The organism is Streptomyces sp. NPDC006384 (assembly GCF_042870695.1).
Classification (GTDB): Bacteria; Actinomycetota; Actinomycetes; order Streptomycetales; family Streptomycetaceae; genus Streptomyces.
Genome location: NZ_JBIAHR010000040.1, coordinates 1 through 49,264 on the forward strand (window position 1 = coordinate 1; position 49,264 = coordinate 49,264).

50 protein-coding genes are annotated in these 49,264 nt (G+C 71.9%); 30 read left to right on the plus strand and 20 right to left on the minus strand.

Translation table 11 applies throughout. From position 1 onward, the window contains the following. Nucleotides 1–102 precede the first annotated feature (102 nt). From ACFYOJ_RS34800 to ACFYOJ_RS34830, 7 genes are all read left to right on the plus strand, one after another. Nucleotides 103–747, plus strand: a complete 645-nt coding sequence (locus ACFYOJ_RS34800) for an HAD family hydrolase (RefSeq protein ID WP_356556567.1) — start codon at nt 103–105, stop codon at nt 745–747. 70 nt (nt 748–817) lie between these two features. Then, nucleotides 818–1,990: an acetoin utilization protein AcuC gene (locus tag ACFYOJ_RS34805; protein WP_356556568.1), complete on the plus strand. Its 1,173-nt coding sequence runs from the start codon at nt 818–820 to the stop codon at nt 1,988–1,990. Nucleotides 1,991–2,134: 144 nt separating this feature from the next. Continuing rightward, entirely contained in the window at nt 2,135–2,950 is an 816-nt protein-coding gene (locus tag ACFYOJ_RS34810) for a phosphatase (protein WP_356556569.1), read from the plus strand. Nucleotides 2,951–3,079: 129 nt separating this feature from the next. After that, a complete protein-coding gene (locus ACFYOJ_RS34815) occupies nt 3,080–3,292 on the plus strand; it encodes a helix-turn-helix domain-containing protein (protein ID WP_121791081.1) in 213 nt (70 codons plus the stop codon). A gap of 155 nt (nt 3,293–3,447) precedes the next feature. After that, complete coding sequence (locus ACFYOJ_RS34820) at nt 3,448–3,546, plus strand: 30S ribosomal protein bS22 (protein ID WP_003948845.1); 99 nt, start codon at nt 3,448–3,450, stop codon at nt 3,544–3,546. A gap of 253 nt (nt 3,547–3,799) precedes the next feature. Continuing rightward, complete coding sequence (locus ACFYOJ_RS34825) at nt 3,800–4,861, plus strand: NAD-dependent epimerase/dehydratase family protein (protein ID WP_356556570.1); 1,062 nt, start codon at nt 3,800–3,802, stop codon at nt 4,859–4,861. Nucleotides 4,862–4,874: 13 nt separating this feature from the next. Then, entirely contained in the window at nt 4,875–5,942 is a 1,068-nt protein-coding gene (locus ACFYOJ_RS34830) for a lysophospholipid acyltransferase family protein (RefSeq protein ID WP_356556571.1), read from the plus strand. A gap of 111 nt (nt 5,943–6,053) precedes the next feature. On the opposite strand, the gene ACFYOJ_RS34835 is transcribed toward ACFYOJ_RS34830, so the two are convergent. The 3 genes from ACFYOJ_RS34835 to ACFYOJ_RS34845 form a co-directional block, all read right to left on the minus strand. Then, complete coding sequence (locus ACFYOJ_RS34835) at nt 6,054–7,292, minus strand: DUF5667 domain-containing protein (protein WP_356556572.1); 1,239 nt, start codon at nt 7,290–7,292, stop codon at nt 6,054–6,056. A 253-nt stretch (nt 7,293–7,545) separates the two neighbouring features. Then, nucleotides 7,546–8,337 carry an ECF subfamily RNA polymerase sigma factor, BldN family gene (locus ACFYOJ_RS34840; RefSeq protein WP_356556573.1) on the minus strand — a complete coding sequence of 264 codons (792 nt, stop codon included), beginning with the start codon at nt 8,335–8,337 and terminating at the stop codon, nt 7,546–7,548. A 459-nt stretch (nt 8,338–8,796) separates the two neighbouring features. Continuing rightward, nucleotides 8,797–9,720, minus strand: a complete 924-nt coding sequence (locus ACFYOJ_RS34845; protein WP_356556574.1) for an HAD-IB family hydrolase — start codon at nt 9,718–9,720, stop codon at nt 8,797–8,799. Between the two features lie 171 nt (nt 9,721–9,891). Between ACFYOJ_RS34845 and ACFYOJ_RS34850 the strand changes: the two genes are divergently transcribed. The 5 genes from ACFYOJ_RS34850 to ACFYOJ_RS34870 all read left to right on the plus strand — a co-directional run bounded on the left by ACFYOJ_RS34850 (nt 9,892) and on the right by ACFYOJ_RS34870 (nt 15,766). Continuing rightward, entirely contained in the window at nt 9,892–10,269 is a 378-nt protein-coding gene (locus ACFYOJ_RS34850; protein ID WP_388598551.1) for a glutaredoxin family protein, read from the plus strand. Between the two features lie 274 nt (nt 10,270–10,543). Further along, nucleotides 10,544–11,311 carry a redox-sensing transcriptional repressor Rex gene (locus tag ACFYOJ_RS34855; protein ID WP_356556576.1) on the plus strand — a complete coding sequence of 256 codons (768 nt, stop codon included), beginning with the start codon at nt 10,544–10,546 and terminating at the stop codon, nt 11,309–11,311. Continuing rightward, entirely contained in the window at nt 11,308–13,059 is a 1,752-nt protein-coding gene (locus ACFYOJ_RS34860; protein ID WP_356556577.1) for a glutamyl-tRNA reductase, read from the plus strand. The genes ACFYOJ_RS34855 and ACFYOJ_RS34860 overlap by 4 nt, the downstream gene beginning before the upstream one ends. Next, nucleotides 13,056–14,051 carry a hydroxymethylbilane synthase gene (gene hemC / locus ACFYOJ_RS34865; protein WP_356556578.1) on the plus strand — a complete coding sequence of 332 codons (996 nt, stop codon included), beginning with the start codon at nt 13,056–13,058 and terminating at the stop codon, nt 14,049–14,051. The genes ACFYOJ_RS34860 and hemC overlap by 4 nt, the downstream gene beginning before the upstream one ends. Next, nucleotides 14,048–15,766, plus strand: coding sequence for a bifunctional uroporphyrinogen-III C-methyltransferase/uroporphyrinogen-III synthase (locus tag ACFYOJ_RS34870; RefSeq protein WP_356556579.1), 1,719 nt, complete (start codon nt 14,048–14,050; stop codon nt 15,764–15,766). The genes hemC and ACFYOJ_RS34870 overlap by 4 nt, the downstream gene beginning before the upstream one ends. Nucleotides 15,767–15,825: 59 nt before the next feature. Here the strand turns inward: ACFYOJ_RS34870 and ACFYOJ_RS34875 are convergent, their stop codons facing one another. Both ACFYOJ_RS34875 and ACFYOJ_RS34880 read right to left on the minus strand, forming a co-directional pair. Next, nucleotides 15,826–16,020 carry a DUF397 domain-containing protein gene (locus tag ACFYOJ_RS34875; protein WP_356556580.1) on the minus strand — a complete coding sequence of 65 codons (195 nt, stop codon included), beginning with the start codon at nt 16,018–16,020 and terminating at the stop codon, nt 15,826–15,828. Continuing rightward, the gene (locus ACFYOJ_RS34880) at nt 16,017–16,850 is read right to left on the minus strand and encodes a helix-turn-helix transcriptional regulator (RefSeq protein ID WP_356556581.1); all 834 of its coding nucleotides are present in this window, start codon (nt 16,848–16,850) and stop codon (nt 16,017–16,019) included. The genes ACFYOJ_RS34875 and ACFYOJ_RS34880 overlap by 4 nt, the downstream gene beginning before the upstream one ends. A 159-nt stretch (nt 16,851–17,009) precedes the next feature. Between ACFYOJ_RS34880 and ACFYOJ_RS34885 the strand changes: the two genes are divergently transcribed. The 3 genes from ACFYOJ_RS34885 (at nt 17,010) to ACFYOJ_RS34895 (ending at nt 19,141) form a co-directional block, all read left to right on the plus strand. Continuing rightward, nucleotides 17,010–17,435: an ATP-binding protein gene (locus ACFYOJ_RS34885; protein ID WP_356556582.1), complete on the plus strand. Its 426-nt coding sequence runs from the start codon at nt 17,010–17,012 to the stop codon at nt 17,433–17,435. A gap of 308 nt (nt 17,436–17,743) precedes the next feature. After that, complete coding sequence (locus ACFYOJ_RS34890) at nt 17,744–18,739, plus strand: helix-turn-helix domain-containing protein (RefSeq protein WP_356556583.1); 996 nt, start codon at nt 17,744–17,746, stop codon at nt 18,737–18,739. A 114-nt stretch (nt 18,740–18,853) separates the two neighbouring features. After that, nucleotides 18,854–19,141, plus strand: a complete 288-nt coding sequence (locus tag ACFYOJ_RS34895) for a hypothetical protein (protein WP_356556584.1) — start codon at nt 18,854–18,856, stop codon at nt 19,139–19,141. A gap of 18 nt (nt 19,142–19,159) precedes the next feature. Here ACFYOJ_RS34895 and ACFYOJ_RS34900 read toward each other — a convergent pair whose 3' ends face one another. Continuing rightward, the gene (locus tag ACFYOJ_RS34900; protein ID WP_356556585.1) at nt 19,160–19,756 is read right to left on the minus strand and encodes a dihydrofolate reductase family protein; all 597 of its coding nucleotides are present in this window, start codon (nt 19,754–19,756) and stop codon (nt 19,160–19,162) included. Between the two features lie 273 nt (nt 19,757–20,029). On the opposite strand from ACFYOJ_RS34900, the gene ACFYOJ_RS34905 reads away from it, so the two are divergent. Both ACFYOJ_RS34905 and hemB read left to right on the plus strand, forming a co-directional pair. Further along, nucleotides 20,030–20,263 (plus strand): hypothetical protein, encoded by a 234-nt coding sequence (locus tag ACFYOJ_RS34905; RefSeq protein WP_356556586.1) that lies wholly within the window; start codon nt 20,030–20,032, stop codon nt 20,261–20,263. Between the two features lie 91 nt (nt 20,264–20,354). Then, nucleotides 20,355–21,347, plus strand: coding sequence for a porphobilinogen synthase (gene hemB / locus ACFYOJ_RS34910; RefSeq protein WP_356556587.1), 993 nt, complete (start codon nt 20,355–20,357; stop codon nt 21,345–21,347). A gap of 43 nt (nt 21,348–21,390) precedes the next feature. On the opposite strand, the gene ACFYOJ_RS34915 is transcribed toward hemB, so the two are convergent. Continuing rightward, nucleotides 21,391–22,134 (minus strand): DUF4232 domain-containing protein, encoded by a 744-nt coding sequence (locus ACFYOJ_RS34915; protein ID WP_356556588.1) that lies wholly within the window; start codon nt 22,132–22,134, stop codon nt 21,391–21,393. 208 nt (nt 22,135–22,342) lie between these two features. On the opposite strand from ACFYOJ_RS34915, the gene ACFYOJ_RS34920 reads away from it, so the two are divergent. The 3 genes from ACFYOJ_RS34920 to ACFYOJ_RS34930 all read left to right on the plus strand — a co-directional run bounded on the left by ACFYOJ_RS34920 (nt 22,343) and on the right by ACFYOJ_RS34930 (nt 26,130). Then, complete coding sequence (locus ACFYOJ_RS34920) at nt 22,343–23,920, plus strand: helix-turn-helix domain-containing protein (RefSeq protein ID WP_356556589.1); 1,578 nt, start codon at nt 22,343–22,345, stop codon at nt 23,918–23,920. A gap of 68 nt (nt 23,921–23,988) precedes the next feature. After that, complete coding sequence (locus ACFYOJ_RS34925; protein WP_356556590.1) at nt 23,989–25,275, plus strand: PLP-dependent aminotransferase family protein; 1,287 nt, start codon at nt 23,989–23,991, stop codon at nt 25,273–25,275. A gap of 9 nt (nt 25,276–25,284) precedes the next feature. Next, nucleotides 25,285–26,130: an arylamine N-acetyltransferase gene (locus ACFYOJ_RS34930; protein ID WP_356556591.1), complete on the plus strand. Its 846-nt coding sequence runs from the start codon at nt 25,285–25,287 to the stop codon at nt 26,128–26,130. Between the two features lie 89 nt (nt 26,131–26,219). Here ACFYOJ_RS34930 and argS read toward each other — a convergent pair whose 3' ends face one another. Continuing rightward, nucleotides 26,220–27,974: an arginine--tRNA ligase gene (argS, locus tag ACFYOJ_RS34935; protein ID WP_356556592.1), complete on the minus strand. Its 1,755-nt coding sequence runs from the start codon at nt 27,972–27,974 to the stop codon at nt 26,220–26,222. A gap of 283 nt (nt 27,975–28,257) precedes the next feature. On the opposite strand from argS, the gene lysS reads away from it, so the two are divergent. After that, complete coding sequence (gene lysS, locus ACFYOJ_RS34940; protein WP_356556593.1) at nt 28,258–30,000, plus strand: lysine--tRNA ligase; 1,743 nt, start codon at nt 28,258–28,260, stop codon at nt 29,998–30,000. Nucleotides 30,001–30,095: 95 nt separating this feature from the next. Here lysS and ACFYOJ_RS34945 read toward each other — a convergent pair whose 3' ends face one another. The 4 genes from ACFYOJ_RS34945 to ACFYOJ_RS34960 form a co-directional block, all read right to left on the minus strand. Next, nucleotides 30,096–30,479, minus strand: coding sequence for a hypothetical protein (locus ACFYOJ_RS34945; RefSeq protein ID WP_356556594.1), 384 nt, complete (start codon nt 30,477–30,479; stop codon nt 30,096–30,098). Nucleotides 30,480–30,536: 57 nt separating this feature from the next. Further along, nucleotides 30,537–31,835: a DUF2637 domain-containing protein gene (locus ACFYOJ_RS34950; protein ID WP_356556595.1), complete on the minus strand. Its 1,299-nt coding sequence runs from the start codon at nt 31,833–31,835 to the stop codon at nt 30,537–30,539. Nucleotides 31,836–31,925: 90 nt separating this feature from the next. Beyond that, entirely contained in the window at nt 31,926–32,840 is a 915-nt protein-coding gene (locus ACFYOJ_RS34955; RefSeq protein ID WP_356556596.1) for a DUF3558 family protein, read from the minus strand. A gap of 118 nt (nt 32,841–32,958) precedes the next feature. Then, nucleotides 32,959–33,876, minus strand: a complete 918-nt coding sequence (locus tag ACFYOJ_RS34960) for a DUF3558 domain-containing protein (protein WP_356556597.1) — start codon at nt 33,874–33,876, stop codon at nt 32,959–32,961. 204 nt (nt 33,877–34,080) lie between these two features. On the opposite strand from ACFYOJ_RS34960, the gene ACFYOJ_RS34965 reads away from it, so the two are divergent. Continuing rightward, a complete protein-coding gene (locus ACFYOJ_RS34965; protein ID WP_356556598.1) occupies nt 34,081–35,274 on the plus strand; it encodes an RtcB family protein in 1,194 nt (397 codons plus the stop codon). A gap of 10 nt (nt 35,275–35,284) precedes the next feature. On the opposite strand, the gene ACFYOJ_RS34970 is transcribed toward ACFYOJ_RS34965, so the two are convergent. Together ACFYOJ_RS34970 and ACFYOJ_RS34975 are read right to left on the minus strand one after the other, a co-directional pair. Next, a complete protein-coding gene (locus tag ACFYOJ_RS34970) occupies nt 35,285–36,064 on the minus strand; it encodes an SDR family NAD(P)-dependent oxidoreductase (RefSeq protein WP_356556599.1) in 780 nt (259 codons plus the stop codon). 52 nt (nt 36,065–36,116) lie between these two features. Continuing rightward, nucleotides 36,117–36,455 carry a YnfA family protein gene (locus ACFYOJ_RS34975; protein WP_356556600.1) on the minus strand — a complete coding sequence of 113 codons (339 nt, stop codon included), beginning with the start codon at nt 36,453–36,455 and terminating at the stop codon, nt 36,117–36,119. Nucleotides 36,456–36,593: 138 nt separating this feature from the next. Here ACFYOJ_RS34975 and ACFYOJ_RS34980 point away from each other — a divergent pair, with 138 nt between their 5' ends. The 4 genes from ACFYOJ_RS34980 to ACFYOJ_RS34995 all read left to right on the plus strand — a co-directional run bounded on the left by ACFYOJ_RS34980 (nt 36,594) and on the right by ACFYOJ_RS34995 (nt 40,709). After that, nucleotides 36,594–37,703, plus strand: a complete 1,110-nt coding sequence (locus ACFYOJ_RS34980; protein ID WP_356556601.1) for an LLM class flavin-dependent oxidoreductase — start codon at nt 36,594–36,596, stop codon at nt 37,701–37,703. After that, a complete protein-coding gene (locus ACFYOJ_RS34985) occupies nt 37,700–38,362 on the plus strand; it encodes a CE1759 family FMN reductase (RefSeq protein ID WP_356556602.1) in 663 nt (220 codons plus the stop codon). Before ACFYOJ_RS34980 ends, ACFYOJ_RS34985 begins: the two co-directional genes overlap by 4 nt. 61 nt (nt 38,363–38,423) lie before the next feature. Continuing rightward, nucleotides 38,424–39,233 (plus strand): response regulator transcription factor, encoded by an 810-nt coding sequence (locus ACFYOJ_RS34990; RefSeq protein ID WP_356556603.1) that lies wholly within the window; start codon nt 38,424–38,426, stop codon nt 39,231–39,233. Next, nucleotides 39,234–40,709 carry an ATP-binding protein gene (locus tag ACFYOJ_RS34995; RefSeq protein WP_388598559.1) on the plus strand — a complete coding sequence of 492 codons (1,476 nt, stop codon included), beginning with the start codon at nt 39,234–39,236 and terminating at the stop codon, nt 40,707–40,709. Nucleotides 40,710–40,764: 55 nt separating this feature from the next. On the opposite strand, the gene ACFYOJ_RS35000 is transcribed toward ACFYOJ_RS34995, so the two are convergent. After that, complete coding sequence (locus ACFYOJ_RS35000) at nt 40,765–41,205, minus strand: hypothetical protein (RefSeq protein ID WP_356556604.1); 441 nt, start codon at nt 41,203–41,205, stop codon at nt 40,765–40,767. 156 nt (nt 41,206–41,361) lie between these two features. On the opposite strand from ACFYOJ_RS35000, the gene ACFYOJ_RS35005 reads away from it, so the two are divergent. Continuing rightward, a complete protein-coding gene (locus ACFYOJ_RS35005; protein WP_356556605.1) occupies nt 41,362–42,030 on the plus strand; it encodes a hypothetical protein in 669 nt (222 codons plus the stop codon). A 76-nt stretch (nt 42,031–42,106) separates the two neighbouring features. Here the strand turns inward: ACFYOJ_RS35005 and ACFYOJ_RS35010 are convergent, their stop codons facing one another. Together ACFYOJ_RS35010 and ACFYOJ_RS35015 are read right to left on the minus strand one after the other, a co-directional pair. Then, the gene (locus tag ACFYOJ_RS35010; RefSeq protein WP_356556606.1) at nt 42,107–42,412 is read right to left on the minus strand and encodes a hypothetical protein; all 306 of its coding nucleotides are present in this window, start codon (nt 42,410–42,412) and stop codon (nt 42,107–42,109) included. A 219-nt stretch (nt 42,413–42,631) separates the two neighbouring features. Beyond that, nucleotides 42,632–42,796: a hypothetical protein gene (locus ACFYOJ_RS35015; protein ID WP_388598561.1), complete on the minus strand. Its 165-nt coding sequence runs from the start codon at nt 42,794–42,796 to the stop codon at nt 42,632–42,634. Between the two features lie 404 nt (nt 42,797–43,200). Here ACFYOJ_RS35015 and ACFYOJ_RS35020 point away from each other — a divergent pair, with 404 nt between their 5' ends. Continuing rightward, nucleotides 43,201–43,482, plus strand: coding sequence for a hypothetical protein (locus ACFYOJ_RS35020; RefSeq protein WP_356556608.1), 282 nt, complete (start codon nt 43,201–43,203; stop codon nt 43,480–43,482). 191 nt (nt 43,483–43,673) lie between these two features. Here the strand turns inward: ACFYOJ_RS35020 and ACFYOJ_RS35025 are convergent, their stop codons facing one another. The 3 genes from ACFYOJ_RS35025 to ACFYOJ_RS35035 form a co-directional block, all read right to left on the minus strand. Continuing rightward, a complete protein-coding gene (locus ACFYOJ_RS35025) occupies nt 43,674–44,090 on the minus strand; it encodes a CBS domain-containing protein (RefSeq protein WP_356556609.1) in 417 nt (138 codons plus the stop codon). Between the two features lie 205 nt (nt 44,091–44,295). Further along, the gene (locus ACFYOJ_RS35030) at nt 44,296–44,883 is read right to left on the minus strand and encodes a hemerythrin domain-containing protein (RefSeq protein ID WP_356556610.1); all 588 of its coding nucleotides are present in this window, start codon (nt 44,881–44,883) and stop codon (nt 44,296–44,298) included. A gap of 11 nt (nt 44,884–44,894) precedes the next feature. Then, the gene (locus ACFYOJ_RS35035) at nt 44,895–46,094 is read right to left on the minus strand and encodes a hypothetical protein (RefSeq protein ID WP_356556611.1); all 1,200 of its coding nucleotides are present in this window, start codon (nt 46,092–46,094) and stop codon (nt 44,895–44,897) included. A gap of 308 nt (nt 46,095–46,402) precedes the next feature. Here ACFYOJ_RS35035 and ACFYOJ_RS35040 point away from each other — a divergent pair, with 308 nt between their 5' ends. Together ACFYOJ_RS35040 and ACFYOJ_RS35045 are read left to right on the plus strand one after the other, a co-directional pair. Further along, nucleotides 46,403–46,813, plus strand: coding sequence for a four-helix bundle copper-binding protein (locus ACFYOJ_RS35040; RefSeq protein ID WP_356556612.1), 411 nt, complete (start codon nt 46,403–46,405; stop codon nt 46,811–46,813). Between the two features lie 377 nt (nt 46,814–47,190). Beyond that, nucleotides 47,191–49,164: a flotillin family protein gene (locus ACFYOJ_RS35045; RefSeq protein WP_356556613.1), complete on the plus strand. Its 1,974-nt coding sequence runs from the start codon at nt 47,191–47,193 to the stop codon at nt 49,162–49,164. The last annotated feature ends 100 nt before the right edge of the window (nt 49,165–49,264 follow it).

The window sequence follows — 49,264 nt, forward strand, 5'->3', positions numbered from 1 at the left end:
TGCAGGGGGGACCCTGTGGGAGAGTAGGACACCGCCGAACAATCATTGAGGAGAGCCCCGCACCGGGAACGGTGCGGGGCTTTCTGCATTTAAGGTCTTCGTATGCGCTATGAACTGGTCCTCTTCGACAATGACGGAGTTCTCGTCGACAGCGAACCGATCTCCAATCGGCTGCTCGCCGCCTATCTGACCGAGCTCGGCCACCCGACGTCGTACGACGATTCGTTGCGCGACTACATGGGGGCCGCGATGCACAGGGTCCATGATCTGATACTCGAGCGGACCGGCCGGCGGCTGCCGGAGGACTTCGACGACGTCTTCCACCGGCGGGTGTTCGCGGCCTTCGAGCAGGACCTCGAGCCCGTCCCCGGGGTCGTCGGCGTGCTGGAGAAGCTCGCCGCGGACGGGGTGCCGTACTGCGTGGCGTCGTCCGGGAGCCACGAGCGGATCCGGGTGGGGCACCGGAAGACCGGACTGGACCGGTGGTTCGACGACGCGCGGATCTTCAGCTCCCAGGACGTGGGCCGGGGGAAGCCGGCGCCCGATCTCTTCCTGCACGCGGCCGAGCGGATGGGCGTCGCTCCGGAGCGCTGCGTCGTGATCGAGGACAGCCCGCTCGGCGTGCAGGCGGCCGTCGCGGCCGGGATGGACGTCTACGGGTTCACCGCGATGACGCCGGCCGACAGGCTCGTCGGGGCCACCGGCCTCTTCGGCCACATGGGGGAGTTGGCCGACCTGCTGATATGACCCGGCCCGGACGTGAAGCCGGGGGCATGACGGTGATCCGAGGCCCGGCCGGACCGATACGGTGACGGGCATGAGCGGCCGCGCACAGCTGATGTGGGACGAGGCAGTAACGGGCTACGACTTCGGTCCGGGCCACCCGATGGATCCCGTCCGGCTCGTCCTGACACGGGGACTGGTCGGTGCGCTGGGGCTCGACCGGGAGATGGACGTCGTCGCGGCGAGGGCGGCCGGGGAGTCGACGCTGCGGCTCGTCCACCGGGGGGACTACATCGACGCCGTGAAGGCGGCCTCGGCGGATCCCGCCGCGGCGGACGCGTCGTACGGGCTGGGGACGGTCGACGATCCGGCCTTCGCGGGGATGCACGAGGTGTCCGCGCTGATCGCCGGACAGTCGGTGGGGGCGGCGGAGGCGGTGTGGCGCGGGGACGCGCTGCACGCGGTGAACTTCGCGGGCGGTCTGCACCACGCGATGCCGGGAGCGGCGTCGGGGTTCTGCGTGTACAACGACGCGGCGCTGGCGATCGCTCGGCTGCTGGAGCTGGGGGCCGAGCGGGTCGCGTACGTGGATGTGGACGTGCACCACGGGGACGGGGTGCAGGCGGCGTTCTGGGAGGACCCGCGGGTACTGACGATCTCGCTGCACGAGCATCCGCGATCGCTGTTCCCGCAGACCGGGTGGCCGGAGGAGACCGGAGCCGACCGTGCGGAGGGATCGGCCGTGAACGTCGCGCTGCCGCCCGGGACCGGGGACGCGGGGTGGGTGCGGGCGTTCCACGCGGTGGTGCCGGAGCTGATCGAAGAGTTCCGGCCGCAGGTGCTGGTGACCCAGCACGGGGCCGACACGCACTTCGAGGACCCGCTGGCGCACCTGGCGGTGTCCCTGGACGCGCAGCGGGCCGTGCAGGTGGCGTGTCACGAACTCGCGCACGAGTACGCCGAGGGGCGGTGGGTGGCTCTGGGCGGCGGGGGATACGCCGTGGTGGACGTGGTGCCGCGGTCGTGGGCGCATCTGGTGGGGATCGCGGCGGGGCGGCCGGTGGAGCCGGAGACGGTGATCCCGGAGGGGTGGCGGCAGGAGGTGTTCGCACGGACGCGGCAGCTCGGGCCGATGCGGATGACCGACGGGCGGTGGCCGGTGTCATGGGCGTCGTGGGAAGCGGGGTACGACCCTGCGGACCGGTTGGACCAGGCGGTGGTGGCGGCCCGGCGGGCGGTGTTTCCGTTGCGGGGGTTGTTGGCGTGACGGGTGGGTGACGTGAGCCGGCGTCGAGGGGCACCCGGCGTGGGAGTGGGCCGGGGTGGGGCGCGAGGTGAGGGCGTTACGCCGGCCGGGGGAGGTTTCGGGGTTCCGGGGTGTGAGGGCGGGGGATCCGGCAGGATCGTCCGGGTGCTGAGCCGTGGAGCTCTTCGGGCTCATCTTCTGGACGCTCGTCTCGCCGGGACCGTGGCCACGCCCCGGGAGACGAGCCTGCGGAGTTACCGCCTGTTCGCCGCGCGGGACCCACGGGTGCTGCTCGGGATCGACCCGGAAGGCCCTTGGGAGCAGCGGGACTTGCTCGGGCTGATGGCACGCAGATGCGGTGTCTCGGCCGACCCGCGTCACACGTCGGGCCAGGAGGTGATCGACCCCGAGCGGACGCTGACGGCGCTGGACGCCTTCGCCGGACGGCTCGCCGCGGTGGCGGAGCGTCGCGCCCCCGTCCTCCTCGGCACCGGGCACCCCCACCGGCTGCTCGGTTTCTACGCCGCCCTGGCCGGTGCGCTGTCGGCGGCGGGATGTGCCGTCCTCACCCCGGCGCAGGGGCACCGTGTCGACATAACGACCCGGTTCGGTCTACGCACCTACCGCCTCGCGTACGTCCGCAAAGTCGCGTTGGTGCGGGAGGAGGGCGCTGAACGCCCCGGTTGTGAGCCCGGCGCACACTCGCATTCGCCGCTCCCGGTTCGTACCGCGCTGGCCGTGGCGGCCGAGGCCGGCGGGCCGCTTCCGGAGCTGGTGATCGGGGACCACGGCTGGGTCTGCGGGGCAGGTCAGCTGGGGTTCGAGGCCATCGGGCCGGGTGATGTGAACGATCCCGCGCTCTTCGTGGGGGAGGCGGAGGGGTCGGTGTCCGTCGCCGTTCCGCTTGATGACGGTGTGCGTCCCGAGTACTACCGGCCGCTCACCCGCTACGTACTCAATCGGGCGTGTCTGTCCCAGTAGGACGCCGATGGGTGCACCTCTTCCCCATTCGCATCACCCGCACCTACATTGGGGAGTGAGCACGCAGCGACGAAGAGTCACCGGAAGGGGAAGCCGGTGGCCGTCGAGTGCGGAAGGTGCAGGTGTGTCATGGCTGCAGCTGGCGAAAGGCCTCTGAACGAGGTCCAGTTCCTTACCGTGGCGGAAGTCGCCTCGGTGATGCGCGTGTCCAAGATGACCGTGTACCGGCTGGTGCACAGCGGTCATCTGCCCGCGATCCGGGTGGGACGGTCGTTCCGTGTCCCGGAGCAAGCGGTTCACGAGTACCTCCGCGACAGCTACGTGGGGGTGGAAACGGCCTGACGGCGGTCCGGGAGAGGCCCACGAGGCACCACGGGCCTCTCCCCGGCCACCTCGATTACGACCTCAGCGCTCGGGCGGGTAGGCTAGCCCCTCGTAGGTCGTGTGGGCCCATGGCGCCCAAACAACCGAGTGATGAGAAGTGAGCGAGGGTAGTCGTGGGCTCTGTTATCAAGAAGCGGCGCAAGCGGATGGCCAAGAAGAAGCACCGCAAGCTGCTCAAGCGCACGCGCGTTCAGCGTCGCAACAAGAAGTGAGCGACGCTGCGCCGTCAGCGTGACCTGTGGCCCCCCACCGCATCCGGTGGGGGGCCACAGTCGTATTCCGTCCTGTGCGGAGGGGCGGCCGCCGTACGCGGTCCGCGTTCTCCGCCACGTGCTGCATCCGGCGGTCATCACAGCGCGACACCGGCCGGCTGGGTTGGCCCGGGGGCGGGCGGCGCGGCAGGGTACGGGCAGACGCAGGGAACGACGGAGCTGGACGACGCAGGGCGGAAGGAAGGCGCTGGTCTTGGGAAAGGTCGTGCTCGTTACCGGAGTGGCCCGTCAGCTGGGGGGCCGGTTCGTGAGACGGATCCTGCGCGATCCCGAGGTGGACCGGGTCGTCGGCGTGGACGTCGTCGCACCGGAGCACCATCTGGGCGGCGCGGAGTTCGTGCAGGCCGACATCCGGCAGTCGGCCATCGGGCGGGTGGTGGCGGAGACCGGCGCCGACACGGTCGTCCACCTGGACGTCACCGGCACCCCGCTGGGCGGCGGCAGCCGTACGTCGGTCAAGGAGACCAACGTCATCGGCACGATGCAGCTGCTCGGCGCCTGCCAGAAGTCCCCGGCCGTGAAGCGGCTCGTGGTCAAGTCCAGTACCAACGTCTACGGTTCCGCGCCCCGCGACCCCGCCGTGTGCACGGAGACCACCGCGCCCAAGTCGCTGCCCAGCGGCGGTTTCGCGAAGGACGCGGTGGAGGTCGAGGGGTATGTGCGGGGCTTCGCGCGCCGGCGGCCGGACGTCGCCGTGTGCGTGCTGCGGTTCGCCAACATCCTGGGCCGGAACGTGGACACGCCGCTGACGTCGTACTTCGGGCTGCCGGTGCTGCCGACGGTGTTCGGCTACGACCCGCGGCTGCAGTTCGTGCACGAGGACGACGTGATCGAGGTGCTGCGGATCGCCTCGCACGAGCCGCGCCGTGGCACGCTGAACAGCGGCACGTTCAACATCGCCGGGGACGGGGTCCTGCTGCTGTCCCAGTGCTCGCGCCGGCTGGGGCGCCCCACGGTGCCGGTGCTGCTGCCGGCGGTCACCTGGGCGGGCTCGCTCGTGCGTACGCTGGGGATGACGGACTTCTCCCCGGAGCAGATCCGGCTGCTCACCCACGGGCGGGTCGTGGACACCACGCAGATGCGCGAGACCCTGGGTTTCCGGCCGAAGTACTCGACGGCCGAGACGTTCGCGGACTTCGCGCGGGGCCGCGGCCCCGGGCTGTTGCCGCCGGAGACCCTCGCGGGGGCCGTCGACCGGATCGCGGAGCTGTCCCTGAGGGGCAGCGGCCCCCTCCCGACGCAGAGCGCCAACTGAGGAGCGCACAACGATGGCGGACGCCAAGGTCATTCCGTTCGACGACGACCGGTCCCGGGCAGGCGGCGGGGGCACGACGGGGCAGCGCCCGGCACGGCGCCGGGGCGGGGGGAACAGGCGCAAGGGCGGCGCGGCGGAGCCCGTGCCGGTGCGCGAGGTGCAGCCGCTGCCCGTGGACGGGGCCGCCGCGGCCCCGGAGGAGGCTCCCGGGGCGGCCGAGGTGCCGGACAAGGACGCGGAGGGCGGTCTGGAACGCCGTGTCGCGAGCGGCCTGGCCTTCCTGCGGCGCCGCCTGACCGGCGACTACGAGGTCGACGACTTCGGTTACGACGCCGAACTCACCGACCAGGTGCTGATGTCGCTGCTGCGCCCGGTGTACGAGAAGTACTTCCGGGTCGACGTGAAGGGTGTGGAGAACATCCCGGCCGAGGGCGGGGCGCTGATCGTCGCCAACCACTCCGGGACGCTGCCGCTGGACGGGCTGATGATGCAGGTCGCGGTGCACGATCATCATCCGGCCGGCCGGCATCTGCGGCTGCTGGCGGCGGACCTGGTGTTCGTGCTGCCGGTCGTCAACGAGCTGGCCCGCAAGCTGGGGCACACGCTGGCGTGCGCGGAGGACGCGGAACGGCTGCTGTCCCAGGGCGAGCTGGTCGGGGTGATGCCGGAGGGCTTCAAGGGCATCGGGAAGCCGTTCAGCGAGCGGTACAAGCTGCAGCGCTTCGGGCGCGGTGGTTTCGTGTCGACGGCGCTGCGGCAGCGCACGCCGATCGTCCCGTGCTCGATCGTCGGGGCGGAGGAGATCTATCCGATGATCGGGAACGCCAGGACGCTGGCGCGGCTGCTGGGGTTCCCGTACTTCCCGCTGACGCCGACGTTCCCCTGGCTGGGGCCGCTGGGTGCGGTGCCGTTGCCGACGAAGTGGACGATCCAGTTCGGTGAGCCGATTCCCACGGACGGCTATCCGCCGGAGGCGGCCGAGGATCCGATGCTGATGTTCAACCTGACGGACCAGGTCAGGGAACAGATCCAGCACACGCTCTACAAGCTGCTGGTCCAGCGGAGGTCGGTGTTCTTCTAGACGGCGACGCGGGACGGCGGTGTGCGGTGACGGGAGAGCCCCCGTCGCCGCACACCGCCGTCTGCTCGGGCCGTGCCCTCGGTCCGTGGTCCGTGCCCTCGGTCCGTGACCTCAGTCCGCGTCCTCGCCGTGGATGCCCAGGCCGGGCAGGAGGCCCGGGAGGAGGGGCGGGAGGGTGACGTCCGGCTCGGGGGCCGGGGTGTCGTCGCCCGTGGGCGGGGCGGTGCTGTCGTTGCTCTGCGGCGGGTCGAGCAGTCCGCCCGTGCTACCGCCGAGGAGGCCCCCGTCACGGTCGTCGGCGTCGGTGGACTCGCTGGGGGAGCTGCTGTCGGTGTGCCCCCCGCGCTCGGACGGGCCGCCGCTGCCGGTGCCGGGTGTCGTGGAGCGTCCGGTGCCGGGTGTGTCGGGGGTGGCCGGTACGGAGCGGTCCGGCCGGGTGTCGTCGCCGGTGGCGTCGTCCTGGTCGGGCGGCTGCGGGAGCAGGGGCTCCAGCGGGGCCACGTCGTCCTCTATGGCGTCGAACACCGACGTCACCTCCTCGCTGACGTCCCCGAGCTGCACGGGCAGCCGGTCGCGCAGCGCCCCCCAGACGTCCCGGTGCGAGCGGGAGAAGGCGGAGAGCGCCCGCATGGGGTCGAGGGAGTCGGGGTTGCGGGCGTAGACCGCGCTGAGCAGGCGGTGGCCTTCGGAGGCGTCGTGCCGCATGCCGGACAGGGCGCGGCGGATCTCGCCGAGGGATTCGTGGTCGAGGGGCCCGCTGCGACCGCGTTCCATCAGCCGGCGGGCTTCGCTCAGCCGGGTCGACGCCAGGTCGAGGTAGGCCCGGCCCCGCTCGTCGTCCCCGTCGGCGAGACCGAGCTTGAAGTCCTCTATGCCGCGCTTGAGGCCGTAGAGCGAGTCACCGGGCAGCGCGTCCGAACTGGCAGCGGCGACTCCGCCGAAGGCTCCGGCGGCGACACTCACGCTCAGCCCGCCGGCGGTGAGGCCCTTGGCCAGCCGGGAACGCGGCCGGAACTTTCCCAGCGGGGTCGCCCGGTGGGCGCCGCGGGCCCGGCGCTGCTCGGGCACCGAAGGGTCCGCCGCCCCGCCGCCCTCCTGCACCATGGCCTCGAACGCGGCCACGAGCCGGGCCCGCTGGACGACCTTCACCTCGGGGTCCAGTTCCGGCCGGGGCAGTGCCTCGAGACCGGCGGCGAGGGACAGCAGACGTCCCTGTTCGGTCTGTTCCGCGACGGCCCCGGCGGATGCCGGTCCTTCGGACTGCTCGGCCGCCGCCCCGGGATCGGACTGCTCCTCCAGAGCCTGGGCGAAGGCGTTCGCCCGCCGGTGCGCCGATACGTTCGCGATCACTGGCGGCACCTCCTCTCGTCATGACGGTCGACTCCCCAGGGGGTCCTGAGGGTTGCACGCCCCGAGCACACCCACACGATCGTGTGATCGGAATCGGCCGGGGAGTGACCACAGGGAGCCTGCATCCCGCACAACGAGCGGCGCGGCACTTGGGTTACGGACGGCTGGTGATCGGACGGCGGACTCAACAGGCGCTCACCTGTGGTGACTTGGGGAATGCGGAGGGTGGTGGCACCTCGGGGGTGCCGGAAACTCAGCGCGCGTCGTCCGGCAGCAGCCGGGCCAGGGTGCGGACGGCCCGGTACTGGAGGGTCTTGATGGCGCCTTCGTTCTTGCCCATGACGCGGGCGGTCTCCGCGACGGACAGGCCCTGGAGGAAGCGGAGGGTGACGCACTCCTGCTGCTGCGGATTGAGCCGGCGTACGGCGTCGAGCAGGGCGGCGTTGGAGAGCGACTCGAGGACGGAGTCCTCGGGGGACCGCTCGACCTCGTTGGCGTCGAGCATCTCGCCGGTGGTGACCTCCAGCCGGAAGCGGCTGGACTTGAAGTGGTCGGCGACGAGGTTGCGGGCGATGGTCACGAGCCAGGCGCCGAAGTCGCGGCCCTGCCAGGTGAAGGTGCCGATGCGCCGCAGGGCCCGCAGGAAGGTCTCGCTGGTGAGGTCCTCGGCGGTCGCCTTGCCGCCCACGCGGTAGTAGATGTAGCGGTAGACGGTGTCGCTGTACTGGTCGTAGAGCCGCCCGAACGCGTCGGTCTCGCCGGCCTGGGCCCGTTCGACCAGGTCCATCATGCGGGCGCTGTCGCTGTCCGCGGCGGGGCGGCGGTGGGTGGCGGCGGACCCGGACGAGGACGACCGGGCCCGTCTGCCGACGGCGGCGCTCCCCTCGGCCAGTGCATAGCACGGGCCGACGGGGGCGGTGGCCGCGGCGAGGGCGGGGACGGCGTACGCGGTGGGGACGAAGACGCGCAACAGGTCCTGGGCTGATTTGACCGTTGCGCGCAGCGTAGCCAGGCCCGAGGCGTCAACCCCGACGTGTGGGTACACGGGACTCCCAGAGGCAGAGCTTCCATCACGTGCAGTACGGAACCGTTCACCCGTCGTAGCGAAGGTGGGGTACCGGATTGCGTCTGAGGAGAATAACGCTTAGTACAGGTGCTGCTACGCCCAGTTGCTCAAATCATCGATTACGACGCTTCTGTGGTCGGTTGACGCCCGTTCGGGTGTGCCAGAACGATCGCTTGACGACTGAAACGGTTCGAATTCCGGGTGACTGCTGTGCGTGTTGTGCTCGATGTGGGAGAAGGGGACTGAACAGGGCCCCTGGGGGGTACGCCAGAGGGATTGGCGGGCCGAGCCGGACGGGGCCGGAGGCGGTCGGGACCTGTCGCGGCGGGTGACGGCGACGGTGACGCTGCGTGTGCCGCGGGCGGGAAGCAGGGGCCGGGAAGCAGGGGCAGGGCGCAGGGGCAGGGCGCAGGCGGGCCGGAAGCCCCGGCCGACGCGTCAGCGGCGGCGGCGGTGCAGTGCGATGGCCGCCGCCGTGCCGCCCGCCACCGCGCCGACGCCGGCCGCGGCCGGGATGCCGACCTTGGCCGCCTTGCGGCCGGTGCGGTAGTCGCGCAGCCGCCAGTCCAGCTCGCGTGCGTGTTTGCGCAGTTTCGCGTCGGGATTGATCGCGTACGGATGGCCGACGAGCGACAGCATCGGGATGTCGTTGTGCGAGTCGCTGTAGGCGGCGCAGCGGGACAGGTCCAGGCCCTCGGCCGCGGCCAGGGCGCGGACCGCCTCGGCCTTGGCGGGACCGTGCAGCGGTTCACCGACCAGTTTGCCGGTGTAGACGCCGCCGATCGACTCGGCGACCGTGCCGAGCGCGCCGGTCAGGCCCAGGCGGCGGGCGATCACCTGGGCGATCTCCACCGGGGCCGCGGTGACCAGCCACACCCTCTGGCCGGCGTCGAGGTGGGCCTGGGCGAGCGCCCGGGTGCCCGGCCAGATCCGCTCGGCCATGTACTCGTCGTAGATCTCCTCGCCGATCGACTTCAGCTCGGAGACGCGGTGGCCCTTGACGATGGACAGCGCCGAGTCGCGGGCGTCCTGCATGTGCTCGGGGTCCTCGATGCCGGCGAGCCGGAACCACGCCTGCTGCCAGGCGAACCGGGCCAGGTCGCGGGTCTCGAAGAACTTCCGTTTGTACAGGCCCCGGCCGAAGTGGAAGAGCGCGGCGCCCTGCATCACGGTGTTGTCGAGGTCGAAGAAGGCGGCCGCGCGGTCGTCGCCGTGGACGGGGAACTCCGGTTCCTCGCCGCCCGCGGGGACCGGGACGTCCTGGGTGGACTTGCGTGCTGCCTCCGCCGAGGCCTCGCCTGCCAACACGCTCCGCGCCGTGGCGGAGCGCCTACGGGGGGTGAGCCATCCGAGAGCGGCCATGCCCGTGAGCATAGCCAGTCTGTTCGGAGGCTTCGGACCCGAGAGGTTCGCGGACCGTGAACTCTGGGCGACGGCACCGTGCGGGGGCCGCCACGACCGGGGTGCCGGGTCGCTGTCGCGGGGGTGTGTGCCGGAGGAGTCCGCGGGGGCCGCGGCCGGGGCCGGGCGAGAATGGCGGGCATGAGTCCCCTCTTCCGCCGCAGGGCCCCGCAGTCGCCGGAGGGCCCCGAGACCACCGAGACCACCGAGGCTGCTGCGACCGCTGCGACCGCCGAGCGCCCGCAGTCGCCTCCGCACTCCGAGAACCATCTCGTCACCCTCATCCGCAAACCCGGCTGTCATCTGTGTGATGACGCACAGCTCGTCGTCGAGAAGGTCTGCGCCGGCCTGGGGGTCCCCTGGGAGACGAAGGACATCACCGAGGACCGCCGCCTCCACGACCAGTACTGGGAGCAGATCCCCGTCGTCCTGGTCGACGGCAGGCAGCACACCTTCTGGCGTGTGAACGAGGAGCGCCTGCGCAGGGCACTGACCGATCAGTCCAAGTAATCCGGATGGTCGCTTAGGATCGATGGCGACATGGTCTCGGGGGCGTCGATCGTGAGGAGCGTGGGCGGCTTTGCCCCCGATGGACAAGGAACGCAGGCGGGTGAGCGCCGGTTCCCGTTTCGCGCGCCGGGGGTGCGTGACCCCGGTCACGTTGGCCGGGCAAATCGGACACCATCTTTGTGCACGCGTTCACAAAGACATAGCCTGCATTCGACGGGGCGGTCATGTAGGGACGTATGACCGCCTACAGCCCCGCTCTACCCGCAGGAGCACCGTGGCAACTGGCCGAACACACCGACCGGCGACCCGCAGCCGAGGGATTCCCGAGGCCACCGTCGCCCGGCTTCCGCTGTACCTCCGAGCTCTCACCGCTCTGTCGGAGCGCTCGGTGCCCACGGTCTCCTCCGAGGAGCTGGCGGCCGCGGCGGGAGTCAACTCCGCGAAGCTGCGCAAGGACTTCTCCTACCTCGGTTCCTACGGGACCCGGGGCGTCGGCTACGACGTCGAGTATCTCGTCTACCAGATCTCCCGCGAACTGGGGCTCACCCAGGACTGGCCGGTCGTGATCGTCGGTATCGGCAACCTCGGTGCCGCGCTCGCCAACTACGGCGGGTTCACGTCCCGCGGTTTCCGTGTCGCCGCGCTCATCGACGCCGACCCGGCGATGGCCGGGAAGCCCGTCGCGGGCATCCCGGTGCAGCACACCGACGAGCTGGAGAAGATCATCCAGGACGACGGTGTCTCCATCGGCGTGATCGCGACCCCCGCCGGTGCCGCCCAGCAGGTCTGCGACCGGCTCGTGGCCGCCGGTGTCACCTCCATCCTGAACTTCGCGCCGACCGTGCTGAACGTCCCCGAGGGCGTCGACGTGCGCAAGGTCGACCTCTCCATCGAGCTGCAGATCCTCGCCTTCCACGAGCAGCGCAAGGCCGGTGAGGAGGCCGCGGCCGGCTCCGCCGTGCCGCCCGTCGCCGCGCGCAGGCAGCAGCCGGCCGCCGACCAGGGACCCGACGGGGACGTGCCCGCCGTGATGCCGGCATGAGTCTCCTCGTCGTCGGACTGAGTCACCGCAGTGCCCCCGTCAGCGTCCTGGAGCGGGCCTCGCTGAGCGCGGACGCGCAGTCCAAGCTGCTGCAGGACACGGTCGCTGCCGAACCGGCCGCCGAGGCCGCGGTGCTGGCCACCTGCAACCGCATCGAGCTCTACGCCGACGTGGACAAGTTCCACGCCGGTGTCTCCGAGCTGTCCACGCTCCTCGCCCAGCACAGCGGGGTCGGTCTGGACGAGCTCACTCCTTATCTTTATGTGCACTACGAGGACCGGGCCGTCCACCACCTGTTCTCGGTGGCCTGCGGGCTCGACTCGATGGTGGTCGGCGAGGGACAGATCCTCGGCCAGATAAAGGATTCCCTGGCCCGTGCCCAGGACCTGCACACCGCCGGACGGCTGCTGAACGACCTGTTCCAGCAGGCGCTCAGGGTCGGCAAGCGGGCCCACTCCGAGACCGGCATCGACCGCGCCGGGCAGTCCCTGGTCACCTTCGGCCTGGAGCAGCTCGCCGCGGGGGCCGACGTGCAGACGTGGGCGCGGGGACGGAAGGCGCTGGTCATCGGCGCCGGTTCGATGTCCTCGCTGGCCGCCGCCACGCTGGCGCGCGCCGGGGTCGCCGAGATCGTCGTCGCCAACCGGACCTTCGAGCGGGCCGAGCGGCTCGCACAGATCCTGACCGAGGGCGACGACACGGACGTGCTGGCCCGCGCGGTACCGATGTCGTCGGTGCCGGCCGAGCTGGCACGTGCCGACGTGGCCGTCTCCTGCACCGGTGCGACCGGGCTCGTCCTGACCGCCGACGCCGTCGCGGCGGCGGTGGAGGGCCGCACCGGCGTGCCCGCCGCCGCTCCCGACGACGCCCGTCCGGACACGGACGCCGGCCCCGCCGGGACGCGGCACGGTGCCGAAACGCCCCTGCCGGGCGCCGGCGCCGACGAGAACTGCCCGCTGGACCTGTCCGCCGTGCAGTCCGGCTTCTCCGTCATGGGGGAGGCCGCCGTGGCCGGCATGGACGCGGCGACACTGGAGCAGCACGGGGTCTGGGCCGCCGGCGGTACGGCCGTGGACCGGCCGCGCGAGGCCGGGCGGCCGGGACCGGAGGCGGACGCCGAGCTGATCGGCGCGCTCGCCGCGACGGCCGCGACCGTCGGCCGGATCCCCGAGCGGCGCCGGCCCGAGCCGGTCGCCGGGGTGCCGCGTCCGCAGCCCGTGCTCTTCCTCCTCGACCTCGCCATGCCGCGCGACGTCGACGCCGCCGTGCACCGGCTGGCCGGGGTGCGCCTGGTGGACATCGAGTCGCTCGCCGGCGCCTCGGCCGCGGGGGCCGACACCCGGACCCCGTCCGCGGCGCCGATGGCCGCCGACGTCGAGATGGTCCGCCGTATCGTCGCCGACGAGGTCGCCGCGTTCGGTGCCGCCCAGCGGGCCGCGCGCATCACCCCGACCGTCGTCGCGCTGCGCAGCATGGCCGCCGACGTGGTCGCCGGGGAGATCGCCCGGCTGGAGGGGCGGCTGCCGGGCCTGGACGACAAGCACCGCGCCGAGATCACCCAGACCGTCAAGCGTGTGGTCGACAAGCTGCTGCACGCGCCGACGGTGCGGGTCAAGCAGCTCGCCGCCGAGCCGGGCGGTGCCGGGTACGCGGACGCGCTGCGCACCCTGTTCGACCTCGACCAGGAGACGGTGGCCTCCGTCTCGCGGACCGAGAACAGCACTGAGAAGAACCGAGGGCCGGCATGACTGAGAAGGCACTGAGGCTGGGGACACGGCGGAGCAAGCTCGCCATGGCCCAGTCCGGGCAGGTGGCGGATGCCGTGAGCCAGGTGACCGGACGGCCTGTGGAGCTCGTCGAGATCACCACGTACGGCGACACGTCCCGGGAACACCTGGCCCAGATCGGCGGCACGGGCGTGTTCGTCGCCGCGCTGCGCGAGGCGCTGCTGCGGGGTGAGGTCGACTTCGCGGTTCATTCGCTCAAGGACCTCCCCACCTCGCCGCACGAGGGACTGGTCCTGGCGGCCACCCCCGTCCGCGAGGACCCGCGGGACGTCATCGTCGCCCGGGACGCGCTGAAGTTCACCGACCTGCCCCGCGGGGCGCGCGTCGGCACCGGCGCGCCGCGCCGCATGGCGCAGCTGAACGCGTACGCCCGCGCCCACGGAATGGAGATCGAGACGGTCCCGATCCGCGGCAACGTCGACACCCGCATCGGGTACGTCCGCAGCGGGGAGCTCGACGCCGTCGTGCTGGCCGCCGCCGGACTGAACCGGGTCGGCCGCATCGACGAGGTGACCGACTTCCTGTCGGTCGACGCGGTGCTGCCCGCCCCCGGCCAGGGGGCCCTGGCGATCGAGTGCCCCGCGGACGACGCGGAACTCATCGCCGCGCTCGCCGAGCTCGACGACCCGTTCACGCGGGCCGCCGTCACGGCCGAGCGGTCACTGCTCGCCGCCCTGGAGGCCGGCTGCAGCGCACCCGTGGGGGCGCTGGCCGACCTTCCCCCACTCTCGGCTCCGCTCGAGCGGGGGGACCCCCAGGCCGACAGGCAGTCTGTCAAGGAAATGCGCCTGCGCGGCGTCGTCGGCACGACCGACGGCTCGACGCTGGTGCAGTTGTCCACCACCGGTCCCGTGCCCCAGACGCACGAGGCGGCACACGCACTCGGCCGCGAACTCGCCGCCGAGATGCTCGCCCAGGGCGCGGCCGGTCTGATGGGGGAGCGAGCACAGTGAGCCCCACCACCTTTCCCGCCTGTCCGGAACACGGACACGTCACCTTCCTCGGTGCCGGACCCGGAGATCCGGGACTGCTGACTCTGCGCGCCGTGGAGGCGCTGGCGAACGCGGACGTCCTCGTCGCCGGGCACGAGGTGCTCGACGTCGTACGGACGCACGCGCGGCAGGGCGTCACCGAGGTGAACACGGACGGGGACCCGTCCGCGGACTCCTCCGTCCACCCCGAAGCGGGCACAGGCGCACCCAGGCTGGCGGTCGTTGACGGCGCGTCAACTCTCGCCGGTGTCCCCGCTGTGCGGGATGCCGCACATCTTGTCATGGAGGCCGCGCGGGGCGGCAGGCGGGTCGTCCGTGCGGTCACCGGGGACCCGGGGCTGGACACGGACGCCGCCGAGGAGATGCTCGCGTGCGCCGCGGCCGGGGTGCCCTTCGAGGTCGTCCCCGGTATCGCGACGGCCGTCGGCGTGCCCGCGTACGCCGGTGTGCCGCTGCGGGACGCCGAGGGCACCGACGTGCGGTTCGTGGACGCCCGCACGGCGTCCGAGAGGTGCTGGACCGAGGTCGGCGCCTCCGACGGCACGGTCGTGGTGTCGACGACGCTGGACTCGGTGGCCGCGGCCGCCGGTGAGCTGGTGTCGGCCGGCCGCAAGCCGGACACCCCGCTGACGGTGACGATCGCCGGTACGACGACGCGGCAGCGCACCTGGACGGCCACGCTCGGCACGGTGGCGCAGACGCTGAAGCAGGCCAAGGTGCTGCCGTCCCCGGACGGCGGCCGGCCGGTCATAGCCGTGGTCGGCGAGCGTTCCTCCGCCGCCCGGCGCGAGCAGCTGTCGTGGTTCGAGTCGAAGCCGTTGTTCGGCTGGAAGGTCCTGGTGCCGCGCACCAAGGAGCAGGCGGCGTCGCTCTCCGACCAGCTCAGGTCCTACGGGGCCGTGCCGCACGAGGTGCCGACCATCGCGGTCGAGCCGCCGCGCACCCCGCAGCAGATGGAGCGGGCGGTCAAGGGCCTGGTGACGGGCCGCTACGAGTGGATCGCGTTCACCTCGGTCAACGCGGTGAAGGCGGTCCGGGAGAAGTTCGAGGAGTACGGGCTGGACGCCCGTGCCTTCGCGGGCATCAAGGTCGCCGCGGTGGGCGAGCAGACCGCCAAGGCGCTCATCGCCTTCGGCGTGAAGCCCGACCTGGTGCCGAGCGGCGAGCAGTCGGCCGCCGGTCTGCTCGAGGACTGGCCGCCGTACGACCCGGTCTTCGACCCGATCGACCGCGTCTTCCTGCCGCGTGCCGACATCGCCACGGAGACGCTGGTCGCCGGGCTGATCGAGCTGGGCTGGGAGGTCGACGACGTCACCGCCTACCGGACGGTGCGCGCCTCGCCGCCGCCTGCCGAGACCCGGGAGGCGATCAAGGGCGGCGGTTTCGACGCGGTGCTGTTCACCTCGTCGTCCACGGTGCGGAACCTGGTCGGCATCGCGGGCAAGCCGCACAACGTCACGGTGATCGCGTGCATCGGCCCGGCCACGGCCAAGACGGCCGAGGAGCACGGGCTGCGCGTCGACGTGATGGCTCCCGAGCCGTCCGTCAACAAGCTGGCGGAGGCCCTGGCCGACTTCGGCCTGCGCCGCCGCGCGGCGGCGCTCGACGCCGGCGACCCGGTGACGCGCCCGAGCGAGCGGCGGCCGGGGGCGCGGAGGCGGCGGACGTCGACGTGAGGTCGTGAGGTGACGTGAGGTGGGGGCGCTCCTTGGGGGCGCCCCCACTGTCGTTCGCGTCAGTGGGCGGCGGCGTGCGGCAGGAAGGCCGCCCAAGTGGTGGGGGTGAGGGAGAGGCGGGGGCCGGTGGGATTCTTGGAGTCTCGGACGAGGACACGCTCCGGGACGGCGGCCACTTCCACGCAGGACGGTCCGTCGGACGTGCTGTAGCTGCTCTTTATCCACTTCAGCTCGGAGCTGGGCTTGAGGCTCATGTGTCTTCCCGCAGTTGCTCGATGAGGGCCAGGGACTCCCGCGGCGTGAGGGCTTGCGCCCGGATGATCCCATAGCGCATGTCGAGGACGGTGGTCTCCTTGGGGCTGGAATAGACGCGGCTGGTGAGTGCCGCTTCACCGAGTCCCACGGTTGATCCATCCTTGAGTTTCAGCAGTCGGAAGGAACCGTCGATTCCCGAGTTCTCCTCGCTCCCGAGAGGAAGGACCTGGAGGTCGACGTGGGGAAGCCGAGCGGCATCCAGGAGTCGTTCGAGCTGCCCCCGCATGACCATCTTGCCCCCGATCGGTCGCCGTAGCGTCGCTTCGCACAGGACGAAACTGAGCACGGGCCTGGCGGTTACCCTCGTGACGACCTCCTGGCGGGCCAGTCGCGCCGCGACGTTCTGCTCCAACTCATCCTCGCTGAACGGCGGTCGACGCGAGCTGAAGACGGCCCGCGCGTAATCTTCGGTCTGAAGGAGCCCGTCCACAACCGAGTTGTTGTACGAGCAGATCTGTACGGCCTCGATCTCCAGGCGGCGAACGTCCCGCACCTTCTTGGGATAACGGACTTCTGCCAAGTCCTTCTTCATCGCCGCGAGCCGGCCGCCCGCGCTCAGCGCCTCGTCCGCCGCGTCCAGGTACTCCGGGCGGGGAATCCTCCGTCCCCGTTCCACCGAGGAGACCAGTTCCTCGCCGTACCCGATGGCCGCCCCGAACTCCGCCTGGGTGAGGCCGGCGGACTCCCGCCACAGCTTCAGCTGCCGTGCGATCGTCCGCATCACGGCCCCGGCTTCCTCGTCCTCCGGGTTCACGTCCCCGTCGCTCATGCGCCCGCCCTCTCGCCGCGCCCTTCCCCGGTCCAACCCCCGCGCCCGCTCCCGGTCACCCCGTACGGCCCGGACGGAACCGGACGCGTCACGGACAGCCACCGTCCGCACGGGCCAGCCGTCTTCACAGCGTATGCGCGTGTGAACACGCTGGGTGACATGAATCAGGGAATCTCCACCCATCGCGTTCCGTTGCACCACTTCTCCCTGCCGCTGTCGGCCACGCGTCGCGGTGCGCGTCTCGCCCGGCTGCTCGCGGCCGAGCAACTGCGGGAGTGGGGGCTGCCGTTGGACCCGGCCCGGCTGGTCGTGGCCGAACTCGCGGCGAATGCCGCCCTGCACGGCCGGGTCCCCGGACGCAGCTTCCGGCTCGCGCTCTCCCTCGTCCCGCCGGGCACTCTCCGCATCGAGCTGACCGATGCCCGGGGCGACCGGCTTCCGGCCGGTCCCCGGGCGGCTGTGGGCACGGGCGCGGAATCGGGGTACGGGCTGCTGCTCGTGGAGGAGTTGGCCGATCGCTGGGGCGTGCGGTGCGGGCCGGTGCCGACGAAGACCGTGTGGGCCGAGCTGGATCTTCACCGATGATCAGTTCATAGGGGTGCTCGGGTGGCCGCCGTGCCGAAGCCCGGGATCGCGGGCGGCGGGGCTTCGGGCGGTAAAAGACCAAATAACCCGGGGAAAAAACCTACCCAACCAACCAAACCCGGCCCTGATCACACGGGCGGGTGAAAAGCCGCCGAATGGGTGGCGTGTCGGGCGCGTGGGCGTGCAGGCTCGGCGTGAGGCGAGTACGTCGCGCCTTCACCGACCGACCAGAGACAGGAAACGGCCCCCGCCGGGACGTAGGACTCCCGGGCGAGGGCCTGACCAACGAGGAAGAAGTGAGCTTCCCCATGGCTGAGTACAAGCCTAGTGCCGTCGCGCGCCCGAAGCAGGGGGTTCGCCGGACCACCACCCACTCCGGAGTCAACCAGGTGCGCATCCACCAGCCGACCCAGTACGTCGTCATCGGCAACCACCTCGCCCAGCACGCCCAGTTGTCGCTCACCGCGATCGGGCTGGCCGCGCACATCTTTTCGCTGCCCGATGGTGCGCTCGTCGACATCCGCACCCTGTCCGGGCGTTTCCCCGAGGGACGGCAGCGGATCGCGGCCGCGCTGCGGGAGTTGGAGGAGCACGGCTACCTGGAGCGGGTGCGCGAGCGCTCGGAGACGGGGAAGATCGTGACGCGGACGTACGCCCACCACGTGCCGGAGCGGCTGGTGTCGCCCGAGGTGCGGCAGCGGCCGTTGGCCGTCGTCCGGGAGCGGGAGTCCGTGGCCCGCCCCGCGGCGTCGGCGACGCCCGAGCCGTCCCAGGAGGACGACCAACCCGCCCCGGCGCCACAGCAGTCGCCGTCCCGGAGCGACGCCGCTCCAACGGCCGCCCGTGTGCGAGTGGACGAGCCCGGGGCGGCCGTTCCGGACGAGGTGCGGGAGGAGGACGGGGACCCGCGTCGGGAGGAGGCCGTCGCCCTGCTGGCGGGGCTGCGCCGCGTCGACGAACGGCTCATCCTCTCGGCCCGGGACGTGAACGCGTTGGCGCCGGGTGTCGTCCGGTGGTTCGAGCGGGGCGCCACGGCCGACGCCGTCCGCCGCGTCCTGACCTTCGACCTTCCGGCGGACATGCGGCGCGCGGCCGGTGTGCTCGCCTACCGGCTCGCCGAGCTGCTGCCGCCGCCCCTGCCGGCGGCCCCGGCGCCCGTGGCGAGCGAGGGCACCTGCCACCGCCCCGACCCCTTCCAGACCTGTGACGGCTGTGAGCGTGCCTTCCGGGCCCCGCACCCCGGCCGCTGCCGTGACTGCCGGGCCGGGGCAGGGAGCGTCCGCGAGGCTTCCCGAGCCGCCTGAGCGGCGCGCGGGGAGTGCCGTCGGGGCGGTCGTCACCGAGAGGGCGGGACGCCGCCGTGCGCGCCGCCAGTCACTACGGGGTGGACATGGCGACCTTGGCCCGGGGAGCACCACGTGGTGATCCCCGACGTGGTCGCGGGGAGTCACGCAACGGGACGGCGCAGCACCGCCACCTGGACTCTGTTCTCGACGCCGACTGGATCCGGACCGTCCCTCCTCGAAACGCCCGCCCAACTCGCGGCTTTCGCCCACCACGAACGTCAACTGGTCGGACCGGACGGGCGCAACGTCGGTGAGTGCGGGGTGCTTGCGCTGACGGACGACCTGCTTGCGGGCAAGTACCGTCTCCCCTTCGAGCCCGGTGGGTTCGCCGAGTGGTGCGCCCGGGAGGGGATCTTCTGAAGCCGTCGGCGGGACGGCTTACCCGGAAGCTCGGGTGAAGGTGGTGAAGGACGCGCCGCTGTCGAGGAGGGTGCGGTCGGTGACCTGCCAGGTGCGGGGGGAGAAGGCGGCGCGGTGGGAGAAGAGGGGGATGCCGGCGCCGATGGTCAGCGGGGCCGTCTTGAGGATCAGCTCGTCGATCTCGTCGTACAGGGAGCTCGCGAGTTCGGCGCCGCCCACCAGCCAGATGTCCTTGCCGTCCTCCTGCTTCAGCTCCCGCGCCTTCGCCACCGGGTCGGTCGCGACCAGTTCGACGGCCGGGTCCGGGCTCTCGGCGAGGGTGCGGGAGAACACCAGGTGGCGCAGGTGGGGGAAGGCGTCGGTCAGACCGGCCTTCAGGCCGATCTCGTAACTGCGCCTCCCCTCCAGCACGGTGTCGAAGCGGGTGCCCTCCGCCGTGATGCCCAGCGCCGCCCGGGCGGGACCGGGCAGGGTCTCCGGGTAGTGCGCCGCGAGGTGCCGCAGGTAGTCCTCGGGGATCGGCCAGAAACCGTCCGGGCCCGTGGGATCGGCTCCGTCGGGGCCGGCGATGAAACCGTCCAGGGTGGTGGCCACGTAGTACACGAGCTTGCGCATGCGGTGCTCTCTCCGTGAGGTGGGCAGGGAGCGGAACCGGTGGGGCGGGCCCGGCGCAGGATAGCCGAGGCGGTGACGCGGCGCCGGTGGTTTCGAGGGCGCGCCAGTGCAGGATGCCGAGTGCGATGTGCCCGTTCCGGCGGGGTGCGGCGAGTGCCGTTGTGGTGCCGAGGGGGTCTGGTAGAACGGGGAAGAGGCTGTGGCCAGGCCCCGCGTCATGTCCGGCCCTCCCCGTTCCCCCCACTTCGCCCCCCTGAACAGGAGTGTGTGCCAGTGTCCGAAGAGCGAGGCGTCCACGAGCTGCGGCTGGGGCTGTACGCGAGCCGGGAGGAGGCCGAGAGGATCAAGGAGCGCGTCACCGCCCTGCTGTGCCCGGACCCCGACCACGCGCCGCCGTGCCCGGTGCCCTGGTCGGTGCTCCTGCTGAGCGGGGACGACCTGGACGACCCCGACGCCTACGAGGAACTGGTCGAACAGGCGAGGATCGAGAACCGCCCCCAGGCGTGACCGTCCCGGCCGTGACCGTCCCGGCCGTGGCCGGCCAGGGCCGACTGTGCGTCGGCAAAGGCATGGGCGGGGCGGGCGTAGCGTAGGTCGTATGACGACGTACGGATCCTTTCCCGGAACCCGGCCGCGGCGGCTGCGGACCACCCCCGCCATGCGTCGGATGGTCGCCGAGACCCGGCTGCACCCCGCCGACCTGATCCTGCCCGCCTTCGTGCGGGAGGACATCGGCGAGCCGGTGCCGATCGCGGCGATGCCCGGGGTCGTGCAGCACACCCGGGACAGTCTGAAGAAGGCCGCCGCCGAGGCGGTCGAGGCCGGTGTCTCCGGGATCATGCTGTTCGGCGTGCCCGAGGAGGGCAAGAAGGACGCCCTCGGGACGGCCGGGACCGACCCGGACGGGATTCTGCAGGTCGCCCTGCGGGACGTACGGGCCGAGGTCGGGGACGAGCTGCTCGTCATGTCCGACCTGTGCCTCGACGAGTTCACCGACCACGGCCACTGCGGCGTCCTCGACGAGCGGGGGCGGGTCGACAACGACGCCACCCTCGAGCGGTACGCCGAGATGGCGCAGGTCCAGGCCGACGCGGGCGCCCACGTGGTGGGCCCCAGCGGGATGATGGACGGGCAGATCGGGGTCATCCGCGACGCCCTCGACCAGATCGGGCGGGAGGACGTCGCGATCCTCGCCTACACCGCGAAGTACGCCTCGGCCTTCTACGGTCCGTTCCGCGAGGCCGTCGGATCCTCGCTCAAGGGCGACCGCAAGACCTACCAGCAGGACGGTGCCAACGCGCGCGAGTCCCTGCGGGAGCTGGCGCTCGACCTGGAGGAGGGTGCCGACATGGTGATGGTGAAGCCGGCCGGCCCCTACCTCGACATCCTGGCCAAGGTCGCCGAGGCGGTGGACGTGCCCGTCGCCGCGTACCAGATCTCCGGCGAGTACGCGATGATCGAGGCCGCCGCCGAGAAGGGCTGGATCGACCGCGACCGGGCCATCCTGGAGACGCTCACCGGCATCAAGCGGGCCGGCGCGCGCAACATCCTGACGTACTGGGCCACCGAGGTCGCCCGCACCCTGCGCTGAGCGACCTCGGCCGGTGCCTTCCGCACGAGGACCGGTGCCCTCTTCAGTAGGAGAGGGCGTCGTTCATGTCCGTCTGCCAGTAGGTGACCGTCAGCGTGGAGTCGACGTGGACGCCGCCGGCGGGCAGGGAGACCGTGGCGATGGAGCCGTCCTCGAAGGGGACGGTGAGCGTCTTCGCCTCGTAGCCGTTCTCGCCGCTGCCGTCGCCGGCCGACAGCAGCACCCCGGCGTAGCCGGACCCGCCCGGCTGGAGCCCGGTCAGGGACTGCGGCTTGGTCGACTCCGCGACCGACGGCACCGCCTGGGCATCGCCGAAGCGGGCGGCCGGGTACGGCGGCAGCATGCAGGTCTTCGAGCCGGTGTTGGTGGCGGTCAGCAGCAGGTGGTTGATCGGGCGGGAGACCTTCTTCGCGGTGATCCTCACGTCGGAGGCGGAGCACTTGCCGGGCACGTCGTCCTCGGCGCCGGAGCCCTTTCCGCCGTTGCCGCCGGCCGAACTACCCTTGTTGCTGGAACCGTTGGTTCCGTCGGAGGCGGAGGAGCCGTTGGAGCCGGAGGAGTTGCCGGCGCCCGTGGCCGAACCCGCCGTGCCGGACGACCCCTTGTCGCCGCCCGTGGAGGCGGAGGCGCCGGCGGACGGGGTGGCCTGTCCCGTGGCCGTCGTGGAGGCGGACGGGCCGCTCTCGGCGCCCGTGTCCGAACCTCCCTCACAGGCCGTCAGGGCGAGTGCGGCCAGCGCGACCGTGGTGGCGGCGAACAGGCGGGTGCGGGTGGTGCGAGCGGACATGACGGGTCCCCGTTCCGGTGGAAGGTGGTGAGCCGCCCGGTGCTTCGCCGGGTGCGGCTGCTTGGATGACCACAGCTTGGGGTCCGGGCCGTCCCAGCCGCCAGCAGTGCCGCGACATGCGGGACAATGGGACGCCGAGAACGGCTCTGACCTGGGGAAACAGTGTCCTGCTGGGACGCGGTGCGGGAATGCGGGAGAGGGAGAGACGGTGGCGGGGGACGACTTCGCGGAACTGCTGCGGGAGCTCAAGGAACGGTCCGGGCTCAGCTACGGGGCACTGGGCAAGCGGCTGCACATGAGCGCGTCGACACTGCACCGGTACGTCAGCGGGGAGGTCGTACCGGTCGAGTTCGCGCCCGTCGAGCGCCTCGCCCGGGTGTGCCGGGCCACCCCCGAGGAGTTGCTCGAACTCCACCGGCGCTGGATCCGCGCGGACGCGCTGCGGGGCGTGAAGAAGGCGGAGGGAGGCGCCCAGGCGGAACCCTCCGAGCCGGCCGAGGCATCCAAGACGTCCGGGCCGTCCGCGCCCTCCGAGGCCCTCACGCCCTCCGCGCCGCCCGAGCCCGTCGCGTCCGCCGAGGCCGGGGAAGGCGCCGGGACGCCGGAGGCGTCCGAGGGGAGGGAGGCGTCCCGGACCGCCCGGACCGGCGAGGCGGCGCAGGCTCCCGGAGCCGCCGCCTCCCAGCCGCCCGCCACCACCGGCGCCCCCAGGACCTCCGCCACCACCGGCGACTCCGACGCATCCCCCGGCCCCGTCGCCCCCGACACCCCCGCCGTCTCCCAGGCCGCCCCCGCCGGAACCCCCGCCGGAACCCACCACCCCGCCGACGCCCCCGTCACCGTGACGGACGTGCCGTCGGGGCGCACCGCGCCGCGTCGCCGGGGGCGGCGCTCCGCGCTGTACGCGGCGACCGGTGTCGCCGTCGTCGCCGGTGCCATGGTGCTCGTGGCGAACCTCGTGCAGGGCGGCGGCGACGAGGGGTGGCGCGCGGTCACCGGGGCCACCGCGGCGCCCTCCGCCTCGGTGGCCGGGAGCGTGCCCCGCCCGGCGCCGCCGAGCGGGAGCGTCTCCGCCTCGCCGTCCGGCTCGGCCTCCGCGTCCGCTTCCCCGGACCCGTCCGGGGCCGCCTCGGCCTCCGCGTCGCGCGGGAGCACGGCCGCGCCGGGCCGCCGTGCCCCCGCCACCGGCCCGGCGCTGACCGTGGCGACCAACCCGTACTACTGGTCCGTGCCGTGCGAGCACGCCTTCCTGATCGACCGCAGTCCGCAGAACGTGCTGGATCCGCCCGTGCAGCAGGACGCCGTCGGCTGGGCCACCGCCTACGGCGCGGTCTCCGCGAACCGGCAGACGGTCGTCCTCACCGTGCAGGGCACCGGCGAGGAGACCGTGGTCCTCAACGATCTGCACGTCCGCGTGGTGAACAGCGGGCCGCCGCTGGACTGGAAGCAGTACGTGATGGGCAACGGCTGCGGCGGCGGCGTGGACACCAAGGCCTTCGACGTCGCGCTCGACATGGGCACCCCGATGGCGCTGCCGGTGGGAGGGCAGCGGGACTTCCCGTACAAGGTCACCGAGTCCGACCCGGAGGTGTTCCACGTCCGGGCGCACACCAGCGGCCACGACGTGAGCTGGTACCTGGAGCTGGAGTGGTCGAGCGGCGACCGGCACGGCATCCTGCGCATCGACGACCACGGCAAGCCGTTCCGCACCAGCGCGTCGAAGGACGACTCCTACTACGCGTACCCCCTCGGCAGTGACGCCTGGGAACTGGCCAACGAGGGCTGACGCCCGCCCGCACGTCCGCATCACGGAAAGCTTCTTGTATACGGCATGTACTTCCCTAGGCTGCGGACATGACATCGACTCAGGCCGCCGCCGCTCCGACCGCCGCCGCACCCACGCCGCCGCTCGCCGCGCGGGCCCGTTCGGTCGGAGGTTCGCCCGTCCGGGACATCCTCGCCGTCACCGCCCGTCCCGAGGTGATCAACTTCGCGGGCGGGCTGCCGGCCCCCCTGCTGTTCGACGCCGAGGGCATCGCCGCCGCGTTCCGGGCCGTCCTCGCCGAGGCGCCCGCGCAGGCGCTCCAGTACTCCACCACCGAGGGCGAGCCCGGCCTGCGCGCGGCGCTCGCCGCCCGCACCACGGCACGCGGACTGGACACCGACGCCGACGACATCCTGGTCACCACCGGCTCCCAGCAGGCACTGTCCCTGCTCGCCACCGCCCTGATCGAGCCGGGCGACACGGTCCTCGTCGAGAACCCCTGCTACCTGGCCGCCCTCCAGGCCTTCGGCCTCGCGGGCGCCCGGGTGATCGCGGTCCCCGGCGACGAGGACGGGGTGGACCCCGCGGCACTGGAGGAACTGGTGGCACGCGAGCGGCCCAAGCTGTTCTACACCGTGCCCACCTTCTCGAACCCGACCGGCCGCACCATGCCCGCCGCCCGCCGTGCCGCCGTCGCCGAGGTCGCCGGCCGGTGCGGGCTGTGGATCGTCGAGGACGACCCGTACGGGGAACTGCGTTTCGAGGGCGGACGCGTGCCGTGGATCGCCTCCCTGGACGGCGCCCGGGACCGCACCGTGCTGCTGGGCTCCTTCTCCAAGGTGATGGCACCCGGCCTGCGCCTGGGCTGGCTGCGGGCGCCCGCCGGGCTGCGCCGGGCGTGCGCGGTCGCCAAGCAGGCCGCCGACCTGCACACCCCGACCGTCAACCAGCTCGCCGTCGCCCGCTACCTGGCCGACAGCGACCTGGACGCCCACGTCGCCCGCGTCGCCGCCGTCTACGGGGAACGCCGGGACGCCATGCTCGCGGGCCTGCCGGACGCGCTCCCGGCCGGGTCGGTGTGGACCCGGCCCGAGGGCGGCATGTTCCTGTGGGCACGGCTGCCGGAGGGGTACGACACCACCACCCTGCTGACCGAGGCGGTCCGGCACGACGTGGCGTACGTCCCCGGCGCCCCCTTCCACGCCGGTGGACCCGACCGGGCCACGATGCGGCTGTGCTTCGTCACCCAGACACCGGACGAGATCGCGGAGGGACTGCGCAGGCTGGGCGCGGCACTGCGGTCCCAGGTCCTAGGCCGAAAGGCGGGGACCGGATCCGGCCGCGGCCGGCGGACGGGGCGGACGGTGCGTTCCTAGGGTGGCCGTATGGCTGACAGCGCACCGACCACACCGTTCGACCTCGACGCGTACCTCGGACGGATCGGCTGGGAGGGGGAGCGGCGGACCGACACGGCCACCCTGCGGGGAGTGCACCTCGCCCACCTCAGGGCCATCCCGTTCGAGAACCTCGACGCCCTCGGCGGCGGGGCCCCCTCCCTGGCCCCCGCCGACCTGATGGCCAAGCTGGTCCACGGGCGGCGGCGCGGCGGGTACTGCTACGAGCACAACACCCTCTTCGCGCTCGCCCTGGAGGCGCTCGGCTTCCGGGTGACCCGGCTGACCGCACGGGTCGTCGTCGGCACCGACCGCTTCGAGGACCGCCCCCGCACCCACATGGCACTGCTGGCCGAGGTCCCCGGCGAGCCGCTGCCGTACCTGGCCGACGTCGGCTTCGGCGCCGTCGGGTCCCTGCTGGAGCCGGTGCCGCTGACCGCGGACACCGAGTTCCACGACGCCGGACGCCGGCACCGGCTGGTGCGCGTGCCGCACCGGGGGCCGCTGGAGATGTGGGTGCTCCAGGCCCGCGGAGCGTCCGCGGAGGCCGGCTGGCAGGGGCAGTACGCCTTCACGACGGAGCCGTTCGAGCAGAGCGACTACGAGGTCATCAACTGGCACATCGCCACCAACCCCCGGTCGCCGTTCTCCCGCCGCCCCTACGTGCAGCGCCTCACGGCGGACCGGCACCTGCTGCTCGACGGCGACCGCCTCACCACGACCCGCGCCGACGGCACGGTCACCGAGCACAAGGTGGCGGACGGGGCGACGGCCCGCCGGGTGCTGGCGGAGGACTTCGGCATCGACGTCCCCGAGGGGCTGACGCTGCCGGTGTGACACGCACGGCGGAACGCCGCGGCCCGTCCTCCCCCCGAGGAGAGGACGGGCCGCGTGCCTGCTCGAACGCGCGAGGGACCCGCGAGGGGTCAGAGCCGCTCGGGCGTCCGGATGCCCAGCAGGGCCATGCCCCGGTGCAGGGTGCGGGCCGTGAGGTCGCACAGGAACAGGCGGTTGGCCACCTGCTCGGGCGACTCGGCCTTCAGCACCGGGCACTTGTCGTAGAAGGACGTGTACAGGGACGCCAGCTGGTACAGGTACGCGGTCAGCTTGTGCGGGGCGTACTCCGCGGCCGCCTCGAAGACCGTGTCCCCGAACGCGTCCAGGTGCAGGCCCAGCGCCCGCTCCGCCGCGTGCAGCTCCAGCTCCGGGTGGGCGGCGGGGCGGACCTCGCCGGCCTTGCGCAGGATCGACTGGATCCGGGCGTAGGCGTACTGGAGGTAGACGGAGGTGTCGCCGTTGAGCGAGACCATCTGGTCCAGGTCGAACTTGTAGTCGCGGTTCGGCGACGTCGACAGGTCCGCGTACTTCACGGCGCCGATGCCGACCTGCGCGGCCCGCTCCCGGATCTCCTCCTCGGTGAGGTCCCGCGCCTTCTCCCGTACGACCTCGGCGGCCCGCTGCACCGCCTCGTCCAGCAGGTCCTCCAGCCGCACGGTCTCGCCCTCACGGGTCTTGAACGGCTTGCCGTCCGCGCCGAGCACCGTGCCGTAGCCCATGTTGTGCGCGGTGACGTCGTCGCCCAGCCAGCCCGCCCGGCGGGCCGTCTCGAAGACCATCTTGAAGTGCAGCGACTGGCGCACGTCGACGACGTACAGCAGCGTCGTCGCGTGCAGGTCCTGGACGCGGTTGCGGATCGCGGTCAGGTCGGAGGCCGCGTAGCCGAAGCCGCCGTCGGCCTTCTGCACGATCAGCGGCACCGGCTGGTCGTCCTTGCCGCGGATGTCGTCGAAGAACACCACCAGCGCGCCCTCGGAGCGCACCGCGACGCCCATCTCCTCCAGGAGGCGGGCGGTCTCCGGCATGCCCTCGTTGTACGCGGACTCGCCGACGATCTCCTCGTCGCGGATCTCCATGTCGAGCTTCTCGAAGACGGAGTAGAAGTACACCTTCGACTCGTCCACGAACTGCTGCCACAGCTCGAGGGTCTCCTTGTCGCCGGACTGGAGGGCGACGACCCGCTTGCGGGCCCGCTCCTTGAACTCCTCGTCCGCGTCGAAGAGGGCACGCGACGCCTTGTACACCCGGTTCAGGTTCGACATGGCCTGCTCGCCGTCGACCTCGTCGGCCGGGGCCAGCTCGCCCGGGTGCTCGAACAGGTACTGGATGAGCATGCCGAACTGGGTGCCCCAGTCGCCGATGTGGTGCCGGCCGATCGTCTTCTCGCCGGTGAAGTCGAGCATGGAGCGCAGGGCGTCGCCGATGACCGCCGACCGCAGGTGGCCGACGTGCATCTCCTTCGCCACGTTCGGCTGGGCGTAGTCGACGACCGTGACGCCCGCGTCCGCCTTCAGCGGCACGCCGAGGCGCTCGCCGTCCGCGTACCGCGCGGCCAGGTTCTCGGTGATCGCCCGGTCGCCGACGGTGATGTTGAGGAAGCCGGGCCCGGAGACCTCGACGTCCTCGATCAGGCCGCCGGTGGTGATCCGCGCGACGACCTCGGCCGCCAGCTCCCGCGGGTTCGCCTTCGCCTTCTTGGCCAGGGCGAGGATGCCGTTGGCCTGGTAGTCCGCCCGGTCGCTGCGTCGCAGCAGCGGGTCCGCGGGTGCCTCCGGCCGGACGGCGGAGAGCGCGGACGCCAGCTGCTGGTTGACGAGATCGGTGAGCGACGTGACCGAGGCCATAGGAGTGGGAGCCGTTCTCCTCGTGGGTTCAGATAGACCTGGTCAGTATCCCACGGGCGGGGAAACGGTTTTTGGCCGCAGGCCGGTGGGGGCCGGCCGCGCCCGCGCGGCGGAGCCGCACACCGACGCGGTCCCGGGCCCCTTCGGAGCGCCGAGGAAAAGCGGTTTTCGCGGATGCGGGCCGGGCTGGGAGAATGGAGCGGCCAGCCGTGCGACCGTACCGGCTGCCTGAGCAGGACATCAGGAAAACTCAGGAATCCCAGGAAACCCCAGGAAAGAGGACGTGCCGATCGTGGCTCAGAGCACAGAGACCACCGACTGGGTCTCCCGTTTCGCGGACGAGGTCATCGCCGAGTCGGAGCGTCGTGCCCCGGGCAAACCGGTCGTCGTCGCGTCCGGGCTGTCCCCCTCCGGCCCCATCCACCTCGGCAACCTGCGCGAGGTCATGACCCCGCACCTCGTCGCCGACGAGATCCGCCGCCGCGGCCACCAGGTCCGGCACCTGATCTCCTGGGACGACTACGACCGCTACCGCAAGGTGCCGGCCGGCGTCCCCGGCGTCGACGAGAGCTGGGCCGAGCACATCGGCAAGCCCCTGACCTCCGTCCCGGCCCCGAAGGGCTCCCCGCACCCGAACTGGGCCGAGCACTTCAAGGCCGCGATGATCGAGGCGCTCGCCGGCCTCGGCGTCGAGTTCGACGGGATCAGCCAGACCGCGCAGTACACCTCCGGCGTCTACCGCGAGCAGATCCTGCACGCCATGCGGCACCGCCAGGACATCGACGCGATCCTCGCCCAGTACCGCACCAAGAAGGCCCCGGCGAAGAAGCAGCAGCAGAAGCCCGTCGACGAGGCCGAGCTGGAGGCCGCCGAGGGCTCCGGCGCCGCCGCCGAGGACGACGGCAGCTCCGGCTCCGCCGGCTACTTCCCGTACAAGCCGTACTGCGGCAACTGCGAGAAGGACCTGACCACCGTCACCTCCTACGACGACGACTCGACCGAGCTGACCTACGCCTGCACCGCCTGCGGCTTCTCCGAGACGGTCCGCCTGAGCGAGTTCAACCGCGGCAAGCTGGTCTGGAAGGTCGACTGGCCGATGCGTTGGGCCTACGAGGGCGTGATCTTCGAGCCCAGCGGCGTCGACCACTCGTCCCCCGGCTCGTCCTTCCAGGTCGGCGGGCAGATCGTCGGCATCTTCGGCGGCGAGCAGCCCATCGGCCCGATGTACGCCTTCGTCGGCATCAGCGGCATGGCGAAGATGTCCTCCTCCAAGGGCGGTGTGCCCACCCCGGGCGACGCCCTCAAGATCATGGAGCCGCAGCTGCTGCGCTGGCTCTACGCCCGCCGCAGGCCCAACCAGTCCTTCAAGATCGCCTTCGACCAGGAGATCCAGCGGCTCTACGACGAGTGGGACCGCCTCGACGCCAAGGTCGCCGACGGCACCGCGCTGCCCGCCGACGTCGCCGCCCACTCGCGCGCCGTCCGCACGGCCGCCGGTGAGCTGCCGCGGACGCCCAGGCCGCTGCCGTACCGCACCCTCGCCTCCGTCGCCGACATCACCGCCGGCCACGAGGACCAGGCGCTGCGCATCCTCAGCGAGCTCGACCCGGCCAACCCGCTGGGCTCCCTGGACGAGGCCCGCCCGCGCTACGACAAGGCCGAGGCGTGGATCAACACCCACGTCCCCGCCGACCAGCGCACCATCGTCCGCGCCGAGCCCGACGCCGAGCTGCTCAAGTCCCTCGACGAGCCGTCCCGGCAGTCCCTGCGGCTGCTGCTCGACGGACTCGCCGAGCACTGGTCGCTGGACGGGCTCACCCACCTCGTCTACGGCGTGCCCAAGGTCCAGGCCGGCTTCTCCGCCGACGCCACGCCGAAGGAACTGCCGCCGGAGATCAAGACCGCCCAGCGGACCTTCTTCGCGCTGCTCTACCACCTGCTCGTCGGCCGCGACACCGGCCCGCGCCTGCCCACGCTGCTCCTCGCGGTCGGCCAGGACCGGGTCCGCACCCTGCTCGGCGACTGACCGCACCCGGCACGACGAAGGGGGCGCCCGGTGTTCGCCGGGCGCCCCCTCTCGTATCGGCCCGCGTGCAGTCCGCTACGCGGCTCTCCGGGTTCTCAGCGGGTCAGTGCGAAGCCCGCGAAGAGAACGACGACCGTGCAGACGGCGAAGAAGGCCAGGTGCCGACGCGGGGGCCGGATGTGGTCGGTCGCCTCGCCCCTGCGCCACCGCTCGAGGATGTCCTTGAACATCTTCCGCTGGGGGAGCAGCCCCAGGACCAGAGCGATGTGGGCGCACGAGTACATGACGAGCGCCCCGGCCAGGCCGATGCCCTCCGCCCGGCAGACGACGATCAGAAGCAGGCAACCCACGACCATCACCGTCGGAAAGACGATACGGAACCCCCGCAGCGGGATCCAACTGCCCATGACGCAGCTGGACAGCGTGACGGACGCCGCGGCCAGCAGCCAGAGCCATCCGATGGGTACGGAAGTGAGCATGAGAGGTGCCTTTCTGCACTGGCGGGTGCCCCCTGCGCCGCGTCCACCGCACGCCGGTCAGGCGATGTGGTTCTCCTCCAGCTCCGCGTGGAAGCGGTCGGAGAAGCGGACGACCAGGCGCTTGGCCTCCGCGTCCGGGAGGGAGATGCCGTACGTCGCCTCGATCTTCTCGCCGAACTCCCGCGGCGTCGGGAAGCTGTCGTCTATCGACTCCCGGAAGACCTGGTAGTACGCCTCCTCGTCCGGCTCCTCGACCGGTGCGCCGGCCCCGTCGCCCAGCTCATGGGGACGGACCGGGACGACCGGGATCGGGAAGCTGCCGGTCTGCTCCGGGAAGGGCTCGTCGACGGGCGGCTCCTCCTCGTACTGGTCCCGGTACTCGTCCGCCCGCTGCTGCTCCTCGTACCACGAGGCGTACTGCTCGGCCGGGTCGTACGTCGGGTCGTAACCGCCCTGGTACTCGACCTGGCGGGGCGTGTTGAACCACGGGCTCTGGTCCGGTTCCGGCTCCGGCGCCTGCGGCGGCCGCTCCGCCTCGCGGGCGCCGGTCAGCTCGGGACGCCTCTCCGCCGCCGGAGCCACCTGGGCCACCTGGGCCGACGACGCGGCCTGCGCCCCGGCCTGTGACTGCGCCTGCTCCTGCGGCGCGGGCGGCAGCAGCGCCGGCTCGATGCCCGCCGCCGCCAGGCCCGCCGGGGCCGTCTGGGACAGGGGAACGCCGTAACGGGCCAGACGCAGCGGCATCAGGGACTCCACCGGGGCCTTGCGCCGCCAGGAACGGCCGAAACGGGAACGCAGCCGCGCCTGGTAGACGAGACGTTCCTGCTCCAGCTTGATGACCTGCTCATAGGACCGCAGCTCCCACAGCTTCATCCGCCGCCACAGCAGGAAGGTGGGCAGCGGGGAGAGCACCCAGCGGGTGAGGCGGACACCCTCCATGTGCTTGTCCGCCGTGATGTCCGCTATCCGGCCGACCGCGTGCCGGGCGGCCTCCACGGACACCACGAACAGGACCGGGATCACACCGTGCATGCCCACGCCCAGCGGGTCCGGCCAGGCCGCCGCGCCGTTGAACGCGATCGTCGCGGCCGTCAGCAGCCACGCCGTCTGGCGCAGCAGCGGGAACGGTATGCGGATCCAGGTCAGCAGCAGATCGAGCGCGAGCAGGACGCAGATGCCCGCGTCGATGCCGATCGGGAAGACGTAACTGAAGTTCCCGAAGCCCTTCTGCAGGGCCAGTTCGCGGACCGCCGCGTACGAACCCGCGAAACCGATCCCGGCGATGATGACGGCGCCGAAGACGACCACGCCGATGAGAACGCGGTGCATCCGTGTCAGCTGAAGTGGCGCGGCCACCCGTACTCCCCTCCCAGTGCCTGTCGTTGCGCGGAACAGAGTGGCACATGTGTACGGGAGGACGGATGACCGGCCGGGCCCCCCGGGACGCTACGACTTCGAGGCACCCTTCGAGGAACGCTTGGGGGAGTCGTCCGAGTCGTCCTCCGAGCCATTGCCCGAGCCATCGCCCGAGCCGGCACCCGAGCCGCCGCCCGGCTCCTGGGACGCCTCCGAGGACGTCGACGGCGAGCTGCTCGCCGCACCGCCCCCGCCGTTGGCCTTCACCACCGCGGCCACGGCCTCCTCGGCCGCCTTCTCGGCGTCCTTCGCCAGCTCACCGGCGTCCGGCGTCTTGTCACCGGCCAGACCCGCACCGTTGTAGTCGACGGTGACGACGACGTTCTCGGCGCGCGCGACCACCGTCTGCTGCTTGAAGGTGCCTTCCTTCTTCTTCAGGTCGTAGCTCACGAGCGACGCCTCGTCGCCCGTACCGCTCACCGGCGTGGTCTTCACGTCCTTCGCACCCTCGGCGGCCTGCGTGTCCTGCAGTTGCTTCGTGTAGAAGTCGTGCGCCAGCTTCTCGCCCTCGCCGCGCACCACGTCCGAGTCGAAACGCAGCAGGGACACGCTCAGCCAGCGGAACTGCGACCCCTTCACACCGTTGTCGTCCAGGCTGTCCCAGGAACAACTGCCGCGCGTCGCCGTGTCGTTCGACGTGCCCTCCTTGCCGTCACCGGCCTTCGGCACCAGCTCGTCCAGCGTCTTCTCCGACAGCACCGAACACGGCTCCGGAAGCTTCCCGTACGCCGCCGCCCGCACCGTCGGGGACGGACTCGCGGACGGGGACGCGGACGCGGCCGGCTTGTCCGCGGCCTTCTCCTTGCCCTCGTCCGAACCGGAGTCCGAGGAGCAGCCGGCTGCCACCAGCATCACGGGGACGGCTGCCGCGCCGACAAGAACGCGGGAAAGACGCTTGGCTCGCTGGTCACGCTGGGCTCGTCGCTGCATGGTTCCTTCACTCATGGCACTCGTGGTTCCTGCGTTCGGAACGGGGTCCGAGGGGCCACCGTACGCGTTGATCTCGACCCGGGGTCCGGCTCCCCACCCCTCACGGCCGGCCGCCACGCGCACCGGACAAGGCTCACCCGCCCAGCGAATCGGCCAGCTGGGAGGCCAGTTCCCGCGCCCTGTCCTGCATTTCCTCGCTGTCAGGCACGATCCCCACGGTGGCCGGCTGCTCCGCGTACTCGATGGTCACCAGAACGTTCGACGTGCGGAACGCCACAGTCACCGTGCGCCGTTTCGCCGTCGGACCGGAGCCGCTCAGCTCGTCGTCCAGGAACGCCTCGTCGCCCAGATCGTCGAGGAGGCGCGGCTGGAGATCGGCGGGAGGGACACCGTCCGTGGCGGACGGGCCGGTGGCCGGCGCGGAACCGGAGACCGAGGCGGTGGCGGAGGAACTCGGCCCGGCGGACGGCGTTCCGGACGCGGACCCGGACGCGGACCCGGAAGGGGTCCCGGAAGAGGACTCGGAGGGCGACGCCGATTCCGACCCCGACGCCGATTCCGACCCCGACTCCGTCTCCGACCCCGACTCCGACACGGCCGGTTCGGGCAGGTCGGCCGCCTCCACCCGCTCGGCGAAGAGCTGTTCGGCCTGGCTGTCGTCGCTCACGGAGTGGTCGTAGGACACGACCCGCTCGAAGTCGACGAAGAGATGGTCGGTGGCGTCCGCCGACTCGACCTTCCAACGGCAGCCGACCTTGCGGTCGGTGTCGTACGCGAGCGTCGCCTCACCCGCGTACGCCTTCTGCCGCTGCAGTTCGTCGGGCAGTTCCTTGATGCCGGGCAGCAGCAGGTCGAGGCTCTTGCGGCCGACCGCGGTGCACGGCTCGGGGAGCGTGCGGTACTTGCCGGGCCGGGCGGCCTGGCCGGTGACGCCCGGCAGGCCGGGGTTGGAGTCGTCCGTCGTGGCACCGCCGCCCGAGCCGCCGGTGCAGCCGGCCAGCAGCGCCGCCAGCAGGACGGCGGCGCCGGATACGTAGGCCTTCCGCTGCACGGTGCGGCTCCTCTCGCCGGTGGGGCTGTGATCGGTTCTCCAGCGTCCCCGCGGCTTATTCGCTTGCCGCGCGGGGGCACCGCCTGCAGACAATGTGTATCGCACGCGCCGCCGTGAACGCCGGTCAGCCGACCTTTTCGCTGCCCTTGGCGACGGTTTTTGCGCTTCGAGACTTCTGTGCGTTTCCGGGGGAAAGAGGACGATATGTCGTACGTGGAGATGCCGGGTGCGAAGGTGCCCATCCGGATGTGGACCGACCCGGCGACGGTGGAGGAGGGCGCGCTCCAGCAGCTGCGCAACGTGGCGACCCTGCCGTGGATCAAGGGCCTCGCGGTCATGCCGGACGTGCACTACGGCAAGGGCGCGACGGTCGGGTCCGTGATCGCGATGCGGGGCGCGGTGTGCCCGGCGGCGGTGGGTGTGGACATCGGCTGCGGGATGTCCGCGGTGAAGACGTCGCTGACGGCGAACGATCTCCCCGGCGACCTGTCCCGGCTGCGGTCGAAGATCGAGCAGGCGATCCCGGTGGGCCGCGGGATGCACGACGACCCCCTCGACCCGGGACGGTTCCACGGACTGGCGACGGCCGGGTGGGACGACTTCTGGGCACGGTTCGACGGGGTGGCGGAGGCGGTCAGGTTCCGTCACGAGCGGGCCGGTAAGCAGATGGGGACGCTTGGATCCGGCAATCATTTTGTCGAAGTCTGCATAGATACGACCGGTTCTGTCTGGCTGATGCTGCACTCCGGGTCCCGCAACATCGGCAAGGAGCTGGCCGAGCACCACATCGGCGTCGCGCAGAAGCTCCCGCACAACCAGGGCCTGGTCGACCGCGACCTCGCGGTGTTCGTCGCGGACACCCCGCAGATGGCGGCGTACCGCAACGACCTGTTCTGGGCGCAGGAGTACGCGAAGTACAACCGCACCCTGATGATGGCGCTCCTGAAGGACGTGATCAGCAAGGAGTTCAAGAAGGCCAGGCCGGTCTTCGAGCGGGAGATCTCCTGCCACCACAACTACGTGGCCGAGGAGCGGTACGACGGCATGGACCTGCTGGTGACCCGCAAGGGCGCGATCCGCGCCGGAGCCGGGGACTACGGGATCATCCCCGGCTCCATGGGCACGGGCTCGTACATCGTGAAGGGCCTCGGCAACGACAAGTCCTTCAACTCCGCCTCCCACGGCGCCGGCCGCCGCATGAGCCGGAACGCGGCCAAGCGGCGCTTCACCGCCAAGGATCTGGAGGAGCAGACGCGGGGCGTGGAGTGCCGCAAGGACTCCGGCGTCGTGGACGAGATCCCGGGCGCCTACAAGCCGATCGAGCAGGTCATCGACCAGCAGCGCGACCTCGTGGAGGTCGTGGCGAAGCTGAAGCAGGTCGTCTGCGTGAAGGGCTGACGCGTCGGCCTCACGCCTCCCGGTGGATCTTCGTGTGGGAGGCCTGGGCGCGGGGGCGGACGACCAGGAGGTCGATGTTGACGTGGGCGGGGCGGGTGACCGCCCAGGTGATGGTGTCGGCGACGTCGTCGGCGGTCAGGGGCTCGGCGACGCCCTGGTAGACCTTGGCCGCCTTCTCCTCGTCGCCGCCGAAGCGGGTCAGGGCGAACTCCTCGGTCTTCACCATGCCGGGCGCGATCTCGATGACGCGGACGGGGCGGCCGACGATCTCCAGGCGGAGGGTCTCGGCGAGGACGTGCTCGCCGTGCTTGGCGGCGACGTAACCGGCGCCGCCCTCGTAGGTGCCGTGGCCGGCGGTCGAGGAGACGACGACGACCGTGCCGTCGCCGCTCGCGTCCAGCTTGGGGAGCAGGGCCTGGGTGATGTTGAGGGTGCCGAGGACGTTCGTCTCGTACATGCGGCGCCAGTCGTCCGGGTCGCCGGTGGCCACCGGGTCGGCGCCGAGCGCGCCGCCCGCGTTGTTGACGAGGACGCCGACGGTCCTGAAGGCGGTGGCGAACTCGTCGACGGCGGCGCGGTCGGTGACGTCGAGGGGGTAGGCCGTCGCCTGGTGGCCGGCGGCCCGGATCTCCTCCGCGAGCGCCTCGATGCGGTCCTTGCGGCGGGCGGTGAGGACGACGCGGTAGCCGGCGGCGGCGAGCTGCCGGGCCGTGGCGGCGCCGATGCCGCTGCTCGCACCGGTGACGACGGCGATGCGGGAGGCGGCGGACGGGGCGGCTGCGGTGGCCATGGGCTGCTCCTCGGTCGGGTACTGCCGGTTGCCGCCCAGCGTAGGACGTGGTTCAGCCGCCGTTGCGGGGTGCCCACATGATGAGCGCCATCCCGGCGAGGCAGACCAGGGCCCCGGTGATGTCCCAGCGGTCGGGGCGGTAACCGTCGGCGACCACGCCCCACAGGATCGAGCCGGCGACGAAGATCCCGCCGTACGCGGCGAGGATGCGGCCGAAGTGGGCGTCGGGCTGGAAGGTGGCGACGAAGCCGTAGGCGCCGAGGGCGAGGACGCCGCCGGCGGCCCAGAGCCAGCCGCGCTGCTCGCGCACCCCCTGCCAGACCAGCCAGGCGCCGCCGATCTCGAACAGGGCGGCGACGGCGAACAGGGCGGCGGAGCGCAGGACGAGCATGCGGGCAGCTTCGCACGGCGGGGGAGTGGGCCGGGGCGGGGGAACGGGCCGGGGCGGGGCCGGGGGCGGAATAACGTCCGGGGGCGGATCGTTCGGAAGGTATGGTTGAACGGTCAACAACTTGGAGGTTGAGCGACCATGCAGTTCGGCATCTTCACCGTCGGCGACGTCACCCCGGACCCGACCACGGGGCGTACGCCGACCGAGCGTGAGCGCATCAAGGCCATGGTCGCCATCGCGCTGAAGGCCGAGGAGGTGGGCCTGGACGTCTTCGCGACCGGCGAGCACCACAACCCGCCGTTCGTGCCCTCGTCGCCGACCACGATGCTCGGCTACATCGCGGCCCGCACCGAGAGGCTGCTCCTGTCCACGGCCACGACGCTGATCACCACGAACGACCCGGTGAAGATCGCCGAGGACTACGCGATGCTCCAGCACCTGGCCGACGGCCGGGTCGACCTGATGATGGGCCGCGGCAACACCGGCCCGGTCTATCCCTGGTTCGGCAAGGACATCCGCGAGGGCATCAACCTCGCCGTCGAGAACTACGCCCTGCTGCGCCGGCTGTGGCGCGAGGACGTCGTCGACTGGGAGGGAAAGTTCCGCACCCCGCTGCAGGGCTTCACCTCCACGCCGCGCCCGCTGGACGGGGTGGCGCCGTTCGTGTGGCACGGCTCGATCCGCTCCCCGGAGATCGCCGAGCAGGCCGCGTACTACGGCGACGGCTTCTTCCACAACAACATCTTCTGGCCCGCCGACCACACCAGGCGCATGGTCGAGTTCTACCGCTCCCGCTACGCCCACTACGGGCACGGCACCCCCGAGCAGGCGATCGTCGGCCTGGGCGGCCAGGTGTTCATGCGGAAGAACTCCCAGGACGCGGTGCGCGAGTTCCGCCCCTACTTCGACGTCGCCCCCGTCTACGGGCACGGGCCGTCGCTGGAGGAGTTCACCGCGCAGACCCCGCTGACCGTCGGCTCCCCGCAGCAGGTCATCGAGAAGACGCTGGGCTTCCGCGAGTACGCCGGTGACTACCAGCGCCAGCTGTTCCTGATGGACCACGCCGGTCTGCCCCTGAAGACCGTGCTGGAACAGATCGACCTGCTCGGCGAACAGGTCGTGCCGGTGCTGCGCGAGGAGTTCGCCAGGAACCGTCCGGCGAACGTGCCGGACGCCCCCACCCACGCCTCGCTGCTGGCCGCCCAGGACGGCACGCGCGCCGCTGAGCATGAAGGAACGCGGGCATGAAGCTCGTCGTCGTCTCCGCGGGACTGAGCGTCCCCTCCTCCACCCGGCTGCTCGCCGACCGGCTGGCCGCCGCGACCACCGGGGAGACCTCGGCCGGGGTGCGGGTGATCGAGCTGCGCGACCTCGCGGTGGAGATCGCGCACACCTTCACCAACGGCTTCCCCGGCCGGGAGCTGTCCGCCGCCTTCGACGCCGTGCGGGAGGCGGACGGCCTGATCGTCGTCACGCCGGTCGTGCCGGAGGCGCGCCTCGATGCGGCCTCGGCGTCGTACAGCGGGCTGTTCAAGTCCTTCTTCGACGCGCTGGGCGCCACCGAGCAGGACGCCCTCGCCGGCAAGCCGGTGCTGATCGCCGCGACCGGCGGCACCGCCCGCCACTCCCTGGTCCTGGACCACGCTCCCCCACGCTCGAATGCGCTCACGCGGGGGCACCCCCACCGGCCGCTCTTCGCCCACCTCAAGGCCGTCGTGGTCCCCACGGGCGTCTACGCCGCCTCCGAGGACTGGGGCACCGAAGGGCTCGACGGACGTGTCCGGCGCGCGGCCGGGGAACTGGCCGCGCTCATGACCGGGCTGTCGGCGGCCCGGAAGCCCGCGGACGCGGACCCGGGCGTCGTCCCCTTCGAGGAGCGGCTCGCCGCGCTGCGGCCCGCGGGGTGAGAGCCGGGCGGGGAACCCGGCCGCCCGGCCGCGGGGTCACCGGCCTTGGCAGACTGGACGGGTGACCCGCACCGTGCTGCTCGCCGAGGACGACCGCGCCATCCGGCATGCCCTGGAGCGTGCCCTCACCCTGGAGGGCTACCGGGTCACCGCGGTGGCCGACGGCGCCGGTGCGCTGGCGCAGGCCCGCACCGGCCGCCCGGACGTGCTGGTCCTGGACGTGATGATGCCGGGCGTCGACGGCCTCCAGGTCTGCCGGGAGCTGCGCGCCGAGGGCGACAGCACGCCGATCCTGATGCTGACGGCGCTGGTGGAGACGGCCGACCGCATCGCGGGCCTGGACGCGGGCGCCGACGACTACGTGGTCAAGCCGTTCGACGTCGAGGAGGTCTTCGCCCGGCTGCGCGCGCTGCTGCGCCGCACCGACCGGACGGAGACGGACGGCACCGGGGCGGTGACGGCGGGCCCGGACGCGGGGGCGACGGGCCCGGGAGCAGGTACGGCCGGGGACGCCCCGGCGGCGGGGGAGGACGTACCCGGGCGGGCGGCGGGAGGCGGGGGGAGCGGCGGCCGGTGTCTGGAGGCGGCCGGGGTGCGCGTGGACCCGCAGGCCCGCCGGGCCTGGCGGGGCGAGCGGGAGCTGGTGCTGACCCGCACCGAGTTCGGGCTGCTGGAGCTGCTGGTCCGCAACGCCGGCATCGTCCTCGACCACTCCACCATCTACGACCGCATCTGGGGCTACGACTTCGGCCCCGGCTCGAAGAATCTCGCCGTCTACGTCGGCTACCTGCGCCGCAAGCTGGACCAGCCGGGCGTGCCGCAGCCGATCCAGACCGTGCGCGGCGTGGGCTACGTGCTGCGGGAGGACTGAGTGGGCGCTCCGCCCCGAGCGGGTGTGCAGGGCGTGCCGGGCGGCGGCCGCGGGCGGCGGGCGCGGCTGCTGTCGCTGCGGACGACGTTCGCCGTGTCGTTCGCGACGGTGGCGGCCGTGGTCACCGTCCTCGTCGGCGTGCTGTCGTACACCGCCGCCGCGCGGCTGGTGCGGGTGGACCAGGAGTCCGTGTTCGACCGGGTCGTGCAGGATCTGCGGGCCGAGGTGCGCCAGCGGCGGATGTCGCCGGACGACTTCTCCTCCTCGGCGCCGGGCCACGACATCGTGCGCCCCGCCCGTACGGACGTGCAGGTGCTCGGGCCGGACGGCGAGGTCTCCGACCCGGCGGGGCGCCGGCTGCCGGTGACCGCCTCCGACCGGCGCACGGCGGGCGCGGCGGCGGCCGGGCGGATGGTCCAGCACAAGGACGTGGACGTCGGCGACGACGTCTTCCGGATCGCGACCGTCGCCCTCGGCGAGGGCCGGGGCGCGGTGCAGGTGGCGCAGGAGTTCAGCGACACCGAGGACCTGCTGCGGGCCCTGCAGCGGCGGACCTGGGTGCTGATGGGCGCGGTGGTGACCGCGGCGGGCCTGTTCGGCTGGTGGCTGGCACGGCACATCACGCGGCGCCTGATCGCCCTGACCTCGGCCGCCGAGGACGTCGCCCGCACCCGCCGGCTCGGCATCCAGGTCCCGGTCACCGGGTACGACGAGGTGGGCCGGCTGGGCCGCGCCTTCGACCGCATGCTGGGCCGGCTCGCCCAGTCGGAGGAGGACCAGCGGCGTCTGGTCCAGGACGCGGGCCACGAGCTGCGCACCCCGCTGACCTCGCTGCGGGCCAACATCTCGCTGCTGCGCCGGATCGACGAGCTGCCGCCCGCCGCGCGCGAGGAACTGGTCGCCGACCTGACGCAGGAGGCCCGGGAGCTGACCGACCTGGTCAACGAACTGGTCGAGCTGGCGGCCGGCCAGTCCGGGACGGAGCCGGTGCGGCGCGTCGACCTGGGGGAGATCGCGTACGCGGTGGCGACCCACGCGCGGCGCCGCACCGGGCGTGAGGTCAGCGTCCGGGCCTGCGGGGACACGACGACGGACGGCAGGCCGGCGTTGCTGACCCGGGCGATCTCCAACCTGGTCGAGAACGCGGCGAAGTTCGACCCGGAGGGCACCGGGCCCATCGAGGTCACCGTCGCCGGTCCGGCCCGCCCCGGCACGGTCCGCGTCGAGGTCCGCGACCGCGGCCCCGGCATCACCGACACCGACCTGGACCGTGTCTTCGACCGTTTCTACCGTGCCGCCGAGGCCCGCTCCCGGCCCGGCTCGGGCCTGGGTCTGTCCATCGTCCGGGAGGTGGCGCTGGCGCACGGCGGGACGCCGTTCGCCGCGCGGCGGGACGGGGGCGGGTCGGTGATCGGCTTCACGGTGCGCGGCGTCCCGGCACAGGACGGGGACCCGCCGGACGCCACCGCGGACTGACGGCGCGGCGCGGACGGCGGCGCGGAGACGCCCCGGAGACGGGAACGGGTGGGGATCAGACCGGCCGGGCGGGGCGGCCGCCGTGGTCCGTGCACAGGGACCAGATCACGAAGACGCCGATGGCGATGGAGACGATCGCCCAGAGCGGGTGGTAGGGCAGCCAGAGGAACTGGAGGACCACCACCAGGGCGACGAGTCCGACGCCCAGACCGCGTGCCCAGGCGGCGCCCTTGAGGATGCCCCAGCCGGTGACGGCGACGAGCACGCCGAGGATCAGGTGGATCCAGCCCCAGGCGGTGAGGCTGAACTTGTAGACGTAGTCGCCGACGGACGCGTAGACGTCGTCCGCGGCGATCGCCGCGATCCCGTTGAAGACGCCGAAGAGGCCCTCGATCAGCATCAGCACACCGGCGAGGACGACGCCTCCGGAGGCCCAGGCGGCCGTGTCGTCTCCCGGCCGCGCGGGCCCTCCTGTGCCGTGGGCGGTATTGGCCATGGTCGTACTCCGTCCCTCGTGTCGCGGGGTGGGCGGGGCTTCGAGTGTTCGCCCGCGCCGGGGAGGGCGGCGAGCGGGTGCGGGCCGTCCGGGTGGCAAGCGGGCCCGCGCTCGTGACCGGGGTGCCTGTCAGCGGCGGGTGGCACGATGCGGTGCATGCATACGCACAAGGACTGGTCGTCGATCCCCTCGCCCGGCCACATCGCCGCGGGGCTGGCCTTCGGCACGGCGCTCGCCGCGGCGACGGACCTGCCTCCCCGGTACACGCCCGAACCTCGGCGGGCCGTCCACGACGACGGGGGCGGCAGCTCGTTCGTGCTCGACCTGACCGGGGCCGCGCCCGTACTGGTGACCCGCGACCACGACGAGCGCGAGGTCCTGCTCACGTACGAGGACATCCGTGCCGCGCTGGGACTCTCGGAACTCCCGGGGCCCTTCGCCCACGAGCGGGACGCGGTCTTCAGCGGAGCGGCCCGGTGGGACGGAAGCGCCTGGACGTCCGCCGTCGGCGTCCCGGGGCGCGTCGTCACCCATACGGTCGACGACCGGCACCTCCTGACCGAGGCCGACATCGCCCTGGGCGAGATCGCCGATGGCGAGAGCGACCCGGACGCGCTGGCAGCCCTCCTGGCCTCGGTCCGCGCGGGCACGTGGGACCGGGACACGGTCGCGGCCGCCGTACGCCTGTCCCCCTACGAGGACGACGAGGAACTCGACGCCGAGCCCGACCCCGACGCGGCCCTCGAAGCGCTGGAGCTCTACGCCCCTCTCCTGGACAACGCCGCCGGCCGGGACCGAGGCACCCCGCCGCCGGACGGACGGTGACGCCGCCCTCGGGTCCGGGCATCGAAGAGGGCCCGGCAACCGTCGGTTGCCGGGCCCTGGAGGCGTAGGCCGAGGATCAGCGGTACTCGAGGTGCTTCGCGCTGCGGTTCTCGACGTAGAGGTTGGCCTGCGAGGCGTTGTCGCCCTCGTCCACGACGTGGACCTTCGCCGACTCCTCCTTGCTGTTCTTGGAGCAGTCGATGTTGTTGTTGGCCGTCGAGATGATCGGGATGTCGAGCACCTCGATGGCGTCGCAGCTGAGGATCTGCGTGTTGTTCTCGAACTTCGCCGTGTCGTCGTCGGCGGCCGAGGCGGTGGAGGCAACGCCACCGGCCACGGCGAGCGCGGTGAGGGTGCAGGCGAGGGCCTTCTTGAGAGCCATGTGGGGGTTTCCTCTGGTTGGACTCGGTTCGGTGAATGAAGTGGCTAATCCCTTGAGGGACACAGCACCACGTTCAGTGAATGACGTATACGGTCTGGCGGCCATGCGCGGCATGACTGTGTTGCCAGAGCGATCAGTCATTCAACGTTCCTGTTACCCGGTCGGTGTTGCTCCTCCCGGGTGATTCCGCCGCCCGGGAACCGTGAGCGGGTCACTTCCTCACCCGCGACGGCCGGAACAGTCGATGTTGTTCCCCGAAACGGACGCGATCGGAAGGTCGAGCACCTCGATGTTCAGACAGGAAAGGATCTGGGTGTTGTTCACGAAAGTTCGGGGTTCCTCGTGCGCTTGAGCGATTCCGCCGTGCAGGGCGGTCATGGACACCGCGCACAGCGAAAGCACTGCGAGACGAGCAGCCGGCATGCCGTTTCTCCTGTCTGATTCTGGACCGAGCGCATGACTGCGCCCGCGAATTGTTCGGGATGACGGAGGGGGTTGGCAACTGATGCGCTGCCCCGTGTTCTCGCAGTACGAAAAGCGCCTTTTCGGCCCGTGGTCGGACGGGGGAGGGGGCGAGGTGAGGCGGGCGGGGTCGGCCCGGATCGCATGCTTCACCCGGCTGGAGCATAACGCGCACGGCTCGCCGTCGTTTTACGGGTAGTTCGCCACGCTGAAAAGAAATCTGGTCACCCAGGTGCGCCAGGAGGAAGCGCGGCGACCTCCGAATGTGTGGTACTCATCACAGGGTCCGTGCTTTCGGATACCGACACCCAACTCAGGAGACCGAAATGGCCCTCAAGAAGGCTCTCGCCTGCACCCTCACCGCGCTCGCCATGGCCGGTGGCGTTGCCTCCACCGCCTCGGCCGCCGACGACGACACGTCGAAGTTCGAGAACAACTCCCAGGTTCTCAGCTGCGACGTCGTCGAGGTCATCGACATCCCGATCCTGTCGTCGGCGAACAACAACATCGACTGCTCCGAGAACAACAAGGAGGAGGAGAGGGAGCTCCACATCGTGGACGAGGACGACAACTCGGCGCACGCCAACTTCTTCCTCAAGAAGGACTAGTGCGGCTGACCACCGTCCAGCGGTCGGCACAGCCTGCCTGACCAGTTCTTCGCTTTCTCTTCTCGGCGGCCCCCGGACACTGTTCCGGGGGCCGCTTCCCTGTCCCCGCACCGGATGCTTGTCTTCTGCACCGGCCGGCCCGGTGTGTTCCCGCACCGGTGGCCAGGGGGCCCGGGGAGCCGGTGTCCGGTTCAGTCGGTGGACAGGGCCTGGAGCAGGTCGCCGACCTGGGGGTCGGGCAGGGCCCGCGCGACGTCGGCCTGGGCGACCATGCCGACCAGGTCGTGTCCGTCGATCACCGGCAGACGGCGCACCTTGTGTGCCGTCATCGTGCGCAGGATCTCCTCCACGTCGTCGTCGGCACCGATGGTCACGGCCTCGCCCTGGGCCAGTTCGCCGGCCCGGCAGGTCGCCGGGTCCTTGCCGGCGCCGAGAACCTTCACGACGACGTCCCGGTCGGTCAGCATCCCCTTGAGCTTGTTGTCGGTGCCGCAGATCGGCAGGGCGCCGACACCGAGGTCCTTCATCTTGCGGGCCGCGTCCAGCACCGTCTCCTCGGCGCCGATGCACTCGGCCCCGCCCGTCATGATGTCCCGCGCCTTCGTCATCCGTCTCACTCCCTGTGTCCGTCTGTCTGTCGCCCTGTCCCGTCCACCGCGTCGGCGCGGACGGGACAGGGGGTGGTTTTCGTGCGTGGGTTCCCCGCGGCCCCGGGCCGTAACGCCCGCCGCGGGCCGGTCCCCCCGCGCCGGCGAAGGGTGGTCCGACCGGGCCGGCGAGGGCGTCCGGCCGGGCCGGGGCCCGTGCGCGGGGCTACTTGCCCATGGCCTTGCGCACGGCGTCCTTGGTGCGGTCCATCAGAGCGGCGACCGGCCCGAGGGCCATGTTGGCCGCGCCGGACTCGACACCCGGATGGGGCCGGGTGGGTGCCATCGCCTCGGCGGCCTTGACGGCCCTCGCCATGGCGGCGAGGCCGGACGTGTCGGCGCTGCGGCGGATGTGGGTGAACTCGTAGCGTTCCTCGGCCCGGGCGTGTGCCTGGACGTCCCCGCGCAGCTCGAGCAGCCGGGGCATGAACCCGGGGTCGTCGGTGTCCAGCTCGTCGAGGGCGGCCAGCGCCTCCTTGGCCGCCTTCTCCTCGGCGAGCCGCTCCGCCACGACCTGTTCCCCGCCGGGGAAGCCCTTCCGGGCGAAGGGGTGGACGACCTCCTCCTCGGCGGTCTCGTGCACGGCCAGCAACCGCACCAGGCGGCGGAAGGCGTCCCGGCGTTCCTCGCCGGTGGCCGCCTCGACCTCGTCGAAGAGGTTGCGGATGTCGCCGTGCTGGCGCATCAGCAGCGCGACGACGTCGTCGTCCTCGGCCCTGTCGTCCCCGGCGTGCGGGGTGTGCAGCTCGGACATGTCGGCCTCCCCTACTTCTCGCGCTGCGAGGGGTCGGGGTGCTCGCCCTCGGTCTGGAGCCGGTACTCGCGGCCGAACACGGCGTCGTGCTCGGTGATCACCTGGTCGCTCGGGGGTGCCTCGCCGCCGTGGATCTGTTCCTGCATCCGCTCGAACCGCTCGTGCGCCTCGCGCACGTAGCCGGCGCCGAGCGTGGTCAGGTCCATCTGGGTGTCGAGCAGCTCGCGCAGGTAGGCCTTGTTCGGCTCGAAGGTGAGCACGTTCGGCAGCTCGGGGGCCAGCACCGAGGCGGGGTCGCGGCCGTCGTGGCGGCGCATGAGGTCGCAGGCCGCGTGCAGGTGCTCCAGCTCCATGTTCAGATGCAGCTCCCAGATCGCCTTGATCCTGGGGTCGCTCTCCTGCTCCATGAAGGAGTGGTAGAGGTAGCACTCGTTGTACTCGTGGTTGACCAGCTGCTCCCACCACGTCTCACCCGGGTCCACGAGGGACTCGTAGTGGGTGACGTGCTCCTCCTCGATCAGCCCGATCTCCTGGTAGAGGCGGCGGGCGATCGGCTCCATGTAGGTGGGGCCGGTGTTCATGTAGAAGTTCATGGTCTGCTGCTCCGCCGACATGACCGTCAGCGCGTGCAGCTTCGACAGCGGGTTCGTCCGGTCCTTGTCGTACGGGTCGCGGACGTTGTCGTACGCGTCCCGGTGGTGGTAGCGAGTGGGCCGGCCCGGCATGACCTCGGTCAGGCTGTCGACGATCGACTCCGCCTTGCGGTGCTCGATCATCTCGTACAGGTTCGCGTACCGGTACAGGTGGTCGAAGTCCTCCAGCACGCCGAACTGGTACGCCTGCTTCAGGTACGGGTCCGGTTCCATGCGGGCCACCCACGCCGTCAGGTCCACCGCGACCTGCTCGTAGGCGATGGTCGTCTCCAGCACCGACGACACACCCGGGAGCAGCCAGTTCACGACCTTCTGCTGCTGTGCCTCGATGTAGCGCACCCGCGCCAGCTGCCGCTTGATCTCCGGGTCGGTCGTGTGGCGGGCGAGCTGGTGGCTGAAGAGGATCGCCTCCACCTCGATCCCGTTCATCGTGATGATCCGGCAGCGGGTGTACGGGTCGCAGTGGTCCGGGTCGATCGGATCCACGTTCAGCTCACGCCAGTTGCGCAGCTGGCGGTCGAGCGGGATACCCCGCTGTTCCAGTGGATTGAACGTCATGGGGGGCCTCCTGGGGACGAGGGGGACTCGCGCACCGCCGGGGGTACCCGGCATCGGGCGACGAGCGCAGACGTGGCCCTCAGTCTGTTCACCAGGGATGCTTTCCAGCCACCGCTCACACCCGCCGGGCGCAGGGTTCCCCCGGGTGGGCCAGCCGGGCGGGCGGATCCTGCGCCGGCCCGGGCCCCGGGCCCCGCGGGACCGGCCCGGCGGCGGCCGTTTGCGGTGCGCGGTCGTGTGTCACTCGGCAGGCATCGCACAGCGGACGCCGCCGGTGTCCCCGCCGGCGGCAGAACAGGAGCGGCCCCATGAGCACTACCGTCAACGACATGCTCCGCACCTACCCCGCGGACCTGGGCGGCGTGGACCGGGAGGCGATGGCCAGGTGCATCGAGGAGTGCATCGCCTGCGCCCAGGCGTGCACCGCGTGCGCCGACGCCTGTCTGTCGGAGGGCATGGTCGGCGATCTGACCAAATGCATCCGCACCGACATGGACTGCGCCGACGTCTGCGACGCCACCGCGTCGGTCCTGTCCCGGCACACCGGCTACGACGCCAACATCACCCGGGCCGTCCTGCAGGCCTGCGCCACCGTCTGCAAGGCGTGCGCCGACGAGTGCGCCTCCCACGCGGACATGCACGAGCACTGCCGTGTCTGCGCCGAGGCGTGCCGGCGCTGCGAGCGGGCGTGCGACGAACTGCTCGCGAGTCTGGGCTGACACCTCGGAGCACACCACTGCGAAGAGTGCGGAGGCCGCCATGACCGATGCGGAGCGCGTTCCCGCCCCGCCGGTGCCGTCGCCCGGCATCAAGAAGGCGTAAAGATTGCCGTAGTAAGGCAATGTGACGCGCGGTGCACCTCGGTCAGTATGAGGGCGGCAGAAACAGGGGGAGCGGCCCCGGTGTCAGAGTCCGGCAACGGACGGCGGTGCCGGGGTCCGCTGGGCCGTGTTCCCGGTACGGCCCCGGCGATGACCGCCGTCGCGGCCGGTACCCGGCCGCCGGGCGCCGCACAGGGCGCGTCCGCCCGCAGCCGGACGGGCCGCACCGCCTCCTCGCCGGGGCGCCAACTCTTCGCAGACTCCGAGGACTTCCTATGGATTACCGCACCCTGGGCATCGGCGTGCTCGTTTGCCTGCTGCTCGCCGCCGCCGCGCTGTTCGTCGTCGCCCGGCTGTTCCGCAAGGTGGAGCAGGGCAAGGCCCTGATCGTCTCCAAGATGCGCAAGGTCGACGTGACCTTCACCGGGCAGGTCGTGCTGCCGGTGCTGCACAAGGCCGAGGTGATGGACATCTCGGTGAAGACCATCGAGATCACCCGGGCCGGCAAGGAAGGGCTGATCTGCCGGGACAACATCCGCGCGGACATCCGGATCTCGTTCTTCGTCAAGGTGAACAAGACCGTCGAGGACGTGATCAAGGTCGCCCAGGCGGTCGGCACCGCACGGGCCAGCGACCGGAACACGCTGCAGGAGCTGTTCCACGCGAAGTTCTCCGAGGCGCTGAAGACCGTCGGCAAGCAGATGGACTTCACCGACCTCTACACCAAGCGCGAGGAACTGCGGTACCGGATCATCGAGGTCATCGGCGTCGACCTCAGCGGCTACCACCTGGAGGACGCGGCGATCGACTACCTGGAGCAGACGCCGCTGACCCAGCTCGACCCCGCCAACGTCCTCGACGCCCAGGGCATCCGGAAGATCACCGAGCTGACGGCCGTGGAGCACGTGCGCACCAACGAGGCCCAGCGCACCGAGGAGAAGGAGATCACCCGCCAGAACGTCGACGCCCGCGAGGCCATCCTGGAACTGGAGCGCCGGCAGGCCGACGCCGAGATCAAGCAGAAGCGGGAGATCGAGACCGTCCGGGCCCGCGAGGAGGCCGAGACGGCGCGGGTGGTGGAGGAGGAGCGGCTGCGGGCGCAGTCCGCCTTCCTGAAGACCGAGGAGCAGCTCGGCATCCAGCGCGAGAACCAGGGCCGCGAGGTCGCGGTCGCCCAGAAGAACCGCGAGCGGGTCATCGCCGTCGAGAACGAGCGCATCGAGAAGGACCGCCTGCTGGAGGTCATCGCCCGGGAACGGGAGACGCAGCTCACGCGGATCGCCGCCGAGAAGGAGGTCGAGGCGGAGAAGCGGGAGATCGCCGACGTCATCCGGGAGCGGGTGGCCGTGGACCGCACGGTCGCCGAGCAGGAGGAGGCCATCAAGAAGCTGCGCGCCGTGGAGGAGGCGGAGCGGCGGCGGCAGGCCGTCGTCATCGCCGCCGAGGCCGAGGCGCAGGAGAAGCTCGTCAAGGACATCAAGGCCGCCGAGGCCGCCGAACAGGCCGCCGTACACCGTGCCGCCGAGGAGCTCACGCTCGCCGAGGCCCGGCTGAAGAGCGCCGACCTCGACGCACGGGCCAAACTGCGGCTCGCCGAGGGCGTCCAGGCCGAGGCCGCCGCCGAGGGACTGGCCGCCGTACAGGTCCGCGACAAGGAGGCCGAGGTCGTCGAGAAGACCGGCCGCGCTCAGGCCGGGGCCACCGAGGCACGGCTGCGGGCGGAGGCCGCCGGTCTCACCGAGAAGGCCGCGGCGATGGCCGCGCTGGACGAGGCGTCCCGCGGCCACGAGGAGTACCGGCTGCGGCTGGAGGCCGAGAAGGAGATCCGGCTGGCCGGGCTGGAGGTGCAGCGGCAGGTGGCCGAGGCCCAGGCGACGGTGCTGGCGACCGGGCTGGAGAACGCCGACATCGACATCGTCGGCGGCGAGTCGGTCTTCCTCGACCGGCTGGTCGGCGCCATCGGCCTCGGCAAGGGCGTCGACGGCTTCGTGCAGCACTCCGAGACCGCCCAGGCGCTGGCCGGGCCCTGGCTGGACGGGACGTCGAGCTTCACCGACGACCTCGGCCGCGTCCTCGGCTCGTTCTCCACGGCCGACGTGCAGAACCTGACCGTGTCCGCCCTGCTGGCGAAGCTCATGAAGACGGGCGGCGCCGACGCGGCGGCCCTGGAGCGGCTGCTCGGCAGGGCCGGCGGGGCGGGCCTCGCCGAGGCCCGGCCGGTGGCCGCGAACGGCAGCGCCCAGGGCTGACCGGCCGGGGGGGGGGGGGGGGGGGGGGGGGGGGGGGGGGGGGGGGGGGGGGGGGGGGGGGGGGGGGGGGGGGGGGGGGGGGGGGGGGGGGGGGGGGGGG

Excerpts from the sequence above, each read along its gene's own strand:
- ACFYOJ_RS35035 (WP_356556611.1), bottom strand. The coding sequence starts at position 46,094 with ATGACGTTCAATCCACTGGAACAGCGGGGTATCCCGCTCGACCGCCAG.
- ACFYOJ_RS34800 (WP_356556567.1), top strand. The coding sequence starts at position 103 with ATGCGCTATGAACTGGTCCTCTTCGACAATGACGGAGTTCTCGTCGAC.
- ACFYOJ_RS34815 (WP_121791081.1), top strand. The coding sequence starts at position 3,080 with ATGGCTGCAGCTGGCGAAAGGCCTCTGAACGAGGTCCAGTTCCTTACC.
- argS (WP_356556592.1), bottom strand. The coding sequence starts at position 27,974 with ATGGCCTCGGTCACGTCGCTCACCGATCTCGTCAACCAGCAGCTGGCG.
- ACFYOJ_RS34860 (WP_356556577.1), top strand. The coding sequence starts at position 11,308 with ATGAGTCTCCTCGTCGTCGGACTGAGTCACCGCAGTGCCCCCGTCAGC.
- ACFYOJ_RS35020 (WP_356556608.1), top strand. The coding sequence starts at position 43,201 with ATGGCCCTCAAGAAGGCTCTCGCCTGCACCCTCACCGCGCTCGCCATG.
- ACFYOJ_RS34975 (WP_356556600.1), bottom strand. The coding sequence starts at position 36,455 with ATGCTCGTCCTGCGCTCCGCCGCCCTGTTCGCCGTCGCCGCCCTGTTC.
- ACFYOJ_RS34875 (WP_356556580.1), bottom strand. The coding sequence starts at position 16,020 with ATGAGCCTCAAGCCCAGCTCCGAGCTGAAGTGGATAAAGAGCAGCTAC.
- ACFYOJ_RS34925 (WP_356556590.1), top strand. The coding sequence starts at position 23,989 with ATGACATCGACTCAGGCCGCCGCCGCTCCGACCGCCGCCGCACCCACG.
- ACFYOJ_RS34850 (WP_388598551.1), top strand. The coding sequence starts at position 9,892 with ATGGCGGGCATGAGTCCCCTCTTCCGCCGCAGGGCCCCGCAGTCGCCG.
- ACFYOJ_RS34970 (WP_356556599.1), bottom strand. The coding sequence starts at position 36,064 with ATGGCCACCGCAGCCGCCCCGTCCGCCGCCTCCCGCATCGCCGTCGTC.
- ACFYOJ_RS35030 (WP_356556610.1), bottom strand. The coding sequence starts at position 44,883 with ATGTCCGAGCTGCACACCCCGCACGCCGGGGACGACAGGGCCGAGGAC.
- hemC (WP_356556578.1), top strand. The coding sequence starts at position 13,056 with ATGACTGAGAAGGCACTGAGGCTGGGGACACGGCGGAGCAAGCTCGCC.
- ACFYOJ_RS34930 (WP_356556591.1), top strand. The coding sequence starts at position 25,285 with ATGGCTGACAGCGCACCGACCACACCGTTCGACCTCGACGCGTACCTC.
- ACFYOJ_RS34965 (WP_356556598.1), top strand. The coding sequence starts at position 34,081 with ATGTCGTACGTGGAGATGCCGGGTGCGAAGGTGCCCATCCGGATGTGG.
- ACFYOJ_RS34955 (WP_356556596.1), bottom strand. The coding sequence starts at position 32,840 with ATGAGTGAAGGAACCATGCAGCGACGAGCCCAGCGTGACCAGCGAGCC.
- ACFYOJ_RS34830 (WP_356556571.1), top strand. The coding sequence starts at position 4,875 with ATGGCGGACGCCAAGGTCATTCCGTTCGACGACGACCGGTCCCGGGCA.
- ACFYOJ_RS35025 (WP_356556609.1), bottom strand. The coding sequence starts at position 44,090 with ATGACGAAGGCGCGGGACATCATGACGGGCGGGGCCGAGTGCATCGGC.
- ACFYOJ_RS34945 (WP_356556594.1), bottom strand. The coding sequence starts at position 30,479 with ATGCTCACTTCCGTACCCATCGGATGGCTCTGGCTGCTGGCCGCGGCG.
- ACFYOJ_RS35010 (WP_356556606.1), bottom strand. The coding sequence starts at position 42,412 with ATGGCTCTCAAGAAGGCCCTCGCCTGCACCCTCACCGCGCTCGCCGTG.
- ACFYOJ_RS34845 (WP_356556574.1), bottom strand. The coding sequence starts at position 9,720 with ATGGCCGCTCTCGGATGGCTCACCCCCCGTAGGCGCTCCGCCACGGCG.
- ACFYOJ_RS34985 (WP_356556602.1), top strand. The coding sequence starts at position 37,700 with ATGAAGCTCGTCGTCGTCTCCGCGGGACTGAGCGTCCCCTCCTCCACC.
- ACFYOJ_RS35005 (WP_356556605.1), top strand. The coding sequence starts at position 41,362 with ATGCATACGCACAAGGACTGGTCGTCGATCCCCTCGCCCGGCCACATC.
- ACFYOJ_RS34880 (WP_356556581.1), bottom strand. The coding sequence starts at position 16,850 with ATGAGCGACGGGGACGTGAACCCGGAGGACGAGGAAGCCGGGGCCGTG.
- ACFYOJ_RS34980 (WP_356556601.1), top strand. The coding sequence starts at position 36,594 with ATGCAGTTCGGCATCTTCACCGTCGGCGACGTCACCCCGGACCCGACC.
- ACFYOJ_RS35000 (WP_356556604.1), bottom strand. The coding sequence starts at position 41,205 with ATGGCCAATACCGCCCACGGCACAGGAGGGCCCGCGCGGCCGGGAGAC.
- ACFYOJ_RS34915 (WP_356556588.1), bottom strand. The coding sequence starts at position 22,134 with ATGTCCGCTCGCACCACCCGCACCCGCCTGTTCGCCGCCACCACGGTC.
- ACFYOJ_RS34900 (WP_356556585.1), bottom strand. The coding sequence starts at position 19,756 with ATGCGCAAGCTCGTGTACTACGTGGCCACCACCCTGGACGGTTTCATC.
- ACFYOJ_RS34890 (WP_356556583.1), top strand. The coding sequence starts at position 17,744 with ATGGCTGAGTACAAGCCTAGTGCCGTCGCGCGCCCGAAGCAGGGGGTT.
- hemB (WP_356556587.1), top strand. The coding sequence starts at position 20,355 with ATGACGACGTACGGATCCTTTCCCGGAACCCGGCCGCGGCGGCTGCGG.
- ACFYOJ_RS35045 (WP_356556613.1), top strand. The coding sequence starts at position 47,191 with ATGGATTACCGCACCCTGGGCATCGGCGTGCTCGTTTGCCTGCTGCTC.
- ACFYOJ_RS34885 (WP_356556582.1), top strand. The coding sequence starts at position 17,010 with ATGAATCAGGGAATCTCCACCCATCGCGTTCCGTTGCACCACTTCTCC.
- ACFYOJ_RS34805 (WP_356556568.1), top strand. The coding sequence starts at position 818 with ATGAGCGGCCGCGCACAGCTGATGTGGGACGAGGCAGTAACGGGCTAC.
- ACFYOJ_RS35040 (WP_356556612.1), top strand. The coding sequence starts at position 46,403 with ATGAGCACTACCGTCAACGACATGCTCCGCACCTACCCCGCGGACCTG.